This window comes from Marinibaculum pumilum (assembly GCF_042646425.1).
In the GTDB taxonomy this organism is placed as follows: Bacteria; Pseudomonadota; Alphaproteobacteria; order Ferrovibrionales; family Ferrovibrionaceae; genus Marinibaculum; species Marinibaculum pumilum.
The window spans coordinates 84556-138847 of sequence record NZ_JBHRTR010000034.1 but is presented as its reverse complement, the minus strand read 5'-3'; the positions used below and the strand labels follow the sequence as shown (position 1 = coordinate 138847).

Here is a 54292-nt window from a genome sequence, read left to right as displayed (position 1 = left end):
CAGCGTGCAGCGTCACGACTTCGATCCCGGACGCGAGAGCCTGCTGCTGACCGCCGGCCGGCACGATATCGGCGCCGTCGTCACCTTCACCGGTCTGGTCCGGGACATGGCGGAGGATGGCGGGGTCAGCCACATGACCCTGGAGCATTATCCCGGCATGACGGAAAAGCTGCTGGCGGAGATCGAGGCACAGGCACAGGCCCGCTGGCCGCTGCAGGCCAGCCGCATCGTGCATCGCCATGGCCGCCTGGCCGCCGGCGAGCGGATCGTCTTCGTCGGCACCGCATCCCCCCACCGGCAGGCGGCGTTCGAAGCCTGCGCCTTCCTGATCGACTGGCTGAAGACGAAGGCCCCGTTCTGGAAGCTGGAGGAGACCGGTGGCCAGCGCGCCTGGGTCGCGGCCAAGTCGGAGGATGATGCGGCCGCCGCCCGCTGGACGGATCCCGCCGCCGGCCGGTGACCTGGACTGTCGTCATCGCGCTCTGCCTGGCGGCGCTGGCCGCAACCGTCTGGGCGGCCTGGCGGCTGGGATCCCGGCGTCGGGCCCTGCCCTGCCCCGCCTGGCTGCACTGGATGGTAGAGCTGGACAATCCTTTCACGCGAACCAACCGCGCCGCGGAAATCCTGGCGCATCTGGACCTGCGCCCCGGCATGTCCATCCTTGATGTCGGCTGCGGCCCAGGCCGGCTCGCCCTGCCGGCAGCCCGGGCGGTGGCGCCGGACGGCATAGTGGTGGCGCTGGACCTGCAGGAAGGCATGCTGGCGCGGGCCGGCGAGCGGGCGCAGGCGACCGGGGTCGGCAATATCCGCTTCGTCCAGGGCGATTGTACGCAGGCGGAGCTTGACCCGGCATCTTTCGACCGCGCCCTGCTTGTGACCGTGCTGGGCGAGATCCCGGACCAGGGGGCCGCCCTGCGGGCAATCCACGGCGCCCTCAAGCCGGGCGGCATCCTGTCGGTGACCGAAATCGTCTTCGACCCGCATTTCCAGGGCCGCGCCAAGGTCGCCCGCCTCGCCGCGGCCGCCGGCTTTCGCGAGCGGGCGTTCTTCGGCAACCGGATCGCCTATACCCTGCACCTGGAGAAGCCTGCCGGCTGAGGATGCCGGAGCGCCCCTACAGGCCGGAGAAGTCGGGCCGGCGCTTGTCCAGGAAGGCGGACAGCCCCTCCTTTGCCTCGGCACCGAAGCGGGCCAGGTTGATCGCGCGCGCCTCCGCCTCCTGATGGTCGGCCAATCCGTTGCGTGGTGCGGCATTGACCAGCTCCCTGATGCGGCGGATGGCGTTCGGCGGCCCCGACGCAAGGGTTCCCGCCAGCTCCATGGCCGCCTGCAGGACCGCGCCGTCTGCCGCCAGCAGGTTCACCACCCCCGCCTGCGCCAGGCGCGCCGCTGGCATCGGCCGGCCCAGCAGGCACATCTCCATCACCAGCTGCCGCGGCAGCGCGTCGCGCAGGAAATGCGTGATGCCGCCGTCGGGACTCAGGCCCACCCGCACATAGGCCGCGGTGAAGGTCGCGCCCTCCGCGGCGACGATCAGGTCGCAGGCCAGAGCCAGGGAAGCCCCTGCGCCGGCCGCACCGCCTTCCACCGCGGCGATCACCGGCACCGGCCCGTCGACGATCGCCTTGATCATCGCGTTCAGCCCATCGGTCTTCGCGGTCGCCTGCGCCAGGGTGCCCTCGGCGCTGTCGCGCAGGGCCAGGACATTGCCACCGGAGGAAAAGAAACCTCCAGCCCCGGTCAGCACGATCGCGCGCACCGCCGGATCGGTCCCGGCATCGACGATCCGGGCCTGGACCTCGCGATAGACCTCCGGACCGACCGCATTGCGGCTGCGCGGGCCGTCGAGGGTCAGCAGGCGCACCGCCCCCGCATCCTCGACCTGCACGCGAGTCCGCGCCGCGGCCGCCGGCTCCCCATCCTGTTCCGTCACCTCTGTTCCTCCCGGCTCGGTTCCGGTCCGGCATTGCGAACCATCGACCGGGACTATGCCAAAAATGCTTACATATCGTCCATTCATTTGAATTATTGGAATAACATGCTAACCACGTTCCGCAATACGGGAGGGACGTGATGGATCGAGAGGAAGGCCAGGGCCCGCTGGCGGGGCTGCGCGTGCTGGATATCGCGACGATCATCGCCGGTCCGATGGCCGGGACCCTGATGGCCGATTTCGGCGCCGAGGTGGTGAAGCTGGAACTGCCGGGCCTCGGCGACGGCCTGCGCGGCTTCCCGCCGTTCCGCGAGGGAAAGTCGCTCTGGTGGAAGGTGACGAACCGCGGCAAGCTGTTCGGCACCCTCGACCTGCGCACCGAGGACGGCCGCCGGCTGTTCCTGCGCATGGTGGCGAAGAGCGATGTCGTCATCGAGAATTTCCGCCCCGGCACCCTGGAGCGCTGGGGCCTGGATATCGAGACATTGTGGGCGGCGAATCCGCGGCTGGTGGTGCTGCGCCTCACCGGCTTCGGGCAGGACGGGCCGAATGCCGGCCTCTCCGGCTTCGCCCGCATCTTCGAGGCGATGGGCGGCCTGACCGCGATCTCCGGGAGCGAGGACCAGCCGCCGATGCATACCGGCTATCCGATCGGCGATCCGATCGGCGGCCTGTTCGGCGCCTTCGCGGTGATGGCCGCGCTCTGGCGGCTGGCGCAGGACAGGCGGAGCGGCGGCGCCGACGGGCAAGACGGCGGCGAGGACCAGCTCAGGGGCGAGGAGATCGACCTGTCGCTGACTGAGGCGACCTTCCGCATCCTGGAGGTGCTGGCGATCGAGTACGACCAGCTCGGCACCGTCCGTCAGCGCAGCGGCAACCGCAACCTGTATTCTGCGCCGTCGGACGTCTACCTGACCGCCGACAAGCGCTATGTCTCGCTGGCCGGCAGCACCAACCGCACCTTCGCGAACAATGCCCGCGCGATCGGCCGGCCCGAACTGCCGGACGATCCGCGCTTCGCCAGCAATGCCGCACGGGTCGAAAACGCCGCCGAGCTGGACCGCATCTTCGGCAGCTGGCTGGCGGCGCACAGCCAGGAAGAGGCGGTCGCGGCGTTCCGGGCGGCGCAGGGCACCCTGGCGCCGATCTACAGCATCGACCAGATCTATGCCGATCCGCAGGTCGTCGCCCGGAAGGCCATCGCCGAGGTGGCAGACGAGGATTTCGGCACCGTTCGGATGCAGGGCGTCGTGCCGCGGTTCCGCCACCGCCCCGGCCGGATCCGCTGGGCGGCGAAGCGCCTTGCTGCCGACAATGACTATATCTATAGAGAGCTTGTCGGCCTCGACGATGCCGAAATAGAGCAGTACCGGGCCAAAGGCACCATATGAAGAGGCGACGAAAAGACGTCGGCGAGCCGCAACCTGTATTGCCGGCCACATCGTCGCCCTCTGGCCACTCCGCTTCCGACCCTTCGGATCCGAAGGGCGCGGAGGTCCAGGACGCGTCCCTGTCTTCCACCCTGATGCGCGGGATCGAGATCCTGCAATGCTTCGATTCCGGCGGCGGCGCGCTTGGCAATGCCGAGATCGCCCGGCGCCTGAGCCTCAGCCGGCCCACCGTGTCGCGGCTGTGCAAGACGCTGGTGCATCTGGGCTATCTGCGGCGCGACACGAAGGGGGCATTCCGCCTGGCCCCGAAGCTGCTGGCGCTCAACTATCCGGTCCTCTCGGCGATGCCCTGGCGGCACGAGGTCCTGCCCCCGATGCGGGATCTCGCGGCCATGTGCGCCGGCAACGCCTCGCTCGGCGTGATGTCGGGCGATTCCTTCGTCCATATCCAGACCGCCGGCAGCCCGCCCGGCTGGCCGCATATCCCCGATATCGGCCAGACCGGCCCGTTGCACCGCTCCGCCCTGGGCTGGGCGCTGCTCTCCCTTCTGGAAGGGGCGGAGTTCGACGCCAAGACCGCCGAGCTGCGCCGGCTGCATCCCGAGGAGTTCGCCGTCTTCGCCGAGCGGACGGACGCCGCAATCGCACGCTGCCGCAGCGACGGTTTCTGCGTCTCCTACGGCGACTGGCGGCCGAACCTGGTGGCCGCATCGACCCCCCTGGGACGCACCGACGACGGATTGTGCGTGGCGCTCGCCTGCGCGGTGCCGCGCTACCGGGCAGTCGCGGACTATTTCGAGACCGACCTGGGCCCCCGCCTGGCGGAAGCCGCGGAAGCGATCCGGCTGTCCGGCGTCTTCCACAGCGGCGCGGCTGCGGACAGAAGCGGCCGGACCCTCGCCCGCTCTTCCTGAGGCCCCTCTTCCTGAGGCCCCCTCTTCCTGAGACCCCCTCTTCCTGAGCCCCCCTCTTCCTGAGACCCCTGGGCCGCAAGCCTCCCCCCGACCGACTGCCACGCCCTCCCCGTGGCGTCGGCTTGCCCAATCTTGAATTTCATTATTTTGAACAATCATCATTGAGAATAAACAATGATGGAATTTTCATTGATCCCCTCCGGCTGCCGTGCAAAAGTCGCGGCGGTGACAGTCGGGACACGGACGAGAGACCCGATCGCCCAAAGGGAGGAAAGAAAGATGCGGATTGCGACATTGGCCGCGGCGATGTGCCTTGCCACCTCGACCGCCTTTGCTGCCGATTTCACCCTGCCCAAACAGGTCGCCTGGACGGCCTACGGCACCGGCTCGGCGGGCTACAACCAGGCAGTCGCCATCGGTGCCGCGCTGCAGGAGGCCGCCGGGGTCAACCTGCGGATCCTGCCCGGCCAGAACGACATCGCCCGCATGGAGCCCCTGCGTCAGGGCAAGGTGGAATTCTCCGCCAACGGCATCGGCGTCTATCTGGCGCAGGAAGGCGTTCTCGCCTTCGGCGGCCAGACCTGGGGGCCGCAGAAGATCCGGCTCCTGGCCTCCAATATCGGCGGCGGCTTCGCCATGTCGCTCGGCGTCGCGCGCGAGGCCTGCGAGACCGCTGGCAAGCCGGACTGCAAGGGCTTCACCTATGCCGACCTGAAGGGTCTGCGGGTCGCCTGGATCAAGGGCGCGCCGGCGCTGAACACCAACTCCACCGCCTGGCTCGCCTATGGCGGCCTGACCTGGGACGATGTGGAGAAGGTCGAGTTCGGCGGCTTCGCCGCGTCCTGGAAAGGGCTGGTCGAGGGCAGTGTCGATGCCGCCTTCGCCGTTACCAATGCAGGCAATTGCTACGAGGCCGCATCCAGCCCGCGCGGGCTGGTCTGGCCGCAGTTCGACCCGGACGACGAGGCGGCCTTCAAGCGCCTGCTGGCGGTGGCGCCGTACTACGTGAAGGTTCACGCCACGACCGGAGCAAATATCGACGGCACCGACGGGCGGGAGATGGCGGGCTATGCCTACCCGATCCTGATCAACTACGAGACCTCGGATGCCGACCTGGCCTACAACATGACGAAGGCGGTCTTCGAGCTGTTGCCCCTCTATGAAGGCAAGGTGCCCGGCATCGACGGCTGGGCGCTGAAGTACCAGAAGCTCGACTGGGTGATCCCCTACCATGAGGGGGCGATCCGCTACTTCAAGGAGGCCGGCGTCTGGACCGATGCGGCGCAGGCCCATAACGACCGGCTGGTCGCCCGTCAGGACACCCTGGCCAAGGCCTGGGCGGAGCTGGAGGCACAGGCGCCCGAGGACTGGAACGAGGCCTGGGCCGCGAAGCGGCGCGAGGCCCTGAAGGCGGGCGGCTTCGAGGTCGCGTTCTGATCCAGCGCCCGACCTGAGCGTGCCGGAGCAGGCGGGCGGCCCGCTCCGGCACACGGCGCTGAACCCCCTACTGGCAGGGTGGAGCCGAATGACCGAGCACGGGCCGTCGCACGGGACGGCAGAGATTCCCCATGCGGCCCCGCTCCCGGACAAGGGCGGGGATCGCGGCGCCAGGCTGCTGGAGACGGAGCGCCAGGCCGAGCGGCCGGTTCTGGGCAGCGCCGCACGCTGGGTCATCGCCGGCGGGACGGTGATCGCCATCGGCGTCGCGGTGAACCAGCTCTACAACCTGCGGCTCGGCGACTATTCCATGCTGGAGGGCATGTACCTGCACCTCCTCGCCGGGCTCTTCCTGGCGATGACCTTCCTCTGCTTCCGCATCCGCGGCGGCAGCGCGGCGCGGATCCCCTGGTACGACTGGCTGCTGGCGCTCGCCACTCTCGTCGTCGCCGGCTTCTTCGTCCTCACCTCCGACGAGGCACTGAACTTCGGCTGGGAATATGCGCCGCCGGAGATCGCCGTCTGGTTCTCGATCGCCTTCTACCTGCTGATCCTGGAGGGCACGCGCCGCGCCGGCGGCCATGTCCTGTTCGGCATCGTGCTGCTGTTCTCGCTCTATCCGACCTTCGCCGAGCAGGTACCGGACCCGCTCAGCGGCCTGACCCAGCCGTTCCGCGACGTTGTGCCGTTCTTCATGATCTCGTCGGAGGCATCGTTCGGGATCCCGATGCAGGCCTTCGGCAACCTGGTGATCGGCTTCATCCTGTTCGGTGCGGTGCTGCAGTACACGGGCGGCGGGCGGTTCTTCAACGACCTGGCCATGGCGCTTGTCGGCCGCTATCGCGGCGGCGCAGCGAAGGTCTCGATCTTCGCTTCCGGCTTCATGGGGTCGATGTCCGGCTCGGTGATCTCCAACGTGCTGACCACCGGCGCCGTCTCCATCCCGGCGATGAAGAAAAGCGGCTTCTCCGCCCGCTATGCCGCCGCCACGGAGGCCTGCGCTTCCACCGGCGGGGTGCTGATGCCGCCGATCATGGGGGCGACGGCCTTCGTGATGGCCTCCTGGCTGGGCATGCCCTATGTCGAGATCATGCTCGCCGCGGCGATCCCCTCGGCGCTCTACTATTTCGGCATCTTCGCTCAGATCGACGCCTATGCCGCCCGCCGCGGCCTGAAGGGCCTGACGCGCGAGGCGCTGCCGCGGCTTGCCGCCGCCCTGCGCGAGGGCTGGAGCTACATCTTCGTCTTCGCGCTGCTGATCTTCCTGATGATGGCCTTCCGATGGGAAACGACGGCACCGTTCTATGCAGTGCTCCTGCTGCTGGCGCTGAACCAGCTCCGGCGCGGCGACCGGTTCACCCTGGCGGGCTTCGTCGACATGATCGTCTCGGTCGGCCGGACCCTGGCGGAACTGGTCGCGATCCTGCTGGGCATCGGCATGATCGTCGGCGCCTTCCAGGCGACCGGCCTGACCGGGCCGCTGGCGACGGAGCTGGTGCACATGGCCGGCGATTCAGTGGCCATGCTGCTGCTCATGGGCGCCCTGACTGCCTTCGTCTTCGGCATGGGGATGACCGTCACCGCCTGCTACATCTTCCTGGCGGTCGTACTGGCGCCGGCCCTGGTGCAGGCCGGCCTCAACGAACTGGCCGTGCACCTGTTCATTCTCTATTGGGGCATGGTCAGCTTCATCACGCCGCCGGTGGCGCTCGGCGCCTTCGCCGCCTCCACCATCGCCGGCGCCAATCCCATCGCCGCCGGCTGGGAGGCGATCCGCCTGGGCGCGGTGATCTATGTCGCGCCGTTCTTCTTCGTGCTGAACCCCGCCCTGATCGGCCAGGCGCCGGCCGGGGAAGTGGCTCTTGCGCTGGCCTGCGCCCTGGTCGGGATCTGGTTCATCGCCGCGGCGATACAGGGCTTCCTGGCCTTCGTCGGCGAATTCGCCCCCGGCATTCCGGGGCTGGCGATGCGGCTGCTTCTCGGCCTTGCCGGCCTGGCGGTCGCCGCGCCGGTCGGGTTGCCCGGCCTGGGCCAGACGATGCTTTCGCTGATCGGCCTGGCCCTCGCCCTGCCGCCCATCCTCCACGCCTGGCGGCGAGGGCGGCGGCACGCCGGCGGCGCAGCGGCGGCGCGCGGCGACGGGACGCCCGAGAGAAGAGGCTGGCTATAGAAAGGCCCAGCGGAAGCCGTCCCCGTCGCGGGTCACCCGCCCGACCGAGCTTTCCGGAAAGTGCGTGGTGAACACGAGCGCGTCGCTGTCCGCCGCCTGCTCCAATGCCCAGCGGCGGGAGGCCCGCGCCTGCGCCGGGACGGCATCGAAGACCGAGTTCAGCTCCGGGTATCGGATCTGGATCGGATGGTGCAGCAGGTCGCCGACGAACCAGCCCTCCACTCCCTCCGAGCGCAGGCGGATCGAGGCATGGTCGGGGGAATGGCCCGGTGTCGGGTGGAACGACAGTCCCGGCACCACCTCGCGTCCGTCGATGGCGATCATCTCCGCCTGCCCCGCATCGATCACCGGCGCGATGCTGTCGGGCTGCAACAGGAAGCTGTTGCGGTTGCGGTCGCTGTGGTTGGCCGGGTCGGTGAACCAGGCACGCTCCCGCGCCGAAAAATGATAGCGGGCGTTCGGGAAGGTCGGCACCCAGCGTCCGTCAACCAGCCGGGTGTTCCAGCCGACATGATCCACATGCAGGTGGGTCAGCAGCACATGGTCGACATCCTCCGGCGCAACCCCGGCCGCCCGCAGGCGGTCGAGATAGCCGGTCTGCAGGCGGTGGAAGACCGGCGTGTGGGGGCGTTCCTTGCCGTCGCCGACGCCGGTGTCGATCACCACGATGCGGCCGGGCGAGGTCAGGACCCAGCTATGCACGCTCATCAGCGCATGCACGCCAGCGGCGTCCATCGAGTCCGGCGACAGCCATGATCCGCTGCCCTCCAGCAGTTCCGGCTGCCAGTCCGGGAACAGGGCCGCCGGGGTGAACATGTCGAGCAGCAGGTCCGTCACCTTGGTCACCGTCACTGCACCGACCCGCCAACGCTGCTGATGGCGGGTCGGCAAGGCGGCCGTTGCGGCCGCCGCCGTCTGCGTGCCCATCCTCTCTCTCCTATGACTTCTCGCTATGCCCGGGTTCGGGCCGGCCCCACGGTTCCCCCGCCAGCAGGCGCCGCGCCAGCGCGCCGGCATAGAGCTCCAGCAGCGCCTCGCCCTTCTCCGCCGTCGCACGCCGGGCATCGCCGGCCACGCCGGAAGTGGTGAAGGCATCGAAGCCCTGTACCCGCCCCAGTGCCGGCCGCAGCATGCGGGCGAGGTCGAGCCGGGGGCCATGCGCCTCCGCCAGCCGGTCGCCGCGCACCAGATCCGGCGCGATCGCCATGATCATCGCCGTCTCCCCCTCCCCCGCATGCATCAGGTCGTCCTGGTCCTGCATGATCCGGGCGGCACCGCCTCCGGCCTCCAGGAAGTAGGAGGTGGTGGCGATCGGCGCCTGCAGTTCGCGGGTCAGTTCGGTCGCGATCGCCGCCAGGCCCATGACATTGCCGCCATGACCGTTGACGATGACCAGCCTTGAGAAGCCGGCGCCCAGGATCGACCGGCAGAGATCGCGCAGCACCGCGTGATAGGTGCCCAGGCTGAGGGTGAAGGTGCCGCCGAAGGCGAGATGATGGTCGGCGAGGCCGCACCACAGGCCGGGCGCCACGACCGCCGGGCGTTCCGTCCCGACCGTCAGGGCGGCGCGGCGGCAGACCTCCGTTGCCAGGAAATGGTCGACCCCGGTCGGCAGATGCGGTCCATGCTGCTCGGTCGAGCCCACGGGCAGCAGCACGATGGCGTCCTCCTCCGCCAGCAGACGCAGTTCCGGCGCGGTCAACCGGTTCCAGAAGATCTCCATGCGCGCGCTCCCTCGATGCCGTTTCCGCACAATTAATTTTACTATACTGTAAAGTCAATATCCGGATGGCGGCGATGCCGCCCATTGCAAGGAGGCCGGCATGCCGGCAGCGAAGGCAATAGCGGCCGGCGGCCGCAAGACGGGACGGCAGAGGGCGGTTCGCCGGAAGGCGGGCCGGCCGGCCGGCACGGTGGTACCGGAGGCGACGATTCTCGACGCGGCACGAAGCCTGTTCCTGCAGGCCGGCTATGACGGCGTGAACCTGGAGCGCATCGCGGCTGCCGCCGGCCTGTCGCGGCAGACCCTGTACAACCGGTTCGGCAGCAAGGAGGCGCTCTTCCGCGCCATGCTGGCGCGGCACTGGGCCCTGCTGACCGACACGCCCCTGGTGCAGTCGCCCCGCGACATCGTCGGCGACAGGCCGCCGGATGCGGTTCTGGCGGACCTGTCGCGCACCATCCTCGAATTCATCGACGAACGGCGGCAGGTCGACTTCACCCGCCTGGTGATCGCGGAATCGCGGCACCTGCCCTGGATCGCGGAGGAATTCTACCGCCTGGGCAAGGCGCCCCTGATGCAGGCGCTCGCCGCCTGCCTGGACGAGATGCATCGTCGCCGGCAGATCGACTGTCCCGATCCGGGCTTCGCCGCGCACCAGTTCCTGGGCCTTTTGCAGGAGTTCGTGTTCTGGCCGAAGGTGATGGCGATCGGTGCCGGGACCGCGCGGCTGCCGGGACCGGAACGGGCGGTCGCCGAGTCGGTCCGGATGTTCCTCTGCCGCTATGGCCATGCCGCGGCCTGCCCGCCGGCGGACGGCAATTGACCCGTGACGGGAGATCGAATGTGCGCCTGCTGACGGCAATCATCGCAGCCATCCTATTCGCCCTGCCGCCTGCGGACGCCGGCCCGGCCGAGACCCCGCTGCAGGCCGTTTCCCCGGACTGGACATTGAAGGGGGTCGTTCTGCTCAGCCGCCACGGCCTGCGCGGACCGACCAAGCCCGTACGGTGCGACGGCAGCCCGGGGGCAATCTGCCTGGACGCCTATGCCGAGCGGCCCTGGCCGGACCTGCAGGTCAGCGCCGGCCACCTGACCCTCGCCGGCTACCAGCGCGCGGTCACCATGGGCCGGTTCTATCGCAGCCACTATAGTGCCGCCGGCCTGCTGCCGGCGACCGGCTGCCCCGACCGCGACAGCCTCGCCTTCCGGTCGGACACCGACGAACGCACGATCATGACCGCCGGCGCCGTGATGGACGGCATGTTCCCGGGCTGCGCGCTGCATCCGGTCGCGGTGGAGCCGCACCTGTTCCGGGCGACCGCCTGCAGCACGGACCGGAAAAAGGCACTCGCCGCGGCGCAGGGCATGGCGGGCGGCTCATGGGCGGCATTGGCAAAGGGGAAGCTGCGCGGCCCGCTGGCGGCGATGAGCGAGGTGCTGGGCCGCTTCGCGCCCGCAGCCTGTGCCGCGCACGGTGCCGCCGCCCCCTGCACGCTGCAGACGGTGCCGGCCGAGGCCGATGCCCAGGGAGCGATCGGCATTGCCGGGCCGCTGTCGGAGCAGTTCCTGATGCAGTATGGCGGCGGGCTGTCCGGCGATGAGGTGGCCTGGGGGCGCCTGCCGGAAGCCACCGGCCTGCCGCTGGCGGAGGCGGTGGGCTATGTCAATGCGATCCATGCGGCCAGCATCGGCTATGCCTTCATGGCGCCCTACCAGGCCACGCATCTGGGATCGCTGCCGTTGCACCGGATCCGGACAGCACTGGAGGAACTGGCGGGGGGCCGCAGCCCGGCCTTCACCTTCCTCGCCGGTCACGACACCACGATCCTGACCGTCGGCGGCATGCTGGGCCTGGACTGGCAGCTGGAAAGCTATGCGCCGCTTCAGGTGCCGCCGGGCGCCGGCCTGGTCTTCGAGCTCTGGCAACCGCCGGCCGGGCCGTCGTCGAAGGCGCAGGGCGGGCCGGTGGTGCGGCTGGTCTTCCTGGCCCAGACCATCGCGCAGCTGCACGCGAATGCGGCGCTGGACGCCGGCAATCCGCCAGCCGCCGCGGTCCTGGCGGTGACGGGTTGCTATGCCGGCGTGGGCGGCGCTGCGCAAAGCAACCAGGGGGCGATGCCGATGGCATGCCCCCTGGACGATTTCCGGCGGATCGCCGCCGACACGGTCGACGGGGCCTGTCTCCGCCCCGCCGTCGCGGACAGGTAGGGTGGGAACCCGGGCTCCGGACCTCAGGCGGCCGCGACCTTCTCCACCGCCGGGCGGCGGCGCACCAGCGCCTCGAAATCCTCGATCAGCTGGCGACAGACGGCACCTGGGGTGAAGCTGTAGGGTCCGATCTCGCGGACCGGGGTGACCTCGACCGCGGTGCCGGTCAGGAAGCATTCGTCGAAGTTCGCCATCTCCTCCGGCACGATCGCCCGCTCCACGATCTGGTAGCCGCGCTGGCGGGCCAGGTCGATGGCGGTGCGGCGGGTGATGCCGTCCAGGAAGCAGTCCGGCTTCGGCGTGTGGATCTCATTGCCCTTCACGAAGAAGATGTTGGCGCCGGTCGCCTCCGCCACCTGGCCCCGCCAGTCCAGCATCAGCGCGTCCTCGAAGCCTTCGGATTCGGCCTGGTGTTTGGACAGGGTGCAGATCATGTACAGGCCGGCGGCCTTCGACTGGGTCGGCGCGGTCTGCGGGTCGGGGCGGCGCCACTTGGAAATCTGCAGGCGCAGGCCGCGCATCTTCGCTTCCGGCGTGAAATAGCTCGGCCAGACCCAGCAGGCGATCGCCAGGTGGATCGTGTTCTTCTGCGCCGAGACGCCCATCATCTCCGCGCCGCGCCATGCCACCGGCCGGACATAGCCGTCGACGATGTTGTTCGCCTTCACCACCGCGCGGGTCGCTTCGTCCAGCTCGGACACGGTCAGCGGCAGCTTGAAGCCCAGCAGCTCGGCGGAGCGGGCCAGCCGCTGGCTGTGCTCGGTCAGCTTGAACACCTCGCCGTCATAGACCCGCTCGCCCTCGAACACGGCGCTTGCATAATGCAGGCCGTGGGTCAGAACATGCAGGTTCGCGCTGGAAGCGGGGACGATCGTCCCGTCGAGCCAGATCTGGCCGTACTGCTTGTCAAAGTCAATTTCGGTCATTTTTTGGCGTTCCCACGTTCGAAAGTTTCGCGACCATGAGCGATGGCATAACATTCTGATGAATATACGTCAATATGGCTGACCTAATTTTTTGCCGGGCGGAGCCCCTCCAGTGACCGCGCAAACCGGGCCGGCGCGACACGGGAAAACGGCATCGGCGCCCGAGACGCCGGCCTTCACCGAGACCCAGCTGCGCGAGGTGGTGGAGCTGATGTTCTACGCCTATCGCGACTTCACCGGCCGCGCCGACGCCGTGCTGGCCGATTCCGACATGGGTCGCGCACACCATCGCGCACTGCATTTCATCGGTCGCAATCCCGGCATCACCGTCGCCGAACTGCTGGCGATCCTGCGCATCACCAAGCAGAGCCTGGCCCGTGTGCTGAACGACCTTGTCGCCCGCGGCTATGTGCTGCAGGAGCGCGGCCGCAGCGACCGGCGCCAGCGGCACATGCGCCTCAGCGACAGCGGCGAGGCCCTGGTCCGCGAGGTCTCCGCCGCGCAGCAGGCCCTGGTGGCGGAGGCCCTTGCCGCCGGCGGCCCGGATGCGCCCGCGATGCTGCGCACGGTGCTGGGCCGGCTGATCGCGCCGAAAGACCGCACCGCGATCCTGCAGGCGATCTACGGGCCGGAACGCGACCGGCGGGACCCGCCATGACGGAGGAGGTCGCCGCCGATGCCCGCCACCTGCTGGTCGTGGACGACGACCGGCGGCTGCGCGACCTGCTGAAGCGCTTCCTGCTGGAACGGGGCTACCGGGTCACCACCGCGGTGGATGCCGAGGACGGGCTGGCGCGGATGAACGGCATGGCCTTCGACATGCTGGTGGTCGACGTGATGCTGCCCAACCAGTCCGGCCTGGATTTCGTGGCGCAGATCCGCCGCACCAGCCAGGTGCCGGTGCTGATGCTGACCGCCCTGGGCGATCCGTCGGAACGGATCCGCGGGCTGGAGGCCGGCGCCGACGACTATCTTGCCAAGCCGTTCGAGCCGCGGGAACTGCTGCTGCGGATCGAGGCGATCCTGCGCCGCTCGGAGCAGGCGCAGACCGGCAGCCGCGAGATCCGCTACGGCGAGTACGTCTTCGATCCGGTGCGCGGCCTGCTGAGCCGCGACGGCAAGCCCCTCGGCCTCACCTCCTCGGAGGTGGCGCTGCTGCGGATCTTCACCGCCAGCCCCGGCCTGACCATCAGCCGGGCGGAGCTGGCGGAGCGGACCGGCACTTCGGAGGGCCGCGCCATCGACGTGCAGATCACCCGCCTGCGCCGGAAGATCGAGGCCGACCCGAAGAATCCCCGCTTCCTGCAGACCGTCTGGGGAGAGGGCTATGTCTTCTGGGCCGACTGACCCCAGCCGCACGGCACGTCCCGCCTGACAATGTTCCGCTGGATCAAGCAGTTCCTGCCGCGGGGCCTGTTCGGCCGTTCGCTGATGCTGATGCTGACGCCGATCGTGGTGGTGCAGATCGTCACCGCCATCGTCTTCTACCAGGCGCATTGGGAGACCGTGTCGCGGCGCCTGGCACTCGGCCTGGCGGGCGAGATCGCTTTCCTGGTGGAGGCCCGGCAGTACCGCGACGAGCCGCTGAACGAGGCGGAGATCTACGACATGGCGATCCGCAACATGCATATCGAGGCGGTGTTCCTGCCCGGCGCCCGCCTGCCGCAGGAGCGCCAGGAGATCCGCTTCTACTCGATCCTCGACAACATGCTGGCGCTGGCACTGAGCGAGCGGCTGAGCCTGCCGCGGCAGTTCGACACCCGCCGCGACGACGGCCTGGTGGAGGTGCTGGTGCAACTGGAGAACGGCGTGCTGCGGGTGCGCACGCAGGACAAGCGCGTCTTCTCCACCACCACCTATGTCGTGATCCTGTGGATGGTCGGCACCTCCCTGATCCTGATGACCATCGCCGTGCTGTTCCTGCGCAACCAGGTGCGGCCGCTGCGGCGCCTGGCCTCCGCGGCGGAGGCGTTCGGCAAGGGACGTGAGGACCCGCCGGTGCATCCCGCCGGCTCCACCGAGGTGCGCCAGGCGGCGGCGGCCTTCCTCGACATGCAGGAGCGCATCCGCCGCCACCTGTCGCAGCGCACCGACATGCTCGCCGGGGTCAGCCACGACCTGCGCACGCCGCTGACCCGGATGAAGCTGCAGCTGGCCCTGATGGGCGACAGCGAGGATATCGAGGCACTGCAGCGCGATGTGGAGGAGATGGAGCGGATGGTATCCGGCTATCTCGACTTCGCCCGCGGCGAGGAGGGCGAGCGCATCGAGGAGGTCGACCTGGGCCGCATGCTGGACGACCTGGCGCGGATCTCCGCCGGCCGGCCGGGCGCCGGCCACGGCACCGCGCGCAGCATCGCGGTCAGCCACGACCCCGACCTGCTGCTGCCGCTGCGGCCGGGCGCGATGCGCCGCTGCCTGGAGAACCTGGTGCAGAACGCGCTGCGCCACGGCAACCGGGTCGCGATCACCGCACGTCGCGACGATACCGCCATCGACATCAATATCGACGATGACGGCCCGGGCATCCCGGAGGCGCAGCGGGAGGCAGTGTTCCGGCCCTTCTTCCGCCTGGACCGGGCGCGCAACCCGGATACCGGCGGGGTCGGGCTGGGCCTGACCATCGCCCGCGACGTGGTGCGCAGCCATGGCGGCGAGATCCACCTGGAGACGGCGCCACAGGGCGGCCTTCGGGTAGCGATCCGCCTGCCGGTCTGAGCCCGGGCGGAACGCGCCACCGGCTCAGGCGGCGGGGAGGTGCGCCAGGACGTTCACCAGCCGGCCGAACGGGTCGCGCACGAAGAACCGCCGCACGCCCCAGGGTTCGTCCGCCGGACCGTATTCCACGGCTATGCCCGCGACGCGCATCCGCCGCAGGGCCTCGTCCAGGTCGTCGACCTCCACCGACAGGTCGGGCACCGGCGTGCCGGAACCGCCTTCGGACATGAAGCTCGCCTGGACAGTCATCCGCTCGCCAGAGCCGTAAGTGGCGATCCAGCCCATGTCCATCAGGACATCCAGGCCCAGGATTTCGCCATAGAAGGCCCGTGCCGCCGCCGGGTCCGCGGTAGCGATGTTCGCGACGATGCGCCGGACCTTCATGGCGCCGCCGCCATCAATAGAGCCGGCCGCCGTTCGGCACGGCGCGCTCCGGCTGCACCAGGACGACATTGCCTTCGGCGTCGGGAAAGCCGAGCACCAGGATCTCCGACATCAGCGGGCCGATCTGCCGCGGCGGGAAGTTCACCACTGCCGCGACCTGGCGGCCGACCAGTTCCTCCATGCCATAGAGCGCAGTGATCTGGGCGGAGCTCTTCTTCACGCCGATCTCCGGGCCCAGGTCGACCTGCAGGCGGTAGGCCGGCTTGCGGGCCTCCGGAAACGGTTCCGCGGCCACGATGGTGCCCACCCGCACATCCACCTTCAGGAAATCGTCGATCGAGATCCTCGTCGCCTCGCCGTCGGCCATGACATCCCTCCCCCGCAGCCCCTGATTGCCAGCATGCGCACCTGTCTGCGCAGCCGTTCCGAAACGATCACGCGGCCCGGAAGGTCCGGGCCGCGCGCTGGGGTAGCAGGTTCGGCCGCCCGGGTCAGCCCCGGGCCGTCCGCAGGTCGGGAAATGCGCAGGCGACGCGGTGCAGGTCAGGCCTTGCCCTTGTTCTGGTCGGCCAGCTGGCGGAACTCCTCCATGCTGTCCATCACCCGGCGGTTGACGATCTCGAACGCTTCGCTCTGCGACTTGGAGGCCAGTTCCGCCAGCTCGCGCATGTTCAGGAGCGCCTTCTCGAAGGCGATCTTCATCAGCTCCGCCTGGCGGCCGGCATTGGCCTCCGGCGTGTCGGCGCTGACCGCATCGCGCATCAGGCCCTGCATCTGCTCGACATGCTCGCGCAGGATGTCCTGCTGCCGCTGCGCCAGCGCCTGGAAGCCCTCCGCCGCAACCTTGTTGGCCTGGACCAGCGCCTCGATGTTCTTGCGCTGCGCCTCCATCAGGGAGGTCGGATCGAACCCGGGCATGCGCATGTCGCCCATCATCTTCTCGAAATCGAAGAACTTCGTCATATCGAAATCGGCTGCCCCTGCCTTGCCCGACTTGCTTGCTGCCATTTCCGTCTCCATCGATCTGTGGCGGTCGCAATGCCGCCCGGATAATCCGGTTCGAGATACGGTGCCCGCCATGTCCGGCGGACGCCGGCGGTTAAAAGGCTTCTGCCGCCTCCGGCCCAGGGGCCGGCCGGCGGCGCAGGCCGCGGTCGAAACGCTCCAGCATCGGCAGCCAGCGGGTCAGCAGACGGTCCAGCGCGGCCATGGTGCCGCCCATGTCGGGACTGTCGTCGCGGGACCAGGCCCGGAATGCGGCCAGATAGATGGCCCCCACCGCCTTGCGTCGTATCGCCCCGGCAAGGCCGTCGCCGGACAGGCCCGCCGCCGCGAGGATCGCATCCAGGCTGCGGCGCAGCGGGCCGGCCGCCAGGCAAAGGCCGGAAAGCGGATCGCGGCCCGCACCGCGGGCAATCGCCAGCACGCCGTCGCGCTGCTGCTGCAGGCTGTCGAACCGCGCCATGATGGCCGAGAACAGCCGGTCCCGCAGCGGCTCCTCCGCCATGTCGGCCGCGCCCTCCTCCGCCATCTGGTCGAGCATGGCGGCATCGACGCGCGCCATATAGGCGGCGACCAGTGCGGTCTTCGAGGGATAATGTGGAAACAGTTCCGACAGCTTCATCGGTGTGGCCGCGGCGATATCGGCCAGGCTCAGGCCGTCCCAGCCCAGCTGCCCCGCAAGGCGCAACGCGGCATCGACGGGATCCGGCGGCGGGGCGGCCCGCTTGCGACTGCCCCCCCGACTGCCTGAGCGGCCGCCCGACCGGTCATTGCCGCCGGCCGGCGTCTCGGCCTGCGGCCCGCCGGCCGCCTTGCTGCTGGGTCGTCGCGCCATTCCTGCCATCCCTGTCGGCTTGCCCGCAGGTCCCGGCCGGTCCGTCAAATGAACCGACCGAGCGTTTTGAGCCTAACAGCTATGTGGCCCTGCGACAGGGATTTTCCACCGATCCGATGCGGCCCAATCGCCGCACGTCCGATCGCCGGGCGCGCGACCGCCGCGGGCAGGCGCGGCTCAGCCGGCCAGCTCGCGCGAGCGGCGGGCGCTGGCGGCAATGGCGTCGCGCAGGAGGTCCGGCATGGCGCCTTCGGACCGCAACACCTCCAGCGCCGCGGCGGTGGTGCCGCCCGGGCTGGTGACCTGTTCCCGCAGCCGGGCGGGGTCCTCGCCGCTCTCCAGGATCAGCGCACCGGCGCCGGCGACGGTGTGGCGCGCCAGCCGGTCTGCCAGGTCCTCCGGCAGGCCGGCGGCGATGCCGGCGTCGCGCATGCTCTCCGCCAGCAGGAAGACATAGGCCGGGCCGGAGCCGGAGACGGCGGTCACCGCGTCCATCAGCGCCTCATCCTCCAGCCAGGCGACCTCCCCCATCGCCTGCAGCAGGCCGTCGCACAGGATGCGGTGCGCGTCGGTCACGGCCGCGTTGGGGCAGGCCACGGTGATGCCGCGGCCGATCGCGCCGGGGGTGTTGGGCATCGTGCGCACGATCGCCGCCGCCGCACCGAACAGCTTTTCGAAACTGGCGATCGTGCGGCCGGCGGCGATCGACAGGAACACCGCCCGGCCGGCATGGCCCGCATAGGCCGAGGCGGCGGCCTCCATGACCTGCGGCTTCACCGCCAGGACGATGGCATCCGGCGCACGGCCCGGATCCAGGGCATCGGCCGACTCCACCACCCTGACACCGAGGTCGCGAGCGCGTGTGGCCTGGGGTTCGCCAGGCTCCACCACCTGGATGGCATCGGCTGCGATGCCGCGGTGCAGCCAGCCGCGCAGCAGCGCGACCCCCATATTGCCGCAGCCGACGAGAACGAGATTCGGATCCGCCATCGCTCAGTCCCACCGCCTGGAATGCCGGACCTGCAGGGCGGCGCTCATGCCTCACCCATCGGTTCCAGGAGCGCGGCCGCGAGGCTGTCCTCCGGCGACTTGCCGCCCCAGACCACGTACTGGAAGGAGGGATAGAAGCGCTCGCTCTCGTTCAGGCCGATCTCGACCAGGTCCTGGATCTGCTCGGCCGTGGCGCCCCCGGTGCCGCGCAGCAGCAGGCTGTGACGGAACAGGATCACGCCTTCGCCCGGCCAGATGTCGAAATGACCGACCGAGACCTTCTCGTTGATCATGGCGAGCAGGCCGTGCACCTCCCGCCGCTTCGCGGTGGGCACCTTCATGTCGAAGCAGCAGCAGAACTGCAGCGCATCGAGTTCGTGCCGCCAGGAGAACCAGAGCTGGTATTCGGAGAACTGCCCGCCCACGCCGACGGTGAGGTCATCCTCACCCTGCCGGTCGAAAGGCCATTCCTGATCGACCACAAGCTGTTCGACCACATCCATGGGATGCGGACGGAAGCGCAGATATTCGTGCTCGATGTCCGTCATTGCGTAAGACCTCCCGACCGGCGGCGTTAGGCATGGCAGGTGCAGGACCATGCAACAAAGGATCCCGCCCGTCCCTGCCGGCCTCGGCCCCTCCGGATGGGGGCAATGAACCGGCTAGGCACGCGACATATTGGATCCATCGCTGATTTGCACCATAGATTTAGGCTAGGCGGAGCATCGCTGCAGCGCAAGAGAAGCATCCGTGTCAGCCCCGTGGCAGACGCTCCCGGGATCAGAGGCCGGAGACGCGCCCGCGAATGTCCAGCATGGACGGGCGCTTGCGGGCCCCGGGGCGTCGCGGATGCAGAAGCGGGGCGGCGCACGGAGCCGCGGCCGGCCCGCCGCGGCAGCCCGCCCGGCCGGCTCGAATCGCGGTGCCGATGGCGCGACGGCTGCGCCTCAGCGGTTGCGGCCGCGCCGGAAGTTGCCGGGCTGCCCGGACCGCCCCTTGGGCCGTCCCGGCCGCCGTGCGGGCGAGGCCGCGCCGGCTGCCGCACCGCCGCCTGCCGCCAACGCCTGCTCCAGTTCGGCGACCCGCGCCGACAGGGCCGCGACCCGCTCTTCCGCCACTGTGGCGGCGGCCATCGCGGCATCGACCTCTTCCCGCGTGGCGAACGCCATCTCGGTGGCCCAGCGCTCCATGCGCGAGCGCATGAGCACCTCCATCTCCTCCTTCACCGACTGTGCCGTGCCCATTGCGCCGCTGGCGAGTCGGGCGAGATCGTCGAACAGGGGATTGCGGGTCTGCATCTGCCACTCCTTCGGAGGCCGGGTGGATTGCGGGGCGGAACCGGGCCGGCCGCCGCGGCCACGCCCGCCCTCCTTGGGGGGCTGCGCCACCGGCACCGTCCCGGCGCTTGTATTGCGTTTCGCGCCGCGTCATAACACGCCCGCTATGGACGCGTCCCCGGCCGGCATTCCCTTTCCGCATATCGATCCGGTCGCCCTGCAGATCGGGCCCCTGGCCATTCGCTGGTATGCCCTCGCCTATATCGCGGGCATCATCATCGCCTGGCGGGTCATGGTGCGGCTCGCGAAGGGCTCCGGCGGCCGGGTCACGCCGGCGCAGGTCGACGACTTCCTGATCTGGGGCACGATCGGCGTCGTGCTGGGCGGCCGGCTCGGCTATGTCCTGTTCTACCAGCCGGGCTACTACCTGTCGCATCCGCTGGACGCGCTGGCGCTGTGGCATGGCGGCATGTCGTTCCACGGCGGCCTGGTCGGCGTGGTCGCCGCGGTCCTGGCGTTCTGCCATTTCCGGAAGGTGCCACTGCTTTGCTTCACCGACATGCTGGCGCTGGTGGCACCGATCGGCATCTTCTTCGGTCGCATCGCAAATTTCATCAACGGCGAGCTCTACGGCAGGGTCACCGGCAGCGACTGGGGCATGGTGTTCCCCGGCGGCGGCCCGCTGCCGCGGCATCCCAGCCAGCTGTACGAGGCGGCGCTGGAAGGCGTGCTGCTGTTCGTCGTCCTGCTGGTCCTGCGCCTGACCCTGGCGCGCCGCTTCGGCGACGGCGTGATGACCGGCCTGTTCCTGAGCGGCTATGCACTGGCGCGGATGGTCGCGGAGCTGTTCCGCGAACCAGATGCCTTCCTCGGCTTCATCGTCGGCGGCGTCACCATGGGGCAGATCCTGTCCCTGCCGATGCTGCTGGTCGGCATCGGCGTGCTGGTGATCGGCCTGCGCCGCCGGCCGGTCGCAGAGGGAGGACCGACGGCGGCGCGGGATACCGGCGGAACCGGCTGATGACGGCGCCCCCCGCCTTCGTCCCCCCCGCCTTCGCCCCCACCGGCACCGCGCTCGGGCACGGCGATACCCGGCCCGCTTCTTCCGAGGCCCCCTCCCTGGCCGGCCTGCGCGCGCGGATCCGCGCGGACGGGCCGATCACCGTCGCCGCCTTCATGGCGGAGGCGCTGCTGCATCCCCTCCACGGCTACTACACGCAGGGCGACGGGATCGGCGCCGATGGCGATTTCGTCACGGCGCCGGAGATCTCGCAGATGTTCGGCGAACTGCTGGGCCTGTGGTGCATCGACACCTGGCACCGGCTGGGCGCGCCCGCCCCCTTCGCGCTGGTAGAGCTGGGGCCGGGCCGCGGCACGCTGATGGCCGACATCCTGCGCACCGCGCGGCTGGATGCAGCCTTTGCCGATGCCCTCCGCCCGGTGCTGCTGGAAGCAAGCCCGGCCCTGCGCGAACGGCAGGCGGCGCGCATCGCCCGGCACGACGCCAGCTGGGTCGCGGACCTGGAGGCGCTGCCGGCCCTGCCGGCCCTGATCGTCGCCAACGAGTTCGTCGACGCCCTGCCGGTACACCAGCTGATCCGCCTCGACGATGGCTGGCACGAACGGCTGGTGGGGCTCGACCCTGCCGGCGAGCTGCGCTTCGAGGCGGCGGCCGACCCGTTCCCGCCGCGCCCCGCACCCGCACCGCCGCTGCCGGCGGCGGCGCCGGGCACCGTGATGGAGCTGCGGCCGGCAGCCGACGCGCTGGTCGCGCGCCTGGCGGAGGCGATCCTGGGCCGCGGCGGGGCGGCTCTGATCGTCGACTATGGCAGCACCGGCGCGCCGCTGCGCGACAGCCTGCAGGCGGTGCGCCGCCACCGGCGGGCGGAGGTGCTGTCCGCGCCCGGCAGCGCCGACCTGACCGCCCATGTCGATTTCACCGCGCTGGCCCGCGCCGCCCGTGCCGCCGGCTGCGCCATCGCAGGGCCGGAGACGCAGGGCGGCTTCCTGCAGCGCCTCGGCCTGGGCCTGCGGGCGCAGCGCCTGGCCGCCGCCCGCCCCGACCAGGCGGAAGCGATCGCCGCCGCCGCGCGCCGGCTCGCCGATCCGGCGGAGATGGGCGAACTGTTCAAGGCACTGGCGCTCCTGCCGCCCGGCATAGCGGCCTGCGCCGGCTTCGACGGGGTGCCAGGATGACGACCCCCGTCCTGATCGCGCCGGCGCTGTCGGCCGCCGGCCTGCCGCACGGCTTCCTGGGCCGCCGCGGCGGCGTCTCCGGCGGCCTCTATGCCTCCCTGAACTGCGGCCAGGGCTCCGACGACGATCCTGCCTGCGTCGCCGAGAACCGGCGCCGCGCGCTGGCCGCGGCGGGCCTCTCCGGCGCCGTCCTGCAGACCGTCTACCAGGTGCACGGGGCAGAGGTCGTCACCCTGGACGCGCCGCTGCCGGAGGGAACGGAGCGGCCCAGGGCCGATGCCATGGCGACCCGGCGGCCCGGCCTGGCGCTGGGGATCCTCACCGCCGATTGCGTGCCGCTGCTGTTCGCCGACCCGCAGGCCGGGGTGGTGGCCGCCGCCCATGCCGGCTGGCGCGGTGCCCTGGCCGGGGTGGCGGAGGCGACCCTGGCGGCGATGGAGCGGCTGGGCGCGCGGCGTGCGGCGACCCTGGCCGCGATCGGGCCGGCGATCGGGCCGGCCAGCTACGAGGTCGGGCCGGACTTCCCCGCGCCTTTCCTGGAGGCCGACCCGGCGGCAGACCGCTTCTTCCGGCCCGCCCAGCGGGTCGGGCCGATGGGCCGGCACTGGCTGTTCGACCTGACCGGCTATCTGGCCGCCCGCCTGCAGGCCGCCGGCACCGGCACGGTGGAAGACATGGCCCGCGACACCTTGACCGACGAAGGCGGCTTTTTCAGCTATCGCCGCGGCACCCTGCGCGGCGCCCCCGACTATGGCCGGCAGATCGCGCTGATCGGCCTGCCGGACAGCAGCGGCTCTTGAATGCGCGGCCGGCCATGCCCCATCTGGTGATCTTCGCCCTGCTCTGTCTTCTCGGACTCATCGCAAGCTGTGCCCTCACCTGATTTCGCGCCCCCGGCCCGGTTGCGGCCGGACCAGCCGCGGCAGGCCATGCTGCGGCCGACCCGTCTGCTGCTGGCCGGCCTGGCGCTCTGCCTTGCCCTGACGGCATGCCAGCCCCTGCCGCGCCCCTTCCAGCCCGACGACAAGCGGGTCTCCGCCGCCCATCTGCGCGCCCTGGTCGCCAATTCGCTGTTCATCGTGGAACCGCTGGCGGGGGTGCCGGAGGAACCGGGCCAGGCCTTCGCGACCGCGCTTGCCGACGCGCTGCAGCGCAAGGAAGTGCCGGCGACCGCGCGCCATGTGAGCGGCGACCGTCCGGCGGCGGCGATCGCCGCGACGGTCACCGCGCAGCCGCCGCCCGGCGCGACCGGACCGCTGCAGATCGACTATCGGATGGTCGCGGTGGACGGCGGTACGCGGGAGGTCGCGCGCGACGAACTGACCGTCCAGGCGGATGCCTTCCGGGCCGCCGAGCCGGCGCTGATGGCCAGCCTGGCGGAGCGTGGCGCGCGCCGCCTGATGGACACCGCCTTCCGCGGCGCCCGGCCGCCGCAGGCGCCGGCGCCGGCGCCGGAAGCGCCGAAGGCGGCGCCCACGGCACGCTTCTTCGTCTTCGACGTCTCCGGCGCGCCGGGCGACGGCAATGCCGCGCTGGCGCGTTCCATGAAGCGCATCCTGACCGCATCGGGCGTGCCATTCGCGCCGGAGATGACGGCCGAGGCCTATATCCTGGCCGGTTCCGTGGCGATGAAGGCGGCCGGTCAGGGGCAGGAACAGGTGACCATCGACTGGACCCTGTTCGCCCCGGACGGGGAAGAGATCGGCACGGTGACGGTCGAGAACCTGGTGCCGCAGGGCAGCCTGGACGGCGCCTGGGGGCCGATCGCCGACGCCGCCTCCACCGGCAGCGCGGAAGGCATGATCCAGCTGATCAACGCGGTGCTGAACTCCCTGCCGGCCGCCCCGCAGGCGGCACCGGCGGAGCGGCAGGCAGAGGCGCCGGGATGACACGGGGCCGCATGCCCGGCCCGCCGCCGGATGCAGCGTTGCGCACCGCCGGGGGCATTGGTAGATTGCCGGCCGTCCGGGGTGCTGCCCCCTTTCCGGGCCCCTGCCGGGACCGGATCCGGGTCAGGCCGGGCATCCTTTCCCTGTCGTCTTTCGCCCCGCCCGCGGCACCGACGGCGGCGCATTCCCGACCGGCCGGACAGTCCCGGCGGGACCGGCGCTGCAGCCTTGTGAACACGCGCCGGAAAGCCGCACCCGCCGGCGAAGGCGCAGATCCAGTCCGAACAGCAGAACTGGGCCTCATGCCGATCCCGACCGAACGCACATGAAGATCCTCGCCGGCAACAGCAACCGGCCCCTGGCTGAGGCGATCTCCGCCTATCTGGGGGTGCCCCTCACCAAGGCGAGCGTCCGCCGCTTCTCGGACATGGAAGTGTTCGTGGAGGTGCAGGAGAATGTCCGCGGCGAGGATGTGTTCATCATCCAGAGCACCTCCTATCCGGCGAACGACAACCTGATGGAGCTGCTGGTCTGCATGGATGCGCTGCGGCGCTCCTCGGCCCGGCGGATCACCGCGGTGATCCCGTATTTCGGCTATGCCCGGCAGGACCGGAAGCCCGGCCCCCGCACGCCGATCTCGGCAAAGCTGGTGGCCAACCTGGTCACGGTCGCGGGCGCCAACAGGGTGCTGACCCTGGACCTGCATGCCGGCCAGATCCAGGGCTTCTTCGACATTCCCACGGACAACCTGTTCGCCGCGCCGGTGATCGTGCGCGACATCAAGGAGCGGCTGGACCGCGACAGCCTGATGATCGTGTCGCCGGACGTCGGCGGCGTGGTGCGGGCGCGCGCCATCGCCCGGCGCCTTGACGCCGATCTGGCGATCGTGGATAAGCGCCGCGAACGGGCTGGCGTGTCCGAGGTGATGAACATCATCGGCGATGTCGAAGGCCGCCACTGCATCCTGGTCGACGATATCGTCGATTCTGCCGGGACGCTGTGCAACGCCGCCAACGCGCTGATGGAGAAGGGCGCCCGGTCGGTCTCCGCCTATGTGACCCATGGCGTGCTGTCCGGCGGTGCCGTGTCGCGCGTCGCCTCCTCCGCGCTGGAGGAGCTGGTCACGACGGATTCCATCCTGGCGACCGAGGCGGTGCGGGTCTCCCGCAATATCCGCCAGATCACCATCGCCCCGCTGATCGGCGAGGCGATGAAACGGATCTCGGAAGAGAGTTCGGTCTCCAGCCTGTTCGACTGAGGCGGCATGCGCCTGCGCACCGGCAGCGGTGCGCCGGTTCATGCCGGTTTTGCATGAACGGCCGGTCGGCGTATGCGGCACCCCTGGAGGCCGGCGCCGGCACGGCATGGCAGGAGAAACCGACGATGTCTGAAGCAGCACCGATGGCTGCGCAGCCGCGCTCGAAGACCGGCAAGGGGACCGCCCGGGCGCTGCGCCGCGAAGACCGCCTCCCGGCGGTGATCTACGGCGACAAGAAGGACCCGGTATCGATCTCGGTCGCGTTCCGCGACGTGCAGAAGATGATCGAGCAGGGCAATGTGAACAACCAGATCTACGCGATCGAAGTGTCGGGCACCAAGCAGATCGTCCTGGCGCGCGACGTGCAGCTCGACCCGGTGACCGACTGGCCGGTCCATGTGGACTTCCTGCGGGTGGGGGAGAGCTCCCGCGTGACGGTCCAGGTGCCGGTGCACTTCCTGAACCACGAGAAGAGCCCCGGCCTGAAGCGTGGCGGCGTGCTGAACGTGGTCCGCCACGAGCTGGACCTGTACTGCCCGGCCATGTCGATCCCGCACCAGATCGACATCGACCTGTCGAAGTACGAGATCGGCGACAGCATCCACATCTCGGCGGTGAACCTGCCGGACCGGGTGGAGCCGACGATCACCGACCGCGACTTCACCATCGCCACCATCGCCGCGCCGAGCGTCATGCCGGAGAGCGACGAGGACGAGGAAGCCGCCGGGGAAGAGCCGGAGACGGACTCCGAAGAGGAAGACGAGGACTGATCCTCCCCCCAGGGGTATTCCCTGGAGGGTTGTTCCTTGTCAGGGGTCGGTCCGCGGACCTGACGGACCGGCCGGCGCACGGCATCCCTGCCGGCGCGCCGGCCGGCAGTCCGCTTCCGGGCCGCTGATCCCCCGACCGCTTCTTCCGCCGAAGGCCGCAGCCGGAAGGCCCGCCAATGCTGCTGTTCGTCGGCCTGGGCAATCCAGGGCGCAAGCACGAGACCGACCGCCACAATATCGGCTTCATGGCCGTCGAGGCGATTGCCGCGATGCACGGCTTCGGTCCGTGGCGCGGCCGCTTCCAGGGCCAGGCCGCGGAAGGCCAGCTGGGCGCGGCAAAGGTGCTGGCGCTGAAACCCGATACCTACATGAACCGCTCCGGCCAGTCGGTCGGCGAGGCGGTGCGCTTCTACAAGCTTGCCGCCGACGCCGTTTTCGTCTTCCACGACGAGCTCGACCTGGCGCCGGGCAAGATCCGCGCCCGCCTGGGCGGCGGCCTGGCCGGCCACAACGGCCTGCGCTCGATCGCCCCGGTGATCGGGCCGGATTTCTGGCGGGTCCGCATGGGGATCGGCCATCCCGGCGACAAGGCGAAGGTGATGGGCCACGTCCTGGGCGGCTTCTCCAGGAGCGACCGCGACTGGCTGGACCCGGTTCTGGACGCGGTCGCCGATGCCGCGCCGCTGCTTGCTGCCGGCGACGGCCCGGCCTTCATGTCGCGGGTCGCGCTGAAGGCGCCCCCGCCCGCCCCCGCGCCCGGCGCCGCAAAGGCGCCGGACGGCGCGAAACAAGAGGATCGCACCTGATGGGTTTCAAATGCGGCATCGTGGGCCTGCCGAATGTCGGCAAGTCGACCCTGTTCAATGCGCTGACCCAGACCGCCGCGGCGCAGGCTGCGAACTACCCTTTCTGCACCATCGAGCCGAACACCGGGCAGGTCGCGGTTCCCGACCCGCGCCTGCAGAAGCTGGCCGGCATCGCCCATTCCAAGGAGGTGGTGCCGACGCAGATGACCTTCGTCGACATTGCCGGCCTGGTGCGCGGCGCCGCCAGCGGCGAGGGGCTGGGCAACCAGTTCCTGGCCCATATCCGGGAGGTCGACGCGATCTGCCACGTGCTGCGCTGCTTCGAGGATGACGACATCTCCCATGTCGACGGCCGGATCGACCCGGTCGCCGATGCCGAGACGGTGGAGACCGAGCTGATGCTCGCCGACCTGGAAAGCCTGGAGAAGCGGGTGCCGCAGCAGGTCAAGCGCGCCCGCGGCGGCGAGGAGGAGGCGAAGGCCCTGCTCGCCATCATGGAGAAGACCCTGGCCCACCTGCAGACCGGCGCGCCGGCCCGCACCCTGGAGGTGTCGACCGAGGAACGGCCGCTGTTCCGGCAGCTGCAGATGATCACCGCGAAGCCGGTGCTCTATGTCTGCAATGTCAGCGAGGGCGAGGCCGCGACCGGCAATGCCCATACCGCCAGGGTGGCGGAGAAGGCGCAGGCCGAGGGCGCGGCGATGGTGGTGATCTCCGCCGCGATCGAGGCGGAGGTGGCGCTGCTGGAAGATCCGGAGGAGCGCGAGGTCTTCCTCGCCGACCTGAACCTGGACGAGCCGGGCCTGGACCGGCTGATCCGCGCCGGCTATGGCCTATTGGGCCTGATCACCTTCTTCACCGCCGGCCCAAAGGAGGCGCGCGCCTGGACGGTGCGCGCGGGCGCCAGCGCGCCGCAGGCCGCCGGCGTGATCCATACCGATTTCGAGAAGGGCTTCATCCGGGCCGAGACCATCGACTATGACAGCTATGTCAGCCTGGGCGGCGAGGCCGGCGCCCGCGACGCCGGCAAGCTGCGCCTGGAAGGCCGCGAATATGTCGTCAAGGACGGCGACGTCATGCACTTCCGGTTCAATACCTGAGGACCGAAGCCCGACCCGGCCACAGCCAGCTTCAGTCGAAGCGCGGCGGCTCCCGCATCGGAGCCCTCGGCGGCAGGACAACCTCCACGCCACCCAGCGGCGCGATCAAGGCGCGGATTTCCGCGGCGAGGTTACGCCGCGGTGCCCGGGTCGTGGTGTCGCGATCCTTGTCTGTCATCCCGACCTCTTCAGAAGATCTGCTGCGGCAGCCAGAGCGCGATGGCCGGGAACAGGACGATCAGGAACAGGCCGGTCAGTTCTACCGCCGTATAGGGGCCGACCGACCAGTAGATGTCCTTCATCGTCACCCCCGGTGGCGCGACCGATCTGAGGTAGAACAGGTTGAAGCCGAACGGCGGGGTCATGTAGCTGATCTCCATCATCACGACGAAGAGGATGCCGAACCAGACTTCGTCGAAGCCGTGCGCGGCGACCAGCGGCAGGAACACCGGCAGGGTGATCAGCATGATCCCCACCGGGTCCAGCACCATCCCCAGCAGGAACAGCACGAACATCATGAAGGCGAGCGCGCCCCACTTGCCGCCGGGGATCTGCTCGGTGATGCCAGTGATGAAGCTTTCCGCCCCCATCGCCGTATAGGCGGTGGAATAGGCATGCGCGGCGAAGACGATCCAGGCGATCAGGGTGGTGAGCCGGAAGGTGCGCTGCACCGACACGGTGATCACGCCCCAGCTGAGCCTGCGGTTCACCGCGCTGGCGACCAGGGCGCCGAACACGCCGACGGCGGCCGCCTCCGTCACCGTGGCGAAACCGCCGAAGATCGCGCCCAGCACGATGAAGATGATGAACACCGGCAGCAGAACGGCCGAGAGGGCGCGCAGCTTCTCCCCCCAGTCGGCGCGCTCCTCCTTCGGCATCGCCGGGCCCAGATGCGGCTGGAACCAGCAGCGGATGCCGATATAGAGGGAGACCAGCAGGAACAGCAGCAGGCCCGGCCCCACCCCGGCGGCGAAGAGCTGGCCGACGGAAACCTCCGAAATCAGGGCGTAGAGCACCATCAGGATCGACGGCGGGATCAGGATCCCCCAGCCGCCGCCGGCATTGATCGCGCCCAGCGCCAGCCGCTTGTCGTAGCCGCGCTTCAGCATCTGCGGCAGGGCGATCGTGCCCATCGTCACCACCGCCGCGCCGGAGATCCCCGACATCGCCGCGAAGATGGTGCAGATGCCGACCGTGCCGATCGCCAGGCCGCCGCGCAGCCCGCCCCACCACAGGTGCATCATGCGGTACAGGTCGTGCGCCACGCCCGACCGCTCCAGCAGCATCGCCATGAAGACGTAGAGCGGGATCGCGATCAGGGACGATGTCTCCATCAGGTCCCACATCTTCGAGGCGATCAGGTAGAAGGCGATCGGCCCCTGTTCAAAGTACAGGAAGATCACCGACAGGCCGCCCAGCACGAAGGCCAGCGGCACGCCCAGCATGATGAACAGGAACAGGAGGCCGAAGAACAGCAGGGTCAGCAGTTCGATGGACAGGGCATCGGCCATCAGTCCGCCTCCCCGCTCTCGAGCCGGGCGCGCTCGCCTTCGGCCGCGCGCCCCCGCTCCTCCGGATCGTCGCGCAGCGGGCCGAAGGCAGTCTCGTCCACCGGGCGTCCGGCCAGGATCATGATGTCGGCGATCAGCTTCACGATGCCCTGCAGGAACAGCAGAACGGCGGCGACCACGATCAGCGACTTGGACGGCCAGACCGGCATCCGCCAGGTGGTGTCGTAGCTGACCTCCAGCCGGGAGACGGCGTCATAGGCCATCGACCAGCTCTCCACGATCAGGATCCCCAGGAACAGGAAGAACAGGAAGGAGGTGGCGATATCCACCGCAGCCTTCCGCCGGGCGGAAAAGTTCCCGTAGAACAGGTCGACGTTCACATGGTCGCGGCGGGCCAGCAGATAGCCGCCGCCGATGATCGCATAGACGCCGAAGATCAGTTTCGAGGTCTGCGCCGACCAGGAAATCGGCGCCTCCTGCACGTAGCGCATGACCACGTCGCCCAGCAGCAGAATGAACAGGATCAGCACGACATAGCTGACCCAGCGCCCGATGAAGGCATTGATGCCGGTCACCGCGCGCGCAACTGCGGTCACAGCGCCCATTCAGGTCACCATCGATGTCGGAGGACAGGGGGCGGAAGGGTGGCCGCCGGCGGCAGGCCCGGCCTGCGCCGGCGGCGCGCCGCTCAGACGGGGTAGCCGAGCACCTTCATGAAGGCCACCAGCATGTCCACGCCCTTTTCCGCATTGCCGCCCTTGGCGCGCTCCTCTTCCAGGATCGCCGCCGTCGCCTTGGCGAAACCCTCCAGCACCGCCGGCGGGAAGTCGGCCACGACGACGTCGTTCTCCGCGACGCCTTTCGCGAGCGCAACCTGCTCCTTGTACTGGTACTCGTTCGTGCGCTTCCAGAAGCGCATCTCCAGCAGGTCCAGGAACTCCTGCCGCAGATCCTCCGGCAGGGCGTTCAGGGCGTCGAGATTGTAGATGATGACGTCGGAGGCCAGCCCCATGGTGGGCTTCATGTGGAACTTCGCCACCTCCCACAGGCTCATCGAATCGGCGCCCTGCGCCGCGCCCCAATGGGCGCCATCGACCACGCCGCTGGCGAGGCTCTGGTACAGTTCCGGCCCGGCGATGTACTGGGTCGAGGCGCCCGCCGCCTCCAGGTATTTCTGATAGCTGCCGGACGAGCGCAGCTTCAGCTTGGTGAAGTCGTCGACGGTGGCGACCTCCTTCGCGACCACCAGTTCGGTCGGATAGATCTTCTCCGACCGGGTGGCCACGCCGTGCTTCGCCAGGTCTTCGTTGAACATGGCCTCGAAGCCCATGTTCTTGAGGAAGTGGGAGAATTCCCAGGGCTGGCGGAACGTCCCCGGCACGCCGAGCGCCAGGCCTGCCGTCGGCGCCTCGCCCAGGATATAGCCGGGGGAGATGGTGCCCGCCTCGACGACGCCGCGGCGCACGATGTTGAAGATCTCGCCACCCTTGGCGAATTCCCCGGCGCCGAACAGCTGCAGCTCGAAGCGACCGCCGGTATTCTCCTTCAGTTCCTCGGCGATGATCGCCAGGCTGTCGCCGTAGGATGCGGAGGCCTTCGGCCAGTGCGACTGCACCTTCCAGGTCACCTCGGCCGCCGCGCGGGCGCTGCCGATCACCATCGGCGCCGCGACCAGAGCCGCACCGCCTGCAATCGCGCCGCGGCGGGTCAATCCGCCCCTGCCGGGCGCAGCTGTCCCTTTGATGGAACCCATCGGTCGATCCTCCCTTGTTTGTTTCTCACCTCGCTCCGGGCTATCCGACGCCGGGCACGACTTTTTCTGTATCGTCCGGGGATTGTAGATGAAGCGGCCCCGCCGATCCACGCCGCCCGGCCTTCCCGGCAGTCGGCCCACATGCGGCAACGACATCCCGCCGCCTTCGCCCTGCCACAACCGGCGCGGAGAACTCGACCGAGTTCTTTTCCCGCTGACGGCTCGACCAGGCGCCGGGATGCGGACTTCCGGCAAGAGATCTTGGCGGTGTCACCCTCGGGAACAGCCCGATGCTGCTGACGCATGAAATAGCGATTGACGCACCTGTCTCGACCGGACCGACATTCTTCGCCGCCATGGACGAGAACTACCTGCGGTGGCATCCGGACCACCTGCTGTTCGAATGGCGGCAGGGACGCGGGCTGGAGACCGGCGTCAGGTTCTATTTCGAGGAACGGATCGGCGGCCGCCTGCTGAAGAAGGAGGTCGTCTTCATCGAGATCGTGCCGGACCGGCTGATCCGCTTCGTGCCGACCGGCTTCCTGCTGCGCCTGTTCATCCCCTGGATCGCCTTCGAGTTCCTGGCCGACGGGCCTGCGCATTTCCGCTTCCGGCAGTCCATCCCTGTCCGTATCGGCCCGCTTGGCGCGCGGCTGAACCGGCGGGACTTCGACGCCGTGCGCCGCCACATGGCCGAGGAAGGCGAGAACCTGAAGGCGATCCTGGAGACCGGCCGCCCGGTCCATGTGCGGCCGGACAGCATCCCTGCCGAAGCCGTGGCGGAGGCCGCGCCGGGGCGCTAATCTCCGGCCATGCTGTACTTCGAGGATCTGACCGTCGGCCGCCGTTTCACCGCCGGACCGAAACAGGTGAGCGAGGCCGAGATCATCGCCTATGCCACCCGCTATGACCCGCAGCCCTTCCATACCGACCCGGAGGCCGGCCGGGCCTCCGGCTTCGGCGGGGTGATCGCCAGCGGCTGGCATACCGGCGCCATGACCATGCGCCTGATTTGCGAGGCCTTCGTGCTGGACACCGCCTCGCTCGGCGCCTCCTCGGTGCCGAAGGGCACCTGGCACCTCCCGGTGCGCCCCGGCGACAGCCTCAGCCTGGAGGCGGAGATCCTGGAAGCCAGGCGCTCCGCCTCCCGCCCCGACCGCGGTATCGTTCGCTGCGGCTATGTCCTGAACAACCAGGAAGGCGCGAAGGTTTTCGCCATGGAGGCGATCCACTTCGTACGCTGCCGGGAGGGTGCCGCCGATGAGTGAGAAGGTCCGGTATTTCGAGGATGTCGCCGACGACGAACGGCTGGAGACCGGCAGCTACCTGGTCACCGAGGCGGAGATCCTGGACTTCGCCTCGCAGTACGACCCGCAGCCCTTCCATATCGACCCGGAGGCGGCCGCGCGCGGGCCGTTCGGCCGACTTGCCGCCAGCGGCTGGCACACCCTGGGCATCATGATGCATCTGATGGTCACCCATCGCGAAGGCGGCATGCCGGGCCTGGCCTCCCCCGGCTTCGAGGACCTGGAATGGCGGCGCCCGGTCTTCGCCGGCGACCGGTTGCGGGTCGTCTCCGAAGTGGCGGAGAAGCGCCCGTCGCGAACCAAACCGATCGGCATCGTGAAGTTCGCCACCCGGGTGCTGAACCAGGACGACCAGGCGGTCCTGGAGATCGTGACCATCGGCCGTTATCGTCGGCGCGCATCGACGGGCACCGGGGCGGAGGCTGGCGGTTGAGCCTTCCGCCCCGGTCCCGCACCGCATAACCCGACGGGAGGAACGGCGAATGGCCGGACAATGGATCGAGCTGAAGGCGGATGACGGACATGGCTTCGACGCCTGGCTGGCGGAGCCCGCCGGCACGCCGCGCGGCGCCGTCGTCGTCATCCAGGAGATCTTCGGCGTCAACCATCACATCCGCGGCCTGACCGAGGCGTTCGCGGCGGAGGGCTACCTGTCCATCGCCCCGGCGGTCTACGACCGGGTCGAGCGTAAGGTGGAGCTGGGCTATGCCGAGGCCGACGTGGCGCGCGGCCGCGACATCCGCGGCAAGGTCGACTGGGACGGCTGCATGAAGGACGTGGCGGCGGCCACCGCCCATGTCGGCAAGGCCGGCAAGGTCGGCATCACCGGCTTCTGCTATGGCGGCGGCGTGGCCTGGGTTGCGGCCGCGCGGGTATCGGGAATCGCGGCGGCGAGCTGCTACTACGGCGGTCCCTGGAACGAGTTCAAGGACGAGCGGGCGCACTGCCCGGTCCTGCTGCATTTCGGCACCAAGGACCAGATGATCCCGCTGTCCCTGGCGGAGGAGATTCCGGCGAACAATCCCGGCACCATCGCCCATGTCTACGAGGCCGAGCACGGCTTCGTCTGCGACCAGCGGCTGAAGAATTTCGACGCCACCGCCACCACCCTCGCGCGGCGCCGCACCATGGGGCTTTTCGCGGCCTGCCTGGACCGGTTCTGAACCGCCAGGGCAGCGGCGCGGAGCCGGCGACGAAAAAGGGGCGGAGCCCGGCGGCTTCGCCCCTTTTCAATACCGGCAGGCGGCGGAATCAGGCCTGTACGAACTCGAACAGCACGCCATGCGCCTCCGACGGCGCCACCCGCAGGGTACCGCCCTCCTCGTCATGGACGTGGAAAGGCACATTGCCCTCCGCCAGGGCCGTGCGGCAGGCGGCCAGATCGCGGACCGCGACCTGCACTGCGGCATAGAACGGCAGCGGCGGCGACTGTGCCGGGTAGGTGTTCGGGAACATCACCTCCATGTCGGTCGGCGACACGATCAGCAGCCGCTGGCTGCCCAGATGCACCGCGATCGCATGGTCCGTCGGCGTCACCGTGGACATGCCGAACAGCTTGATGATCTGGTCCTGCAGATGCGGCGGATGCTCCGCCACCAGGATCACGCCGCGCAGCGCCACCGCGGTGTTGCGATGCTCCATCCACTGCGGCTGCCAGGTGCGCTCCGGCGTCAGGTGGTGGCAGAGGAACAGCGACTTCAGCGGCGGCGGCTCGTCCAGCAGCACCAGCTCGAAACCGACCTTGCCGCCGCCCGCCTCCGGCGACAGCACCCGCTCCAGGGCCTGGGCGGGCTGCGCGTTCAGGCCGGCGGCCCGGATATCGCCCTGCGCCGCGACCGCACTGTCGGTGGCCAGTGCCAGGCGTTCCACGCCTTCGCCCCGCGCCGCGATATTGGCGCCGATGCCGAACTGGTCCTGCGCGGGATCGATGACGCCGAGCAGCTCCAGATAGCCGGTCTCGAACATGAAACAGTAGTTCGCCGTGCCACGCCCGGTATGCTCGCCGCGTGGCGTCGCCGTGAACCCGAGCCTTTCATAGCTGTGCCGTGCGGCTTCCAGATCCGCGACGCCGATCAGGGCATGATCGAGTCCGTTGATATGGTTTGCCATGATGCACCTCCCCCAAAGAGCCCTCTCCGGCACGCCGGCACCGCTGTGGGCGGCACGGCTGCCAAGTCACGCCCAGTGCCCGCCCCGGAACGCCCGGATTTGCAGGTCTTCCCCGACCCGTCGCTGTCCCGACAGACCGGCCGGGCATCGCGCCGACCGGCCGGAACACTCATCGCCCGAACGCGGTTCCGGCGTCGCTGCCGCCGGACCGCGCGCACTATATAGCGTCGCGCCGCGCTATTCTCCCTCGAACGCGCAGAGGGTCTGCACCCTCTGTCCCATCTGCTCCAGCCTGGCGCGGCCGCCCAGGTCGGGCAGGTCGATCACGAAGGAACAGCCGATCACCGTCGCGCCGGCGCGCTCCAGCAGCCGGATCGACGCGGCAGCCGTTCCGCCGGTGGCCACCAGGTCGTCGATCAGAAGGATCTGGTCGCCGGGCGACACGGCATCGGCATGGATCTCCACCGTGTCGGTTCCGTATTCGAGATCGTAATCCTCTGCAATCGTCGTGTGGGGCAGCTTGCCCTTCTTGCGGATCGGCAGGAAGCCGGCGCCGATCTGGTGCGCCACCGCGCCGCCGAGGATGAAGCCCCGCGCCTCGATCCCGGCGATCTTGTCGATCCGGCTGGACATGTGGATCTGGACCAGTTCGTCGACGGTCTTCCGGAACCCCTGCGGATCCAGCAGCAAGGTCGTGATGTCCCTGAACAGGATCCCCGGTTTCGGGAAATCCGGGATCGTCCGGATTTTGTCTTTGATGCCCTGCATGCCCTGCCCTCTGCCTCGCCGACCCTATTTCGCCGCCAGAACGCGTCCAGCCACCGCATCCAGCTTTGCGGCGAGGTTCGGGTCGCGGGCCTCCGGCGCGGTGATGATGGCGGTATCGAGGGCGCGGTCGCAACCGCTGCTGCAGACCGCCGGCCGGTCGTCCAGCCGTGGCACAAGCGCGCGCACCAGATCCTTCGCCTTCTGTGCATTGTCGTGCAGCACCTGGATGATCGCCGCCACGTCGACATGATCATGACCCGGATGCCAGCAGTCGAAGTCGGTGACCATCGCCACGCTCGCGTAGCAGAGCTCCGCCTCGCGGGCGAGCTTTGCCTCGGGCATGTTGGTCATGCCGATCACGTCGCAGCCCCAGCCGCGATAGAGATGGCTCTCCGCCTTGGTGGAGAATTGCGGCCCCTCCATCACCAGATAGGTGCCGCCGCGCTTCGCCGGCACGCCGATCTCCGTCGCCGCGCCTTCCAGCGCATCGCCCAGGCGCCGGCAGACCGGGTCGCCAAAGGCGACATGGGCGACGAACCCCTTGCCGAAGAAGCTCTTCTCGCGCGCGAATGTGCGGTCGATGAACTGGTCGACGATGACGAAGGTGCCAGGCGGCAGCTCGTCGCGGAAACTGCCGCAGGCGCTGAGCGAGATCACGTCGGTGCAGCCGACCCGCTTCAGCGCGTCGATGTTCGCCCGGTAGTTGATCGAGGTGGGGCTTTCCCGGTGGCCGCGGCCGTGGCGCGGCAGGAAGACCAGCTCCGTATCGCCCAGCCGGCCGCACATCAGGTCGTCGGACGGCGCCCCCCAGGGTGTGGTCACCGCCTCCCAGCGGGTCTCGGTCAGTCCGCTGATCTCATACAGGCCGCTGCCGCCGATGATTCCCAGTTTCGTCATGCCTGCGTCCCGAACTCCCTGCGTGGCGACCCGGTCTCCCTGGCGGAGAGGGGCTGGAAACGGAACCGGGCCGGACCCCCCGGCGGGATCCGGCCCGGATTGTCAGCGGCGAAGGTCGCGGCGTCAGTGCACGTCGCGCCAGACCTTCCGCTTCGCCATGTAGAACACGATGGTCATGATCGCGACGAAGATCAGGATCTTCACGCCCAGGCGCTTGCGATCCTCCATCTTCGGTTCCGCCGCCCAGGTCATGAAATGGGTCACGTCCCGTGCCATCTGCTCAACGGTCGCGGGCGTCCCGTCGCCATACTCCACCTGCCCCTCCGAGAGCGGCGGCGGCATGGCGATGCGATGGCCCGGGAAATACTCGTTGTAGTACTGGCCCACCGGCACCTCGAAATCGGCCGGCGCCTCGCGATAGCCGATCAGGACGCCGTGAGTATAGTCCGCGCCGTCCGGCCGCGCCTTGACCAGAAGCGACAGGTCCGGCGGCAGCGCGCCGCCATTGGCCGCCCGTGCCGCCTGCGGGTTCGGGAACGGCTTCACGAAGCGGTCGGACGGCTGTGCCGGGCGATCGTACATGTCGCCGTCGTCGTTCGGGCCGTCCTGGACATTGTATTCCGCCGCGATGGCCTTCACCTCCGCCTCGGTGAAGCCGAGATCGGCGAGGTTGCGGTAGGCGACATAGTTCAGGCTGTGACAGGAGGCGCAGACCTCCTTGTAGACCTGGAAGCCGCGCTGCATCGCGGCGCGATCGTAGGTGCCGAAGGGGCCGCTGAAGCTCCAGTCGACGTTCGGCGCCTCCGGCACCTCTCCGGCCGCGATGGCGGGACCGGAGGCGAGCGGCGCTGCGGCGAGCGCGGCCAGGCCGAAGAAGGCGGCGGCCAGGACCGAGCGGCGCATGGAGGAACGGCGCATGGAAGAGCGGGCGGGGATATGGATCGAACGCATGACTTTCACCTTCCTCCCGCTCACTCGGCCGCGACGGCGGCGGAGGACTTGCCGCCCGACTTGGCGTCCACCGCCTCGGCGATGGAACTCGGCAAGGGTCTCGGTCGCTCGAACCAGCCGATCAGCGGCAGCAGGATCAGGAAGTGGAGGAAGTAGTAGGCGGTCGCCAGGCGGCCGATGACGATCCAGATCCCTTCCGGCGGCTGCGCGCCGACATAGCCCAGGATCAGGCAGTCGATCGCGAAGATCCAGTAGACCTGCTTGAAGATCGGCCGGAACTTGGCAGACCGCACCCGGGAGGTGTCCAGCCAGGGCAGCAGGAACAGGACGAAGATCGCGCCGAACATCAGGATCACGCCGCCGAGCTTGTCCGGCACGGCGCGCAGGATCGCGTAGAATGGCAGGAAGTACCATTCGGGCACGATATGCGCCGGCGTCACCAGCGGGTTCGCCTCGATATAGTTGTCGGGATGGCCCATGTAGTTGGGCAGGAAGAAGACGAAGATGAAGAAGATGAAGAAGAACGCCCCGAACCCGACCATGTCCTTGATCGTGTAGTACGGGTGGAAGGGGATCTGGTCCTGCGGCCCCTTCACGTTGATGCCCAGCGGGTTGTTGGAGCCGTGCTGGTGCAGCGCCACCAGGTGCAGACCGACCACGCCGGCGATCACGAAGGGCAGCAGGTAGTGCAGGCTGAAGAAGCGCTGCAGGGTCGGGTTGTCGACCGAGAAGCCGCCCCAGAGCCAGGTCACGATGCTCTCGCCCACCCAGGGGATGGCGGAGAACAGGTTGGTGATCACCGTCGCGCCCCAGAAGCTCATCTGGCCCCACGGCAGGACATAGCCCATGAACGCGGTCGCCATCATCAGCAGCATGATGATCACGCCCAGGAACCAGAGGATCTCCCGCGGCGACTTGTAGGAGCCGTAGTAGAGGCCGCGGAAGATGTGGATGTAGACGACGATGAAGAAGAAGGAGGCGCCGTTGGCGTGGATGTAGCGCAGCAGCCAGCCATAGTTCACATCGCGCATGATATGCTCGACGGAGGCGAAGGCCAGGTCGGTGTGCGGCGTGTAGTGCATCGCCAGCACCAGGCCGGTGACGATCTGGATGACCAGACAGATCCCGGCCAGCGACCCGAAGTTCCACCAGTAGCTGAGGTTCTTCGGCGTCGGATATTCGTGCAGCGAATGCTGGATGAAGGTGAAGACCGGCAAGCGGTAGTCGATCCACTTCACCAGTCCGTTGTTTGTCTTCAAGCTCATGCCCCTAAAATCCTGCCGCTAGCACCCTGCCTCGCCCGGCGCCGGGCGGCCTCGCCGCCGGCGCCCGCCGCGCCCCGTCAGCCGATGCGGATCTGGTTATCGTTGAGGAATTCGTACGGGGGGACCTCCAGATTGTAGGGCGCCGGCCCCTTCCGGATCCGCCCCGAGGTGTCGTAGTGCGAGCCGTGGCAGGGGCAGAACCAGCCGTCATACTCCCCCTGGTCGGCCAGCGGGATGCAGCCCAGATGCGTGCAGACCCCGACCATCACCAGCCATTCCGGCTTCAGGACCCGGTTCTCGTCCAGCTCCGGGTCGGGCAGGTCGTTCATCGGGACCGCCCGCGCCTCCTCGATGTTCTCCTCCGTGCGGTGGCGGATGAACACCGGCTTGCCGCGCCAGGACACCGTGATCTGCTGCCCGAGCGGCACCTTGGAGATGTCGACCTCGGTGGAGGCGAGCGCCAGCACGTTGGCCGAGGGGTTCATCTGGTCGATGAACGGCCACAGGGCCAGGAGGCCGCCCACGCCGGCGAAGGCGGCGGTGGAAATGTAAAGAAAATCGCGGCGGGTGGCCCCGTCGTCGGACCCCGGCTTGTGATCCGCAGTCGTTCCGGACATCGACATCCCTATTTGCTGCAGGCTGCGCTTCGAACTGTGTTTTCTGTCACTATAACGGAGCGAAGTCCAGAACGCCCCGGTTTCCATGCGACAGCGTGACGCATCGCGCAATTCCCTGATTTCATTCGACTTTTCGCCTCACGGAAGCGGACGAGACCCCCGCGAGTGCAGCGGAGCCGAAGGGTGGACATGCAGCCGAGGGACCGGACAGCCATACGCGTGGCCCTGTATCAGCCGGACATGCCCCCCAATGTCGGCACCATCCTTCGCCTGGGCGCCTGCCTGGGCGTGCCGGTCGACATCATCGAGCCCTGCGGGTTCCCCTTCTCGCACCGCGGCCTGCGGCGCGCTGGCATCGATTATCTCGACAAGGTCGCCGTTGCAAGGCATCGGGACTGGCCGGCCTTCGAACGGACGCTGGGCGGACACCGGCTGGTGCTGCTGACCACCGCCGGATCCCTGCCCCATACCGGCTTCGCCTTCCGGCCGGGCGACCGCCTGCTGTTCGGCCAGGAAAGTGCCGGCGTGCCGCCGGCGGTGCATGACCGGGCGGACGCGCGGCTGCGAATCCCGATGCGACCGGGCCTGCGCTCCCTGAATGTCGCCGTCGCCGCGGCCATGGTCCTGGGGGAGGCGCTGCGCCAGACCGGGGGCTTTCCCGATCCCCACGGGCCTGCCATACCGGATCCGCCCGAAGGAGAGATCGACGCACCATGACCACCGACCCGCCCCCCGCCGCCCCGCCCGAACCGCAGCAGGTCGCCGACCGGAAGGCGGCCGCGCAGGCCTGGTTCGAAAGCCTGCGCGACCGGATCTGTGCCGCCTTCGAGGCGCTGGAGGATTCGCTGGAGGGCCAGTTGTCCGACCGGCCGCCCGGACGTTTCGTGCGCAAGCCCTGGCAGCGCAAGGATACCGCTGCGGCCAACGCCCCTGCGGTCGGGCCGGGCGACCCGGACAGGCAAGACCCGGACAGGCAGGACCTGGACAGGCAGGACCTGGACGGGGGCGGCGTCATGTCGGTGATGCACGGCCGGGTGTTCGAGAAGGTCGGCGTCAACGTCTCCACCGTCCATGGCCGCTTCAGCGCCGATTTCCGCCGCCAGATCCCCGGTGCGGCGGAGGATCCCCGATTCTGGGCCAGCGGCATCTCGCTGGTCGCGCACATGCAGTCGCCGCACGTTCCCGCGGTGCACATGAACACCCGGCACATCGTGACGACGAAGGGCTGGTTCGGCGGCGGCGCCGACCTGACACCGATGTGGCCGGAGCGCCACGATGCCGATCGCGACGCCTTCCACGCCGCGCTGAAGGCGGCCTGCGATTCCTACGACCCGGACTGCTATGCCCGCTACAAGGCCTGGTGCGACGAGTATTTCTTCTTGCCCCACCGCAACGAGCCGCGCGGGGTCGGCGGGATCTTCTACGACTATCTGGACAGCGGCGACTGGGCCCGCGACTTCGCCTTTACCCGCGATGTCGGTACCGCCTTCCTGACGGTCTATCCGGAGATCGTCCGGCGCCACATGAACCGGCCCTGGACCGATGCCGACCGCGCCCACCAGCTGCAGAGGCGCGGGCGTTACGTGGAGTTCAATCTGCTCTACGATCGCGGCACGCAGTTCGGCCTGAAGACCGGCGGCAACACGGAGGCGATCCTGATGTCTATGCCGCCGGCCGTGACCTGGCCCTGAACCGGACGCATCGCGAGGGAGGACGCCGCGAGATGACCTGTGCACCGACAGCAAAGCGGCCCGGATGGCTGCCCGCCACCGGGCTGGCGGCATTCCTGGTCGCCATCCTGGTACTGTCCGCGGGGGCCCTGCCGGCCCAGGCCCGCGACCTGAACCTGCCCGCCTTCTTCGGGCACTGGCAGGGGACGGGCATCTCCGAGACGGAGGACAGCATCTATTTCCGGGTCACCAGCCGCGACATGGATGTCCGCATCTCCGGCGCGGACCAGGGTGGTTTCCGGATCGTCTGGACCACGGTGCAGCGGCAGAGCGGTGCCGCCGACAACCCGAACGCCGAACGCAAGACGACCGAGATGATGTTCCTGCCCACCGGGCGGAAGAATGTCTGGAAGTCGCAGACTGCCGCCGACCCGATGACCGGCACCTATGCCTGGGCCACGCTGCAGGGCGCCACCCTGTCGATCAACACCTTCGTCATCCAGGGCAACGGCGATTTCCGGCTGCATGTCTACAAGCGCACCATCACCGGCCTGGGGATGGAGCTCGACTTCATCGCCTTCGCCGATGGCGAGGCCGCGCGCACGGTCAGTGCCCGCCTGGTGAAGGTCGGCAACTGAATCCTGCCGCGGCACCCGCCCGCGCGGTGAATCCCGCTTAACATCTTTAAACCTTTGCCCGATATCCTGGCGGCGAACCGGGAAGGAGGCCGCGTGTCGGCATGCCGCGTTGGCTGCATTCGCTGGGACCGAAAACGCTTGCGATCCTGTTCGCCGTTGCGGCGGTGAACACGGCGCTGAGCTATTTCGTGCTGCAAAGCGTCGTGCAGCCCGCCTTCGACACCATCGAGACGGGCCAGGCCGAGCACGGGATCGAGCGGATCCGCGTGGCCCTTCGCAAGGAGCAGGGCCATCTTGTCGCCACCTCCGCCGACTGGGCGGTCTGGGATGACAGCTATGCCTTCGTCCAGGGGGACAACGCCACCTATCTCGACGACAATATCCTTCCCAGCGTCTTCCAGAACCTGAACCTCAGCCTCATCGCCTTCCAGGACCGGGATGGCGGCGTCCTGTTCTCCTATGCCGCCGACCCGGCCAGCGGCGAACGCCTGCCGTCGGACGCTTTCGACGTCGATGCACTGCTGGCCGCTCTGCCGCAGGGCGCGCCGTCCGGTGCGGCGGACGTCGCGGCCGGCCTGGTCGACCTGCACGGCCGGCTGCTGCTGGTGGTGCGCCACCCCGTCGTCGACACCCTGGCGGCACAGCCGCCGGCCGGGGCGCTGGTGATGGCCCGTCCGGTCAATGCCCGCCTGATGGCCCTGCTGCGCGACCAGACCGGGACCGACTTCCGCCTGCTGCCGCTGTCCGGCACCGATGCGAACGACCTGACGGAGGTGGCGCGGACGCTGATCGACACGGGCGCCGCAACCGATGCGGTGGTCATCAGCGCGCGCGACGGGGTCCTGGTCGCGGATTCCCTTCTTGCAGGCATCGGGGGGCAGCCGGTGGCGCTGATCGAGGCGCAGCGCGCGCGCACGATCTCCGCAGCTGGCGGCGAATCGGTCGGCCTTGCCATCCTGCTGATGGCGCTGTCGGCGATTGCCCAGCTGGCCGTCGTCTGGTTCCTGCTGCGCCGCATGGTGCTGCGGCCGATCCACCGCCTGACCCGCCACATTCAGTCCGCCCGCGACAGTCGCGAGACGGAGCCGCCGGCGCCGCTGAACTGGCAGCGCGGCGACGAGCTCGGCATGCTGGCTGGCACCTACGATCGCCTGAACGCCGCGCTTGCCCTGCAGGTCCGGGACCTCAACCATGCGCTCGCCCGGCTGCATGCGGCGGATGCCGCCAAATCGGCCTTCTTCGCCAATATGAGCCACGAGCTGCGGACGCCGCTGAACGCGATCATCGGCTTTTCCGACCTGCTGGCCACCCAGCCGTTCGGGCCGATCCCCGACAAGCGCTACCTGGACTATATCGACGACATCCATTCCAGCGGTCATCACCTGCTGGACCTTGTCAACGAGATCCTCGACTACTCCAAGGCCGACAGCCAGCAGCTGCAGCTGGTCCGGGAGCGGTTCAGCATCCACGACATCGTCGACGATGCGATGCGGATGATCCGCCTGCAGGCCGGCCAGTCGGGCGTCGCCCTGCACAGGGACCTGCCCGCCGACCTGCCGCCGCTGCTCTCCGACAAGCTGCGGCTGTCGCAGATCCTGCTGAACCTGCTGTCCAACGCCGTGAAGTTCACCGATTCCGGCGGCAGGGTCACGGTCAGCGCCTGCGCGCAGGGCGACCATGTCCAGCTCGAGGTGGCCGATACCGGCATCGGCATCGCGCCGGAAGACATCCCCCGCGCCCTGGCCCCCTTCGTCCAGCTGCCGCAGCGCAAGCGGTCGGACGCCGCCGGCACGGCCGGCGGCACCGGCCTGGGCCTGCCACTGGCGAAGCGCCTCACGGAACTGCTGGAGGGTCGGTTCGAGCTCACCAGCGAGCCGGGCAAGGGCACGTCCGTGCGGCTGATCCTGCCGCTCACCCTCTCCGACGATGCCCTGCCGGGCCGGGATCAGCTGCGGTCCGCCTCCTGAGCGACGCGACGGTCCAGCTCGGCCAGGCAGTCGCCGCGGCCGGCCCGGTAGTCGCCCGCCGCCCACCAGTGGCGGAGCCGCTGCAGCATTTCACCCACCGCCGGCCCCGGCGCAACCCCACGGACGAGCAGATCGGCCCCGCGCAGCGGGAACGGGATCGGCTGCCAGTCGCGGGCGGCAGCCAGGAGGCCGCCTGCATCCGCCAGCGCCGCGGCCGCCTCCGCCAGCAGGACGATGTCGGCAACCGTCTCCGCACCCAGGGACTGCAGCAGGTGCCGCGCGGCCGGACCCTGCGGCGCGGCCGCGGCGGCCGCGATCTCCGCCGGCAGCGGCGCGGCCAGGCACTCCAGGCGGCCCGCCTCCCGGTTGGACAGGCGCAGCCGGCGCCCCAGCCCTGCCGCCGCCACCCCCGCCGGCTTCGCCGCGGCAAGCCGCCGAAGGGCAGAGGGACGACAGTCATGACGCCGCTCCGCCGCGACCAGTGCCGCCAGGCGCGCGGTGTCCGCCGCCCCGCCGAGCAAAGCCGCGGCGACGCCGCATCCGGCCATCAGCGCCAGGGCCTCGGCCGCGCGGTCCGTCGCCAGGATCGCCAGGCATTCCGCCCGCAGCCGCTCCCCCGACAGCCCGTCGATCAGGCCGGCAGCGGCCGCGCAGGCGGCAACCGCCTGTTCATCCGGCGGGCCCGGATCGAAGCGGGCATAGAACCGGAAGAAGCGCAGGATCCGCAGCGCATCCTCGGCGATGCGCCGGTGCGGGTCGCCGATGAAGCGCACCTTGCGGGCGTCCAGGTCCGCCAGCCCGCCCACCGGGTCGTAGATGGTGCCGTCGGCATCGGCATAGAGCGCGTTCATCGTGAAGTCCCGCCGCGCCGCATCCGCCCGCCAGTCGGCGGTGAAGGCGACCCTGGCATGGCGGCCGAAGGTTTCCGCATCCACCCGCAGGCTCGTCACCTCGAACGGGCGGTGGTCGGCGATCGCGGTGACCGTGCCATGGTCCAGACCGGTCGGTTCCACCCGCAGGCCGGCCGCACGCAGCAGCTGCATCGCCGCCTCCGGCCGCATCGGCACCGCGATGTCGATATCCTTCGCCGCATGGTCCAGCAGCGCATCGCGCACGCAGCCGCCGACGAAGCGCGGCCGCGCACCCTCGGCGGCCAGCGCGGCGACGACACGCCGGGTCGCGGGATCCGTCATCCAGTCCGGTGGCGCGATGCGGCGCGCCGGTTCCAGATCGTCCGCCGCGCTCATTCCGCGGCCGGAGCGCCGCCGTCCGGCGATGGCGGCCGGGCGGGTGCCGGCGCCTCGCCCGCCGGGACGATCTGCCCGTCGACATAGGCGGGCGGCCGGTACCGCATGTCCGTCTCCTGGTCGCCGCCGAGCCGCATCACCACGAAGCTGGCGATCACCAGCACGAAGCCGGCGACGAACAGCCAGGTCAGCGGTGCCTCGCGCCAGGTGCCGGCCGCACCCCGCCGCCGGCGCAGCCACAGATAGGCGGCGTACATGGCGAACGGCACCAGCATCGGCACCACATGGTAGAGGAACTGCCGCAGCATCAGTGCGCCAGCCGATCGCGGAGGTTGCGCAGCATGCCGGCCGTGGCTCCCCAGATGTAGTGGTCGCCATAGGGGATCGCCCACCAGTGCCGCCTGCGCCCCTGGAAGGTGCCGCTGTCGCGGCGATGGTTGGCCTCGTCCATCAGGAAGGTCAGCGGCACCTCGAAGCTGGAGGCGACCTCGCGTGAGTCGAGCCGCAGGTCGAAGCCCGGCGCGACCAGCCCCACGATCGGCGCGACCACATAGCCTGTGGCGGTGAGGTAGGGATCCAGCGCGCCGAGCACCTCGATCGCCGAACGCGGCAGGCCGATCTCCTCCTCCGTTTCGCGCAGGGCGCAGGCCACCAGGTCGGCATCCTCCGGATCCACGCGGCCGCCGGGAAAGGCGATCTGCCCGGCATGCCGTGCCAGGCTCTGCGCGCGATGGGTGAGCAGGACGTGCGGCGCCTGCGGATGGGTGACCAGCGGCACCAGCACCGCCGCCGGCTTCAGCGGCCCGGTGGCGAAGATCTGCCGGTCCGGGTTCATCATATGGTCGCCACGCTCGAAGGCGGCGATCTCCAGCGGCAGCTCGGCCAGACCCGGCGGCGGCGACAGGCGGCCGGCGATCAATTCGGGCCGAAGCTCGACCAGCCCGGAACCCGCCTCTTCACGCTTTCCCGCCTTTTCCCTACCCTGTCCGTCTGCCATGCTCGGCTCAGTCCTCCTCGCTCTCGTCCGGCACCGCGCCCAGAACGAAGCGGCTGCCGCCGGAATGGACGACCAGCCGCTCGCCCTCGGGCAGGCTCTCCGTCTCTGCCATGTCGACCAGCTCGTAGAAGACGCTGCGGGCGATCAGCGCGTCCAGCCTGTCCCGAACTCGTATATAGGGCGACGGCTCGCCGGTCGCAGGGTCGGTCTCCACCCGGATCGGATGCTCCGGGCCCGCGGCCACGACTTCGTTCACGTTGGTCCGAAACACCAGGGTCGGCGCCCCGTCGCCGTCGCGCTCGACGGCCATCTCCACCGCCACGAACGGCGCGTCCTCGACCTCGATCGCCAGCTTCTCCACCGGGGTGACCAGGTAGAAGCGGTCGTCGGCGTCGCGGCGCAGGATGGTGGAGAACAGCCGCACCATGCGCTGCCGGCCGATCGGCGAACCCTGATAGGTCCAGCTGCCGTCGCGGGCGATTCGGATGTCGATCTCGCCCTCGCGGGCCGGGTGCCACTCCTGCACCGGCGGCAGGCCGCGTCCCCAATCCTCGTCGCGCAGCGCCTCGAACAGCCGCTCCGGACCGGTCGGGGCGCTTCCGGATGCTGCCTGCGGGTCGTTTTCATCGTCTCTGCTGGTCATCACGTCCTCGTGCACCATGTTTTTCATGACTCGGCAACGCCGCGAACGCTAGAGTGGCGTCATTGATCGACGACAGCCGTCTGAGGTGAAAGACTGAGCAATGCGCGCCGCCCTGCAAGCCGATTGCCGCAAATGCATGGCTGCAGGGGGTGTCAGGGGGGCCCTTCCCGGGGCCGCCGGTGTCGGGGGACATCGGGACGGCCCGGCCGTCCGGTCCGGGCCGCTGCCGACAGGCGGCGGTACGACCGAGGGCCGGAGGTGCGGGAGCGGGCGCGCGAAGGCCGGCCGGATGGCCCGTTCAGGCGGGCAGGTCCGCCGTAGCAGGTCAGGCCGGAATGGCGGCGGACAGGCAGTAGGCGCATTCACAGGACCCCCCGACTTATGCAGAACCTCCAGGAAGCCGGCCTGACGACCGCCGGCGCGGCAGAGACCCTGTCTGCCGAGATCGACCAGGCCGCGCAGCAGATCGCGTCCATCCGGACGGAGATCCACAACGTGATCTTCGGCCAGGAACGGGTGGTGACGGAAACCCTGATCACCCTGCTTTCCGGCGGGCATGCCCTGCTGATCGGCGTGCCCGGCCTGGCCAAGACCCTGCTGGTGGAAACCCTGGGCAAGGTGCTGGGCCTGGACGAACGGCGGGTGCAGTTCACCCCCGACCTGATGCCGGCGGACATCCTGGGCTCCGAGGTGCTGGACGAGAGCGAGAGCGGACGCCGCTCCTTCCGCTTCCTGCCGGGCCCGATCTTCACCCAGCTGTTCATGGCGGACGAGATCAACCGCGCCAGCCCGCGCACCCAGTCCGCGCTCCTGCAGGCGATGCAGGAGAAGGAGGTCTCCGTCGCCGGGCAGCGGCATGCGGTGCCGCGCCCCTTCCACGTCCTGGCGACCCAGAACCCGATCGAGCAGGAGGGCACCTATCCCCTGCCCGAGGCGCAGCTCGACCGGTTCCTGCTGCAGATCGATGTCGACTATCCCGATCGCGGCTCCGAACGGCGGATGCTGTTCGCCACGACGGGTGCCGAGGCCGCCCCGCCCCGCGCGGCGATCACCGCGGAACAGCTGATGCAGATGCAGCGCCTGGTGCGGCGGATCCCGGTCAGCGAGAGCGTTGTCGATGCGATCCTCGACCTGGTGCGCGACAGCCGTCCCACCGAGAGCGAGGTGCCCGAGGTGCGCGAGCGGCTGGCCTGGGGCCCCGGCCCGCGCGCCAGCCAGGCGCTGATGCTGGCGGTGCGGGCCCGTGCGCTGATCGACGGGCGCCTCGCGCCGTCGGTCGACGACGTGGTCGCACTTGCCGGTCCGGTGCTGCGCCACCGCATCGCACTGACCTTCGGCGCCCGTGCCGATGGCGTCACCATCGACCGGGTGATCGACGACCTGCTGCAGCGATTCGCATGACATGAAGCCGGACCGGGCAACCGGGGGGACAGCAAGAACGATGACCGGCGACGGCATGGCAGGCGGCGCGCGTTCCTCGCGCGCGGAGCTGCGGAAACTCGCCGAGCAGGCCGCGGGCGCCTTTCCCCGCCTGCTGGTGGAGGCGGAGCGGATCGCCGCCACGGTCACGCCGGGCATTCACGGCCGGCGCCGGACCGGCTCCGGCGATGCCTTCTGGCAGTACCGTCGCTACCAGTTCGGCGACCCCGTCTCCCTGATCGACTGGCGCCAGTCGGCGAAGCGCACCCGCAGCTATGTCCGCCAGAACGAATGGGAGGCGGCGGAGAGCATCTGGCTGTGGCGCGACAATTCGCCGTCCATGCACTGGCAGTCCCTGCCGCAGCTGCCGGCCAAGGTGCAGCGGGCATCGGTCCTGCTGGTGGCGATCGCCTCGCTGCTGGTGCGCGGCGGCGAACGGGTCGGCCTGCTGCACGAGCCGGACCCGCCCACCACCGGGCGTGCCACCCTGGACCGCATCGCCGTCTACCTGACCCGCAGCGGGCAGACCCCGGACATGCCCGCCGCAACGGAGACCCGCACGGCCGCCGGCGGCATCCCCGCTGCCACCAGGGACAGCGGCGCGGAGGGCGACTGGCCGGCGAGCCTGCCCTACCAGCGCGACCTGCCGCGCTTCGCCCGCGTGATCTGGTTCAGCGACTTCCTGTCGCCGCTGGCGCGGATCGAGGACGCGGTGCGGCGCGATGCGGCGCGCGGCGTCAACGGCCATCTGGTGCAGATCCTGGACCCGGCGGAAGAGGATCTGCCCTTCGAAGGGCGGGTCCGCTTTGCCGGGCTGGAGGGCGAAGGCCGCTACACCGTCGACCGGGTGGAGGCGATCCGCGGCCAGTGGAAAGAGCGCCTGCATGCCCGGCATGAGGCGCTGCGCCGCATCGCCGCCGGCGCCGGCTGGACCTTCTCCGTCCACCGCACCGACCAGCCGCCGCAGACCGCGCTGCTGGCGCTCTACGCCGCCCTGTCGGGCGATCCCTCCCTGGGCGCCGGCGCCGCGCCGCGCGAGCCCGGCATCGCCGCGGGCCAGCCGACGGGCACCGCCTCGGCCAGCGGGCCGGAAGGCGGCCGCTGATGCTGAGCCTCGGCCCCCTCGCCTTCGCCGCGCCCTGGCTGCTGCTCGCCCTGGCCGCACTGCCCGTGCTGTGGTGGCTGCTGCGGGTCACCCCGCCGGCGCCGCGCGAGCAGAATTTCCCCGCCATCCGGCTGCTGCTGGGCATGGCCTCGCCGGAACGCACGCCCGCCCATACCCCGCTCTGGCTGCTGCTGCTGCGGATGCTGGCGGCAACCCTGGCGATCCTCGCCCTGGCACAACCTCTGCTGAACCCGGACCGCCTGTCCGACAGCGACGCGCCGCTGACCCTGGTGGTCGACGATGGCTGGGCCGCCGCGCCGAACTGGTCGGCGCGCATCGCCGCCGCCGATGCGACCCTGGCCGCCGCGGAACGTGCCGGCCGCCCGGCGCGCCTGCTGACCACCGCACCGCGGGCGGACGGCGCGCCGACGGCGCTTCCCGGCATCGCGCCGGCAGGCGAGGTCCGCACCACCCTGGCGGCGCTGCAGCCGAAGCCCTGGCCGTCCGATCATCGGGCCGTGCTGCAGAGCCTGGGCACGGGCGAGGGGCCGGCCTCCGGCGAAGTGGTCTGGTACAGCGACGGGATCGAGAGCGAGGCCCGCTTCGACCTGGCCGAGCGCCTGCAATGGCTGGGCCCGGTGCGGGTGGTGCTGCCGGAGGGCGGCGCCGGCGCGCTGCTGGTGCAGCCGCCGCGCTTCAGCGGGCAGGAAATGCAGGTCAATGTGCAGCGGCCGCAGGCCGGGCCGGCGCAGGCGATCTGGCTGCGCGCCCTGGGCGAGCGCGGCCAGGTCCTGGGCCGCGCCCCGGTCGCCTTCGAGGCGGGCGGCACGGTCGGCGCGGCCGCCATGAACATGCCGGGGCCGGTGCGCAACCAGCTCAGCCGGCTGGAGCTGGAGGCGCCGCCCGGCGCCGGCGCCGCCTTCCTGCTGGACGAACGCTACCGGCGCCGCACGGTCGGCATCGTCGCCGACAGCGGCGGCGACATCCCGCAACCGCTGCTGTCGGAGGTGTTCTACGTCGATCGCGCGCTGCAGCCCCATGCGGAGATCCGCATCGCCGGCCTGGACGAACTGCTGCCGGCGCAGCCCGCGATCCTGATCCTCGCCGATGTCGGCCAGGTGGTCGGCCCCGACCGCGCCGCGCTGGCGGACTGGCTGGACCGCGGCGGCATGCTGGTGCGCTTCGCCGGGCCGCGGCTGGCGGCGCAGAGCGACGAGCTGACGCCGGTGCGGCTGCGCAGCGGCGGCCGCGACATCGGCGGCGCCCTGTCATGGAGCGAGCCGGCGCGCCTGGCGCCGTTCGCCGAGGGCTCGCCGTTCTACGGCCTGTCGGTGCCGGACGATGTCAGCATCCACCGCCAGGTGCTGGCGGAGCCGGACCTGAACCTGTCGGAAAAGACCTGGGCGCGGCTGACCGACGGCACGCCGCTGGTGACGGCGGAGCAGCGCGGCGACGGCTGGCTGGTGCTGTTCCACACCACGGCGAACACGGAATGGTCGAACCTGCCGCTGTCCGGCCTGTTCGTGCAGATGCTGCTGCGCCTGGTGGAACTGAGCCAGGGCATGTCCGGCGCGCAGACGGCGGAGGCTCTGCCGCCGCTCGCCCTGCTGGACGGTTTCGGCCGCACCGTGCCGCCGGGCGAGAACGCGGATCCGCTGGCGCCCGGCAGCCTGGGCGAGGTGGTGCCGGGCCCGGCGCATCCGCCGGGCCTGTACGGCACCCGCACGGCCGCCAGCGCCATCAACCTGGGCGGCCGGGTTCCCGACCTCGCCGCGGCCGGCAACTGGCCGGTCGACGTGTCGGTTGAGGAGATCCGCAGCGGCGGCACCGTCGACCTGCTGCCCTGGCTGCTGCTGGCCGCGATGCTGATCCTGGTGGCGGACCTGTGGATCTCCCTCTGGCTGCGCGGCGCGCTGGTCCGGCCGGCGGCGCGGCAGGCTACTCTGGCGCTGCTTCTCGCCGCGGGCCTGCCGCTGGCGGCGGGCGCCCTGCCCGCCCCCGTGGCAGCGCAGAGCATCGACAATCCCACCACCCCGGAGGAACTCGCCCTGGCGGCGACCCTGGACCTGCGGCTGGCCTATGTGCGCACCGGCGATGCGGAGATCGACGAGATGAGCGAGGCCGGCATGCGGGGCCTGAGCCAGGCCCTGCTGCGGCGCAGTTCGGTGGAACCCGCCGATCCCATCGCGGTGGACCTGGAGAGCGACGAGATCGCCTTCTTCCCGTTCCTCTACTGGCCGATGGCGGCGTCGCAGCCCGACCTGTCGGAGGCCGCGCTGGCGAAGGTCGACCAGTTCATGAAGACCGGCGGCCTGATCCTGTTCGACACCCGCGACCAGGGCGGCTTCGATGCCCGCGGCGCCGGACCGGGGACCCAGACCCTGCGCCGCCTGCTGGGCCAGCTGGACGTGCCGCCGCTGACCCCGGTGCCGCCAGACCATGTGCTGACCAAGGCGTTCTACCTGCTGCAGGAATTTCCGGGCCGCTATACCGGCGGCAAGGTCTGGGTCGAGCGCGCCAACGGCGCCGCCAATGACGGCGTCTCGCCGCTGGTGATCGGCGGCCATGACTGGGGCGCGGCCTGGGCGGTCGACGAGTTCTTCGAGCCGGTCGCCGCCGTGGTGCCGGGCGACGAGGCGCAGCGCGAATATGCCTATCGCTTCGGGGTGAACCTGATCATGTACGCCCTGACCGGCAACTACAAAGCCGACCAGGTGCATGTGCCCGCCCTGCTGGAACGGCTGGGGCAGTAGACGGCGATGACCAGCATCAGCTTCGCCCCCCTCCTGCCCTGGTGGCTGATCGCCGCGGCCGCCGCCCTGGCGCTGCTGCCGGTGGCGGTCGGCCTGTGGCGCCGCGCCAGCGGCATGGCGCTGCGCTTCGCCACCTTCGCGGTGGTGGTCGCCACCCTGGCCAATCCCTCCCTGGTGCAGGAAGAGCGCGAATATCTGGACGACATCGCCGTGGTGGTGATCGACGAGAGCCGTTCGATCGGCTTCGGCGACCGGCAGGCGGAGGTCGATGCGGCGGCAGCCGAACTGCAGGGACAGCTGGACGACCTGCCGCGGCTCCAGGTCCGTACCGTCCGGGCCGGTGGCGAAGGCGGTGCCGGCGCCGAGAGCGGCACGGAGCTGTTCAAGGCCCTGTCGGTGGCGCTGGCGGACATTCCGCCGGACCGCTTCGCCGGCGCCATCATGGTCACCGACGGCCAGGTGCACGACGTGCCGGAGGGCGCCGCGGCGGCGCGCCTGCCCGGCCCGATCCACGGCATGATCGCCGGCGATCCGGACGCCTATGACCGGCGCCTGACCGTGGTGCAGGCGCCCGGCTACGGCATTGTCGGCAACGAGGTGACGGTGACCCTGCGGGTCGACCAGACCGGCCCGGTGCCAGCCGAAGCGCGGGTGCCTCGGGTCCAGGTGCGCCTGCCCGACGGCACGGAGCGCAGCCTGGACATGGCGCCGGGCGAGGAACGCAGCCTGACCTTCACCCTCGACCGCGGCGGCGCCAATGTCGCCGAATTCTCGATCCCGGCCCTGCCGGAGGAACTGACCGCGCAGAACAACACCGCGGTCTCGGTGATCAACGGGGTGCGCGACCGGCTGCGGGTGCTGCTCGTCACCGGCGAGCCGCATGCCGGCGAACGGGTCTGGCGCAACCTGCTGAAGGCGGATCCGTCGGTCGACCTGGTGCATTTCACGATCCTGCGGCCGCCGGAAAAGCAGGACGGCACGCCGATCATGGAACTGTCCCTGATCGCCTTCCCGATCCGCGAGCTGTTCGAGGTGAAGGTCGACGAGTTCGACCTGATCATCTTCGACCGCTACCGCCGGCGCGGCATCCTGCCGGCCACCTATCTGGAGAACATCGCCGACTATGTCCGCAGCGGCGGCGCCCTGCTCGACGCCTCCGGCCCCGCCTATGCCTTCCCGCTCAGCCTGTGGCGCACGCCGCTGTCGCAGGTTCTGCCGGGCGAGCCGACCGGCGGCGTGATCGTCGAGGGCTTCCGCCCGGAGCTGAGCGAGACCGGCCGCCGCCACCCGGTTTCCGCCGGGCTGCCCGGCGCCGGGGCGCCGGGAGAGGAGCCGGACTGGGGCCGCTGGTTCCGCCTGATCGACGTGCTACCGCAAGGCGGCGAGACCCTGATGACCGGGCCCGGCGGCGCCCCTGTCCTGCAGCTGGACAGGGTGGGCGAAGGCCGGGTGGCGCAGATCTATTCCGACCATGCCTGGCTCTGGGCGCGCGGCTATGAGGGCGGCGGGCCGCAGGCGGAGCTGCTGCGCCGGGCCGCGCACTGGCTGATGAAGGAGCCGGACCTGGAGGAGGAGGCCCTGCGCGCCGAGCTGCAGGGCCAGTCGCTGACCGTCACCCGGCAGTCGCTGGAGCCGGACGAGAACCCGGTGACGGTGACCTTCCCCGACGGCAGCGAGAGGCAGGTCGTGCTGCAGCCGCGTGCCGACGGCACCGCGACCGGCCGCCTGCCCGTCGACGAGCCGGGCATCTACACCCTGACCGACGGCAGCCGCGACGCGATCGCCGCGGTGGGCGAGATCAATCCCCGGGAACTGGGAGAGGTGCAGGCGACGGACGCCCGGCTGACACCGGTCGCCGAGGCCACCGGCGGCGGCATCCTGTGGCTCGACGATGGCGGCTTCCGCCTGCGCCGGGTCGACCTGGACGCGGGCAAGGCCGGCAGCGACTGGCTGGGCCTGACCAGCAACGACCGCTACCTGGTCACCGGGGTGCGGCAGACCCCGCTGCTGCCCGCCCTGCTGGTCCTGGCGCTGCTGCTGGCCGGGCTGCTTCTCGCCTGGCGGCAGGAAGGCCGCTAGACTCCGCGCCGGAGAGGAAATCCCAGCGGCGGAGGCATTCCATGGCAGTGGCGCGGCACAAGATGCGACCGGCGACGGGCCGCCGCATGCGGATCGCACCCGCGGCCCTGTTCGCGGCGCTGGCCCTGGCCGTCGCCGGCCTGATGGCCGGCGGCCCGGCCCAGGCGCGGAACCAGCCGGTGATCTGCGAGAGCCAGAACTACGGCTACCAGCACTGTTCGATGAAGACGAGCTATGGCGTCGTCCTGGTGACGCAGATCTCGCGCGGCCGTGGTGAATGCATCAAGGGGCAGACCTGGGGCTGGGATTCCGGCGGCGTCTGGGTCACGCAGGGCTGCCGCGCCTCGTTCATCCAGGGCAACTGGGCCAACGACTTTCCGGAGGCGCGCGGCAATGGCGGCGGGAGCGGGGGCGGCGGGAGCGGGGGCGGCGGCAGCGGCTTCGACAGCGGCGGCGGCTTCTCCTTCTCGGGCAGCGACCCCTTCGACAGCGGTGGCGGCGGACGCTGCTACCGCCCGCAGGACGCCGTCACCTGCGTCAGCCAGAACTACAACTATGCCCACTGCCCTATGAAGACCTCCTACGGCGTGAAGATCGTCGCCCAGATGTCCAGCGGCCGCGGCGAATGCGTCGAAGGCCGGACCTGGGGCTGGGATTCCGGCGGCGTCT

Annotated in this window: 57 protein-coding genes (1 of these 57 cut by a window edge); 32 read left to right on the top strand and 25 right to left on the bottom strand. The window is 70.0% G+C overall.

Going from position 1 to position 54292, the window contains the following annotated elements:
* A protein-coding gene (locus ACFOGJ_RS20545) for a molybdenum cofactor biosynthesis protein MoaE (protein WP_379904055.1) crosses the window boundary here: on the top strand, positions 1 to 460 show its 3' portion. It extends 8 nt beyond the left edge of the window; 460 of the gene's 468 nt are visible here — the last part of the coding sequence; its start codon lies beyond the left edge, outside the window; its stop codon occupies positions 458 to 460.
* On the top strand, positions 457 to 1098 hold the full coding sequence (locus tag ACFOGJ_RS20540; protein WP_379904053.1) for a class I SAM-dependent methyltransferase: 642 nt from the start codon (positions 457 to 459) through the stop codon (positions 1096 to 1098). The genes ACFOGJ_RS20545 and ACFOGJ_RS20540 overlap by 4 nt, the downstream gene beginning before the upstream one ends.
* A 16-nt stretch (positions 1099 to 1114) precedes the next feature.
* On the opposite strand, the gene ACFOGJ_RS20535 is transcribed toward ACFOGJ_RS20540, so the two are convergent.
* Entirely contained in the window at positions 1115 to 1933 is an 819-nt protein-coding gene (locus ACFOGJ_RS20535) for an oxepin-CoA hydrolase, alternative type (protein ID WP_379904051.1), read from the bottom strand.
* Positions 1934 to 2073: 140 nt separating this feature from the next.
* Here ACFOGJ_RS20535 and ACFOGJ_RS20530 point away from each other — a divergent pair, with 140 nt between their 5' ends.
* The 4 genes from ACFOGJ_RS20530 to ACFOGJ_RS20515 all read left to right on the top strand — a co-directional run bounded on the left by ACFOGJ_RS20530 (position 2074) and on the right by ACFOGJ_RS20515 (position 7845).
* On the top strand, positions 2074 to 3324 hold the full coding sequence (locus ACFOGJ_RS20530; RefSeq protein WP_379904049.1) for a CaiB/BaiF CoA transferase family protein: 1251 nt from the start codon (positions 2074 to 2076) through the stop codon (positions 3322 to 3324).
* Positions 3325 to 3458: 134 nt separating this feature from the next.
* On the top strand, positions 3459 to 4238 hold the full coding sequence (locus ACFOGJ_RS20525) for an IclR family transcriptional regulator (RefSeq protein ID WP_379904047.1): 780 nt from the start codon (positions 3459 to 3461) through the stop codon (positions 4236 to 4238).
* Positions 4239 to 4517: 279 nt separating this feature from the next.
* Complete coding sequence (locus ACFOGJ_RS20520) at positions 4518 to 5675, top strand: TAXI family TRAP transporter solute-binding subunit (protein ID WP_379904045.1); 1158 nt, start codon at positions 4518 to 4520, stop codon at positions 5673 to 5675.
* An 88-nt stretch (positions 5676 to 5763) separates the two neighbouring features.
* Positions 5764 to 7845: a TRAP transporter permease gene (locus ACFOGJ_RS20515; protein ID WP_379904043.1), complete on the top strand. Its 2082-nt coding sequence runs from the start codon at positions 5764 to 5766 to the stop codon at positions 7843 to 7845.
* Here the strand turns inward: ACFOGJ_RS20515 and ACFOGJ_RS20510 are convergent.
* Together ACFOGJ_RS20510 and ACFOGJ_RS20505 are read right to left on the bottom strand one after the other, a co-directional pair.
* Positions 7840 to 8772: an MBL fold metallo-hydrolase gene (locus ACFOGJ_RS20510; RefSeq protein WP_379904041.1), complete on the bottom strand. Its 933-nt coding sequence runs from the start codon at positions 8770 to 8772 to the stop codon at positions 7840 to 7842. The genes ACFOGJ_RS20515 and ACFOGJ_RS20510 overlap by 6 nt on opposite strands.
* Before the next feature lie 10 nt (positions 8773 to 8782).
* Complete coding sequence (locus tag ACFOGJ_RS20505) at positions 8783 to 9568, bottom strand: creatininase family protein (protein ID WP_379904039.1); 786 nt, start codon at positions 9566 to 9568, stop codon at positions 8783 to 8785.
* Between the two features lie 100 nt (positions 9569 to 9668).
* Here ACFOGJ_RS20505 and ACFOGJ_RS20500 point away from each other — a divergent pair, with 100 nt between their 5' ends.
* The gene (locus tag ACFOGJ_RS20500; RefSeq protein WP_379904037.1) at positions 9669 to 10391 is read left to right on the top strand and encodes a TetR/AcrR family transcriptional regulator; all 723 of its coding nucleotides are present in this window, start codon (positions 9669 to 9671) and stop codon (positions 10389 to 10391) included.
* Between the two features lie 20 nt (positions 10392 to 10411).
* Entirely contained in the window at positions 10412 to 11776 is a 1365-nt protein-coding gene (locus ACFOGJ_RS20495) for a histidine-type phosphatase (RefSeq protein WP_379904035.1), read from the top strand.
* Positions 11777 to 11799: 23 nt separating this feature from the next.
* Here ACFOGJ_RS20495 and ACFOGJ_RS20490 read toward each other — a convergent pair whose 3' ends face one another.
* A complete protein-coding gene (locus ACFOGJ_RS20490) occupies positions 11800 to 12702 on the bottom strand; it encodes a branched-chain amino acid aminotransferase (protein WP_379904033.1) in 903 nt (300 codons plus the stop codon).
* A 112-nt stretch (positions 12703 to 12814) separates the two neighbouring features.
* Between ACFOGJ_RS20490 and ACFOGJ_RS20485 the strand changes: the two genes are divergently transcribed.
* The 3 genes from ACFOGJ_RS20485 to ACFOGJ_RS20475 are packed head-to-tail and all read left to right on the top strand — an operon-like array spanning position 12815 to position 15420.
* Positions 12815 to 13360, top strand: a complete 546-nt coding sequence (locus tag ACFOGJ_RS20485) for a MarR family winged helix-turn-helix transcriptional regulator (RefSeq protein ID WP_379904031.1) — start codon at positions 12815 to 12817, stop codon at positions 13358 to 13360.
* The gene (locus ACFOGJ_RS20480; RefSeq protein WP_379904029.1) at positions 13357 to 14049 is read left to right on the top strand and encodes a response regulator; all 693 of its coding nucleotides are present in this window, start codon (positions 13357 to 13359) and stop codon (positions 14047 to 14049) included. Before ACFOGJ_RS20485 ends, ACFOGJ_RS20480 begins: the two co-directional genes overlap by 4 nt.
* A 30-nt stretch (positions 14050 to 14079) precedes the next feature.
* The gene (locus ACFOGJ_RS20475; RefSeq protein WP_379904027.1) at positions 14080 to 15420 is read left to right on the top strand and encodes an ATP-binding protein; all 1341 of its coding nucleotides are present in this window, start codon (positions 14080 to 14082) and stop codon (positions 15418 to 15420) included.
* A gap of 24 nt (positions 15421 to 15444) precedes the next feature.
* Here the strand turns inward: ACFOGJ_RS20475 and ACFOGJ_RS20470 are convergent, their stop codons facing one another.
* From ACFOGJ_RS20470 to ACFOGJ_RS20440, 7 genes are all read right to left on the bottom strand, one after another.
* Positions 15445 to 15804, bottom strand: coding sequence for a VOC family protein (locus ACFOGJ_RS20470; protein ID WP_379904025.1), 360 nt, complete (start codon positions 15802 to 15804; stop codon positions 15445 to 15447).
* A 13-nt stretch (positions 15805 to 15817) separates the two neighbouring features.
* On the bottom strand, positions 15818 to 16171 hold the full coding sequence (locus tag ACFOGJ_RS20465; RefSeq protein WP_379904023.1) for a tRNA-binding protein: 354 nt from the start codon (positions 16169 to 16171) through the stop codon (positions 15818 to 15820).
* A gap of 176 nt (positions 16172 to 16347) precedes the next feature.
* Complete coding sequence (locus ACFOGJ_RS20460) at positions 16348 to 16812, bottom strand: phasin family protein (protein ID WP_379904021.1); 465 nt, start codon at positions 16810 to 16812, stop codon at positions 16348 to 16350.
* A gap of 91 nt (positions 16813 to 16903) precedes the next feature.
* The gene (locus tag ACFOGJ_RS20455; protein WP_379904019.1) at positions 16904 to 17641 is read right to left on the bottom strand and encodes a TetR family transcriptional regulator; all 738 of its coding nucleotides are present in this window, start codon (positions 17639 to 17641) and stop codon (positions 16904 to 16906) included.
* A gap of 177 nt (positions 17642 to 17818) precedes the next feature.
* Entirely contained in the window at positions 17819 to 18631 is an 813-nt protein-coding gene (proC, locus tag ACFOGJ_RS20450; protein WP_379904017.1) for a pyrroline-5-carboxylate reductase, read from the bottom strand.
* Between the two features lie 44 nt (positions 18632 to 18675).
* Positions 18676 to 19179, bottom strand: coding sequence for a type III secretion system chaperone family protein (locus tag ACFOGJ_RS20445; RefSeq protein ID WP_379904015.1), 504 nt, complete (start codon positions 19177 to 19179; stop codon positions 18676 to 18678).
* 399 nt (positions 19180 to 19578) lie between these two features.
* A complete protein-coding gene (locus ACFOGJ_RS20440) occupies positions 19579 to 19929 on the bottom strand; it encodes an accessory factor UbiK family protein (protein ID WP_379904013.1) in 351 nt (116 codons plus the stop codon).
* 145 nt (positions 19930 to 20074) lie between these two features.
* Between ACFOGJ_RS20440 and lgt the strand changes: the two genes are divergently transcribed.
* The 8 genes from lgt to ychF all read left to right on the top strand — a co-directional run bounded on the left by lgt (position 20075) and on the right by ychF (position 27927).
* Positions 20075 to 20929 (top strand): prolipoprotein diacylglyceryl transferase, encoded by an 855-nt coding sequence (gene lgt / locus ACFOGJ_RS20435; protein ID WP_379904011.1) that lies wholly within the window; start codon positions 20075 to 20077, stop codon positions 20927 to 20929.
* Positions 20929 to 22104, top strand: a complete 1176-nt coding sequence (locus ACFOGJ_RS20430) for a class I SAM-dependent methyltransferase (RefSeq protein ID WP_379904009.1) — start codon at positions 20929 to 20931, stop codon at positions 22102 to 22104. The genes lgt and ACFOGJ_RS20430 overlap by 1 nt, the downstream gene beginning before the upstream one ends.
* Positions 22101 to 22904 carry a peptidoglycan editing factor PgeF gene (gene pgeF / locus ACFOGJ_RS20425; RefSeq protein WP_379904007.1) on the top strand — a complete coding sequence of 268 codons (804 nt, stop codon included), beginning with the start codon at positions 22101 to 22103 and terminating at the stop codon, positions 22902 to 22904. Before ACFOGJ_RS20430 ends, pgeF begins: the two co-directional genes overlap by 4 nt.
* A gap of 129 nt (positions 22905 to 23033) precedes the next feature.
* Complete coding sequence (locus tag ACFOGJ_RS20420; RefSeq protein ID WP_379904005.1) at positions 23034 to 23993, top strand: hypothetical protein; 960 nt, start codon at positions 23034 to 23036, stop codon at positions 23991 to 23993.
* 325 nt (positions 23994 to 24318) lie between these two features.
* Positions 24319 to 25251, top strand: coding sequence for a ribose-phosphate pyrophosphokinase (locus ACFOGJ_RS20415; protein ID WP_379904003.1), 933 nt, complete (start codon positions 24319 to 24321; stop codon positions 25249 to 25251).
* A 125-nt stretch (positions 25252 to 25376) separates the two neighbouring features.
* Positions 25377 to 26021, top strand: a complete 645-nt coding sequence (locus ACFOGJ_RS20410) for a 50S ribosomal protein L25/general stress protein Ctc (protein WP_379904001.1) — start codon at positions 25377 to 25379, stop codon at positions 26019 to 26021.
* Positions 26022 to 26197: 176 nt separating this feature from the next.
* The gene (gene pth / locus ACFOGJ_RS20405) at positions 26198 to 26827 is read left to right on the top strand and encodes an aminoacyl-tRNA hydrolase (RefSeq protein WP_379903999.1); all 630 of its coding nucleotides are present in this window, start codon (positions 26198 to 26200) and stop codon (positions 26825 to 26827) included.
* A complete protein-coding gene (ychF, locus tag ACFOGJ_RS20400) occupies positions 26827 to 27927 on the top strand; it encodes a redox-regulated ATPase YchF (RefSeq protein ID WP_379903997.1) in 1101 nt (366 codons plus the stop codon). Before pth ends, ychF begins: the two co-directional genes overlap by 1 nt.
* A 31-nt stretch (positions 27928 to 27958) precedes the next feature.
* Here the strand turns inward: ychF and ACFOGJ_RS20395 are convergent, their stop codons facing one another.
* The 4 genes from ACFOGJ_RS20395 to dctP all read right to left on the bottom strand — a co-directional run bounded on the left by ACFOGJ_RS20395 (position 27959) and on the right by dctP (position 31149).
* On the bottom strand, positions 27959 to 28105 hold the full coding sequence (locus ACFOGJ_RS20395; protein ID WP_379903995.1) for a hypothetical protein: 147 nt from the start codon (positions 28103 to 28105) through the stop codon (positions 27959 to 27961).
* A gap of 10 nt (positions 28106 to 28115) precedes the next feature.
* Positions 28116 to 29438 carry a TRAP transporter large permease gene (locus ACFOGJ_RS20390; protein ID WP_379903993.1) on the bottom strand — a complete coding sequence of 441 codons (1323 nt, stop codon included), beginning with the start codon at positions 29436 to 29438 and terminating at the stop codon, positions 28116 to 28118.
* Entirely contained in the window at positions 29438 to 30043 is a 606-nt protein-coding gene (locus ACFOGJ_RS20385; protein WP_379903991.1) for a TRAP transporter small permease subunit, read from the bottom strand. The genes ACFOGJ_RS20390 and ACFOGJ_RS20385 overlap by 1 nt, the downstream gene beginning before the upstream one ends.
* Positions 30044 to 30126: 83 nt before the next feature.
* A complete protein-coding gene (dctP, locus tag ACFOGJ_RS20380) occupies positions 30127 to 31149 on the bottom strand; it encodes a TRAP transporter substrate-binding protein DctP (protein WP_379903988.1) in 1023 nt (340 codons plus the stop codon).
* Positions 31150 to 31481: 332 nt separating this feature from the next.
* Between dctP and ACFOGJ_RS20375 the strand changes: the two genes are divergently transcribed.
* The 4 genes from ACFOGJ_RS20375 to ACFOGJ_RS20360 are packed head-to-tail and all read left to right on the top strand — an operon-like array spanning position 31482 to position 33661.
* Entirely contained in the window at positions 31482 to 31994 is a 513-nt protein-coding gene (locus tag ACFOGJ_RS20375; RefSeq protein ID WP_379903986.1) for a hypothetical protein, read from the top strand.
* 9 nt (positions 31995 to 32003) lie between these two features.
* The gene (locus tag ACFOGJ_RS20370) at positions 32004 to 32459 is read left to right on the top strand and encodes a MaoC family dehydratase (protein WP_379903983.1); all 456 of its coding nucleotides are present in this window, start codon (positions 32004 to 32006) and stop codon (positions 32457 to 32459) included.
* Positions 32452 to 32931 carry a MaoC family dehydratase gene (locus ACFOGJ_RS20365; protein WP_379903981.1) on the top strand — a complete coding sequence of 160 codons (480 nt, stop codon included), beginning with the start codon at positions 32452 to 32454 and terminating at the stop codon, positions 32929 to 32931. Before ACFOGJ_RS20370 ends, ACFOGJ_RS20365 begins: the two co-directional genes overlap by 8 nt.
* Before the next feature lie 49 nt (positions 32932 to 32980).
* Positions 32981 to 33661 (top strand): dienelactone hydrolase family protein, encoded by a 681-nt coding sequence (locus ACFOGJ_RS20360; RefSeq protein WP_379903979.1) that lies wholly within the window; start codon positions 32981 to 32983, stop codon positions 33659 to 33661.
* Between the two features lie 88 nt (positions 33662 to 33749).
* Here the strand turns inward: ACFOGJ_RS20360 and ACFOGJ_RS20355 are convergent, their stop codons facing one another.
* The 6 genes from ACFOGJ_RS20355 to petA form a co-directional block, all read right to left on the bottom strand.
* Complete coding sequence (locus ACFOGJ_RS20355) at positions 33750 to 34607, bottom strand: VOC family protein (RefSeq protein ID WP_379903977.1); 858 nt, start codon at positions 34605 to 34607, stop codon at positions 33750 to 33752.
* Positions 34608 to 34844: 237 nt separating this feature from the next.
* Positions 34845 to 35375: an adenine phosphoribosyltransferase gene (locus tag ACFOGJ_RS20350; protein ID WP_379903976.1), complete on the bottom strand. Its 531-nt coding sequence runs from the start codon at positions 35373 to 35375 to the stop codon at positions 34845 to 34847.
* Between the two features lie 24 nt (positions 35376 to 35399).
* Positions 35400 to 36272: an S-methyl-5'-thioadenosine phosphorylase gene (locus ACFOGJ_RS20345; RefSeq protein WP_379903974.1), complete on the bottom strand. Its 873-nt coding sequence runs from the start codon at positions 36270 to 36272 to the stop codon at positions 35400 to 35402.
* A gap of 123 nt (positions 36273 to 36395) precedes the next feature.
* Positions 36396 to 37223, bottom strand: coding sequence for a cytochrome c1 (locus ACFOGJ_RS20340; protein WP_379903972.1), 828 nt, complete (start codon positions 37221 to 37223; stop codon positions 36396 to 36398).
* 20 nt (positions 37224 to 37243) lie between these two features.
* Positions 37244 to 38488 (bottom strand): cytochrome b N-terminal domain-containing protein, encoded by a 1245-nt coding sequence (locus ACFOGJ_RS20335; protein WP_379903970.1) that lies wholly within the window; start codon positions 38486 to 38488, stop codon positions 37244 to 37246.
* Positions 38489 to 38565: 77 nt separating this feature from the next.
* The gene (petA, locus tag ACFOGJ_RS20330; protein ID WP_379903968.1) at positions 38566 to 39105 is read right to left on the bottom strand and encodes a ubiquinol-cytochrome c reductase iron-sulfur subunit; all 540 of its coding nucleotides are present in this window, start codon (positions 39103 to 39105) and stop codon (positions 38566 to 38568) included.
* Positions 39106 to 39318: 213 nt separating this feature from the next.
* On the opposite strand from petA, the gene ACFOGJ_RS20325 reads away from it, so the two are divergent.
* The 4 genes from ACFOGJ_RS20325 (at position 39319) to ACFOGJ_RS20310 (ending at position 43380) form a co-directional block, all read left to right on the top strand.
* Entirely contained in the window at positions 39319 to 39822 is a 504-nt protein-coding gene (locus ACFOGJ_RS20325) for a tRNA (cytidine(34)-2'-O)-methyltransferase (protein ID WP_379904623.1), read from the top strand.
* The gene (gene hemF, locus ACFOGJ_RS20320; RefSeq protein ID WP_379903966.1) at positions 39819 to 40796 is read left to right on the top strand and encodes an oxygen-dependent coproporphyrinogen oxidase; all 978 of its coding nucleotides are present in this window, start codon (positions 39819 to 39821) and stop codon (positions 40794 to 40796) included. Before ACFOGJ_RS20325 ends, hemF begins: the two co-directional genes overlap by 4 nt.
* Before the next feature lie 32 nt (positions 40797 to 40828).
* Positions 40829 to 41413 (top strand): hypothetical protein, encoded by a 585-nt coding sequence (locus ACFOGJ_RS20315; protein WP_379903964.1) that lies wholly within the window; start codon positions 40829 to 40831, stop codon positions 41411 to 41413.
* Between the two features lie 101 nt (positions 41414 to 41514).
* Positions 41515 to 43380 (top strand): sensor histidine kinase, encoded by a 1866-nt coding sequence (locus ACFOGJ_RS20310; RefSeq protein WP_379903962.1) that lies wholly within the window; start codon positions 41515 to 41517, stop codon positions 43378 to 43380.
* On the opposite strand, the gene ACFOGJ_RS20305 is transcribed toward ACFOGJ_RS20310, so the two are convergent.
* Genes ACFOGJ_RS20305 through ACFOGJ_RS20290 form a run of 4 tightly spaced genes read right to left on the bottom strand, consistent with a single transcriptional unit; the run spans position 43359 to position 46267 of the window.
* Positions 43359 to 44627, bottom strand: a complete 1269-nt coding sequence (locus ACFOGJ_RS20305; RefSeq protein ID WP_379903960.1) for a CCA tRNA nucleotidyltransferase — start codon at positions 44625 to 44627, stop codon at positions 43359 to 43361. The two genes, ACFOGJ_RS20310 and ACFOGJ_RS20305, sit on opposite strands and share 22 nt — an antisense overlap.
* On the bottom strand, positions 44624 to 44935 hold the full coding sequence (locus tag ACFOGJ_RS20300; RefSeq protein WP_379903958.1) for a DUF6111 family protein: 312 nt from the start codon (positions 44933 to 44935) through the stop codon (positions 44624 to 44626). The genes ACFOGJ_RS20305 and ACFOGJ_RS20300 overlap by 4 nt, the downstream gene beginning before the upstream one ends.
* Positions 44935 to 45624: a CoA pyrophosphatase gene (locus ACFOGJ_RS20295; protein WP_379903956.1), complete on the bottom strand. Its 690-nt coding sequence runs from the start codon at positions 45622 to 45624 to the stop codon at positions 44935 to 44937. The genes ACFOGJ_RS20300 and ACFOGJ_RS20295 overlap by 1 nt, the downstream gene beginning before the upstream one ends.
* Positions 45625 to 45631: 7 nt before the next feature.
* Entirely contained in the window at positions 45632 to 46267 is a 636-nt protein-coding gene (locus ACFOGJ_RS20290) for a DUF1285 domain-containing protein (protein WP_379903954.1), read from the bottom strand.
* A gap of 381 nt (positions 46268 to 46648) precedes the next feature.
* On the opposite strand from ACFOGJ_RS20290, the gene ACFOGJ_RS20285 reads away from it, so the two are divergent.
* The 5 genes from ACFOGJ_RS20285 to ACFOGJ_RS20265 form a co-directional block, all read left to right on the top strand.
* A complete protein-coding gene (locus ACFOGJ_RS20285) occupies positions 46649 to 47668 on the top strand; it encodes an AAA family ATPase (protein WP_379903952.1) in 1020 nt (339 codons plus the stop codon).
* Positions 47669 to 47708: 40 nt separating this feature from the next.
* A complete protein-coding gene (locus ACFOGJ_RS20280; protein ID WP_379903950.1) occupies positions 47709 to 48791 on the top strand; it encodes a DUF58 domain-containing protein in 1083 nt (360 codons plus the stop codon).
* On the top strand, positions 48791 to 51544 hold the full coding sequence (locus tag ACFOGJ_RS20275; RefSeq protein WP_379903948.1) for a DUF4159 domain-containing protein: 2754 nt from the start codon (positions 48791 to 48793) through the stop codon (positions 51542 to 51544). The genes ACFOGJ_RS20280 and ACFOGJ_RS20275 overlap by 1 nt, the downstream gene beginning before the upstream one ends.
* Positions 51545 to 51550: 6 nt before the next feature.
* A complete protein-coding gene (locus ACFOGJ_RS20270) occupies positions 51551 to 53623 on the top strand; it encodes a hypothetical protein (RefSeq protein WP_379903946.1) in 2073 nt (690 codons plus the stop codon).
* A gap of 41 nt (positions 53624 to 53664) precedes the next feature.
* Positions 53665 to 54292: DUF3011 domain-containing protein (locus tag ACFOGJ_RS20265; RefSeq protein WP_379903945.1), on the top strand; the 628-nt coding region annotated here is incomplete at its 3' end.

Bases quoted from the DNA above. Each gene is read 5' to 3' on its own strand.
- ACFOGJ_RS20530 (WP_379904049.1), top strand. From the start codon at position 2,074: ATGGATCGAGAGGAAGGCCAGGGCCCGCTGGCGGGGCTGCGCGTGCTG.
- ACFOGJ_RS20525 (WP_379904047.1), top strand. From the start codon at position 3,459: ATGCGCGGGATCGAGATCCTGCAATGCTTCGATTCCGGCGGCGGCGCG.
- ACFOGJ_RS20520 (WP_379904045.1), top strand. From the start codon at position 4,518: ATGCGGATTGCGACATTGGCCGCGGCGATGTGCCTTGCCACCTCGACC.
- ACFOGJ_RS20515 (WP_379904043.1), top strand. From the start codon at position 5,764: ATGACCGAGCACGGGCCGTCGCACGGGACGGCAGAGATTCCCCATGCG.
- ACFOGJ_RS20510 (WP_379904041.1), bottom strand. From the start codon at position 8,772: ATGGGCACGCAGACGGCGGCGGCCGCAACGGCCGCCTTGCCGACCCGC.
- ACFOGJ_RS20505 (WP_379904039.1), bottom strand. From the start codon at position 9,568: ATGGAGATCTTCTGGAACCGGTTGACCGCGCCGGAACTGCGTCTGCTG.
- ACFOGJ_RS20500 (WP_379904037.1), top strand. From the start codon at position 9,669: ATGCCGGCAGCGAAGGCAATAGCGGCCGGCGGCCGCAAGACGGGACGG.
- ACFOGJ_RS20490 (WP_379904033.1), bottom strand. From the start codon at position 12,702: ATGACCGAAATTGACTTTGACAAGCAGTACGGCCAGATCTGGCTCGAC.
- ACFOGJ_RS20480 (WP_379904029.1), top strand. From the start codon at position 13,357: ATGACGGAGGAGGTCGCCGCCGATGCCCGCCACCTGCTGGTCGTGGAC.
- ACFOGJ_RS20475 (WP_379904027.1), top strand. From the start codon at position 14,080: ATGTTCCGCTGGATCAAGCAGTTCCTGCCGCGGGGCCTGTTCGGCCGT.
- ACFOGJ_RS20470 (WP_379904025.1), bottom strand. From the start codon at position 15,804: ATGAAGGTCCGGCGCATCGTCGCGAACATCGCTACCGCGGACCCGGCG.
- ACFOGJ_RS20465 (WP_379904023.1), bottom strand. From the start codon at position 16,171: ATGGCCGACGGCGAGGCGACGAGGATCTCGATCGACGATTTCCTGAAG.
- ACFOGJ_RS20460 (WP_379904021.1), bottom strand. From the start codon at position 16,812: ATGGCAGCAAGCAAGTCGGGCAAGGCAGGGGCAGCCGATTTCGATATG.
- ACFOGJ_RS20455 (WP_379904019.1), bottom strand. From the start codon at position 17,641: ATGGCGCGACGACCCAGCAGCAAGGCGGCCGGCGGGCCGCAGGCCGAG.
- proC (WP_379904017.1), bottom strand. From the start codon at position 18,631: ATGGCGGATCCGAATCTCGTTCTCGTCGGCTGCGGCAATATGGGGGTC.
- ACFOGJ_RS20445 (WP_379904015.1), bottom strand. From the start codon at position 19,179: ATGACGGACATCGAGCACGAATATCTGCGCTTCCGTCCGCATCCCATG.
- ACFOGJ_RS20440 (WP_379904013.1), bottom strand. From the start codon at position 19,929: ATGCAGACCCGCAATCCCCTGTTCGACGATCTCGCCCGACTCGCCAGC.
- lgt (WP_379904011.1), top strand. From the start codon at position 20,075: ATGGACGCGTCCCCGGCCGGCATTCCCTTTCCGCATATCGATCCGGTC.
- ACFOGJ_RS20430 (WP_379904009.1), top strand. From the start codon at position 20,929: ATGACGGCGCCCCCCGCCTTCGTCCCCCCCGCCTTCGCCCCCACCGGC.
- pgeF (WP_379904007.1), top strand. From the start codon at position 22,101: ATGACGACCCCCGTCCTGATCGCGCCGGCGCTGTCGGCCGCCGGCCTG.
- ACFOGJ_RS20420 (WP_379904005.1), top strand. From the start codon at position 23,034: ATGCTGCGGCCGACCCGTCTGCTGCTGGCCGGCCTGGCGCTCTGCCTT.
- ACFOGJ_RS20415 (WP_379904003.1), top strand. From the start codon at position 24,319: ATGAAGATCCTCGCCGGCAACAGCAACCGGCCCCTGGCTGAGGCGATC.
- ACFOGJ_RS20410 (WP_379904001.1), top strand. From the start codon at position 25,377: ATGTCTGAAGCAGCACCGATGGCTGCGCAGCCGCGCTCGAAGACCGGC.
- pth (WP_379903999.1), top strand. From the start codon at position 26,198: ATGCTGCTGTTCGTCGGCCTGGGCAATCCAGGGCGCAAGCACGAGACC.
- ychF (WP_379903997.1), top strand. From the start codon at position 26,827: ATGGGTTTCAAATGCGGCATCGTGGGCCTGCCGAATGTCGGCAAGTCG.
- ACFOGJ_RS20395 (WP_379903995.1), bottom strand. From the start codon at position 28,105: ATGACAGACAAGGATCGCGACACCACGACCCGGGCACCGCGGCGTAAC.
- ACFOGJ_RS20390 (WP_379903993.1), bottom strand. From the start codon at position 29,438: ATGGCCGATGCCCTGTCCATCGAACTGCTGACCCTGCTGTTCTTCGGC.
- ACFOGJ_RS20385 (WP_379903991.1), bottom strand. From the start codon at position 30,043: ATGGGCGCTGTGACCGCAGTTGCGCGCGCGGTGACCGGCATCAATGCC.
- ACFOGJ_RS20375 (WP_379903986.1), top strand. From the start codon at position 31,482: ATGCTGCTGACGCATGAAATAGCGATTGACGCACCTGTCTCGACCGGA.
- ACFOGJ_RS20370 (WP_379903983.1), top strand. From the start codon at position 32,004: ATGCTGTACTTCGAGGATCTGACCGTCGGCCGCCGTTTCACCGCCGGA.
- ACFOGJ_RS20365 (WP_379903981.1), top strand. From the start codon at position 32,452: ATGAGTGAGAAGGTCCGGTATTTCGAGGATGTCGCCGACGACGAACGG.
- ACFOGJ_RS20360 (WP_379903979.1), top strand. From the start codon at position 32,981: ATGGCCGGACAATGGATCGAGCTGAAGGCGGATGACGGACATGGCTTC.
- ACFOGJ_RS20355 (WP_379903977.1), bottom strand. From the start codon at position 34,607: ATGGCAAACCATATCAACGGACTCGATCATGCCCTGATCGGCGTCGCG.
- ACFOGJ_RS20350 (WP_379903976.1), bottom strand. From the start codon at position 35,375: ATGCAGGGCATCAAAGACAAAATCCGGACGATCCCGGATTTCCCGAAA.
- ACFOGJ_RS20345 (WP_379903974.1), bottom strand. From the start codon at position 36,272: ATGACGAAACTGGGAATCATCGGCGGCAGCGGCCTGTATGAGATCAGC.
- ACFOGJ_RS20340 (WP_379903972.1), bottom strand. From the start codon at position 37,223: ATGCGTTCGATCCATATCCCCGCCCGCTCTTCCATGCGCCGTTCCTCC.
- ACFOGJ_RS20335 (WP_379903970.1), bottom strand. From the start codon at position 38,488: ATGAGCTTGAAGACAAACAACGGACTGGTGAAGTGGATCGACTACCGC.
- petA (WP_379903968.1), bottom strand. From the start codon at position 39,105: ATGTCCGGAACGACTGCGGATCACAAGCCGGGGTCCGACGACGGGGCC.
- hemF (WP_379903966.1), top strand. From the start codon at position 39,819: ATGACCACCGACCCGCCCCCCGCCGCCCCGCCCGAACCGCAGCAGGTC.
- ACFOGJ_RS20315 (WP_379903964.1), top strand. From the start codon at position 40,829: ATGACCTGTGCACCGACAGCAAAGCGGCCCGGATGGCTGCCCGCCACC.
- ACFOGJ_RS20310 (WP_379903962.1), top strand. From the start codon at position 41,515: ATGCCGCGTTGGCTGCATTCGCTGGGACCGAAAACGCTTGCGATCCTG.
- ACFOGJ_RS20305 (WP_379903960.1), bottom strand. From the start codon at position 44,627: ATGAGCGCGGCGGACGATCTGGAACCGGCGCGCCGCATCGCGCCACCG.
- ACFOGJ_RS20300 (WP_379903958.1), bottom strand. From the start codon at position 44,935: ATGCTGCGGCAGTTCCTCTACCATGTGGTGCCGATGCTGGTGCCGTTC.
- ACFOGJ_RS20295 (WP_379903956.1), bottom strand. From the start codon at position 45,624: ATGGCAGACGGACAGGGTAGGGAAAAGGCGGGAAAGCGTGAAGAGGCG.
- ACFOGJ_RS20290 (WP_379903954.1), bottom strand. From the start codon at position 46,267: ATGACCAGCAGAGACGATGAAAACGACCCGCAGGCAGCATCCGGAAGC.
- ACFOGJ_RS20285 (WP_379903952.1), top strand. From the start codon at position 46,649: ATGCAGAACCTCCAGGAAGCCGGCCTGACGACCGCCGGCGCGGCAGAG.
- ACFOGJ_RS20280 (WP_379903950.1), top strand. From the start codon at position 47,709: ATGACCGGCGACGGCATGGCAGGCGGCGCGCGTTCCTCGCGCGCGGAG.
- ACFOGJ_RS20275 (WP_379903948.1), top strand. From the start codon at position 48,791: ATGCTGAGCCTCGGCCCCCTCGCCTTCGCCGCGCCCTGGCTGCTGCTC.
- ACFOGJ_RS20270 (WP_379903946.1), top strand. From the start codon at position 51,551: ATGACCAGCATCAGCTTCGCCCCCCTCCTGCCCTGGTGGCTGATCGCC.